Source organism: Facklamia sp. 7083-14-GEN3 (genome assembly GCF_024742075.1).
Classification (GTDB): domain Bacteria; phylum Bacillota; class Bacilli; order Lactobacillales; family Aerococcaceae; genus Facklamia.
In genome coordinates this window covers 57672-115342 of the sequence record NZ_JANSGD010000004.1, presented here as the reverse complement: position 1 = coordinate 115342, position 57671 = coordinate 57672, and the positions used below count along the sequence as shown (strand labels likewise).

The 57671-nt window shown below is 36.1% G+C and carries 56 protein-coding genes, 1 other RNA gene, 1 pseudogene and 1 riboswitch (2 of these 59 cut by a window edge); of the genes and pseudogenes, 15 read left to right on the top strand and 43 right to left on the bottom strand.

Annotated elements, in window-relative coordinates:
• The 6 genes from NW240_RS08035 to NW240_RS08015 form a co-directional block, all read left to right on the top strand.
• A protein-coding gene (locus tag NW240_RS08035; RefSeq protein ID WP_258437038.1) for a response regulator crosses the window boundary here: on the top strand, positions 1 to 302 show its 3' portion. The gene continues 397 nt to the left of window position 1, outside the view; 302 of the gene's 699 nt are visible here — the last part of the coding sequence; its start codon lies off the left edge, out of view; its stop codon occupies positions 300 to 302.
• Between the two features lie 320 nt (positions 303 to 622).
• Positions 623 to 700 carry a K(+)-transporting ATPase subunit F gene (gene kdpF, locus NW240_RS08580; protein WP_396134620.1) on the top strand — a complete coding sequence of 26 codons (78 nt, stop codon included), beginning with the start codon at positions 623 to 625 and terminating at the stop codon, positions 698 to 700.
• Between the two features lie 20 nt (positions 701 to 720).
• Entirely contained in the window at positions 721 to 2469 is a 1749-nt protein-coding gene (locus NW240_RS08030) for a potassium-transporting ATPase subunit KdpA (RefSeq protein ID WP_258437037.1), read from the top strand.
• A gap of 23 nt (positions 2470 to 2492) precedes the next feature.
• The gene (gene kdpB / locus NW240_RS08025; RefSeq protein ID WP_258437036.1) at positions 2493 to 4547 is read left to right on the top strand and encodes a potassium-transporting ATPase subunit KdpB; all 2055 of its coding nucleotides are present in this window, start codon (positions 2493 to 2495) and stop codon (positions 4545 to 4547) included.
• 11 nt (positions 4548 to 4558) lie between these two features.
• Positions 4559 to 5209, top strand: a complete 651-nt coding sequence (gene kdpC / locus NW240_RS08020) for a K(+)-transporting ATPase subunit C (protein ID WP_258437035.1) — start codon at positions 4559 to 4561, stop codon at positions 5207 to 5209.
• A gap of 87 nt (positions 5210 to 5296) precedes the next feature.
• On the top strand, positions 5297 to 5494 hold the full coding sequence (locus NW240_RS08015; RefSeq protein WP_258437034.1) for a CsbD family protein: 198 nt from the start codon (positions 5297 to 5299) through the stop codon (positions 5492 to 5494).
• A gap of 167 nt (positions 5495 to 5661) precedes the next feature.
• On the opposite strand, the gene NW240_RS08010 is transcribed toward NW240_RS08015, so the two are convergent.
• The 14 genes from NW240_RS08010 to NW240_RS07945 all read right to left on the bottom strand — a co-directional run bounded on the left by NW240_RS08010 (position 5662) and on the right by NW240_RS07945 (position 19052).
• The gene (locus NW240_RS08010; RefSeq protein ID WP_258437033.1) at positions 5662 to 6510 is read right to left on the bottom strand and encodes an ABC transporter permease; all 849 of its coding nucleotides are present in this window, start codon (positions 6508 to 6510) and stop codon (positions 5662 to 5664) included.
• Entirely contained in the window at positions 6507 to 7283 is a 777-nt protein-coding gene (locus NW240_RS08005) for an ABC transporter permease (RefSeq protein ID WP_258437032.1), read from the bottom strand. Before NW240_RS08005 ends, NW240_RS08010 begins: the two co-directional genes overlap by 4 nt.
• Positions 7276 to 8028 carry a phosphonate ABC transporter ATP-binding protein gene (locus NW240_RS08000; protein WP_258437031.1) on the bottom strand — a complete coding sequence of 251 codons (753 nt, stop codon included), beginning with the start codon at positions 8026 to 8028 and terminating at the stop codon, positions 7276 to 7278. The genes NW240_RS08005 and NW240_RS08000 overlap by 8 nt, the downstream gene beginning before the upstream one ends.
• 8 nt (positions 8029 to 8036) lie before the next feature.
• Positions 8037 to 8918, bottom strand: a complete 882-nt coding sequence (locus tag NW240_RS07995; protein ID WP_258437030.1) for a putative selenate ABC transporter substrate-binding protein — start codon at positions 8916 to 8918, stop codon at positions 8037 to 8039.
• A 228-nt stretch (positions 8919 to 9146) separates the two neighbouring features.
• Entirely contained in the window at positions 9147 to 9881 is a 735-nt protein-coding gene (locus tag NW240_RS07990) for a glycerophosphodiester phosphodiesterase (protein WP_258437029.1), read from the bottom strand.
• Complete coding sequence (locus tag NW240_RS07985) at positions 9881 to 11014, bottom strand: ABC transporter ATP-binding protein (RefSeq protein WP_258437027.1); 1134 nt, start codon at positions 11012 to 11014, stop codon at positions 9881 to 9883. The genes NW240_RS07990 and NW240_RS07985 overlap by 1 nt, the downstream gene beginning before the upstream one ends.
• A gap of 12 nt (positions 11015 to 11026) precedes the next feature.
• A complete protein-coding gene (locus tag NW240_RS07980) occupies positions 11027 to 11899 on the bottom strand; it encodes a carbohydrate ABC transporter permease (protein WP_258437025.1) in 873 nt (290 codons plus the stop codon).
• Positions 11899 to 12783 (bottom strand): carbohydrate ABC transporter permease, encoded by an 885-nt coding sequence (locus NW240_RS07975; protein ID WP_258437023.1) that lies wholly within the window; start codon positions 12781 to 12783, stop codon positions 11899 to 11901. The genes NW240_RS07980 and NW240_RS07975 overlap by 1 nt, the downstream gene beginning before the upstream one ends.
• 97 nt (positions 12784 to 12880) lie before the next feature.
• Positions 12881 to 14197: an ABC transporter substrate-binding protein gene (locus tag NW240_RS07970; protein WP_258437022.1), complete on the bottom strand. Its 1317-nt coding sequence runs from the start codon at positions 14195 to 14197 to the stop codon at positions 12881 to 12883.
• Between the two features lie 527 nt (positions 14198 to 14724).
• An RNA gene (ffs, locus tag NW240_RS07965) (signal recognition particle sRNA small type) lies at positions 14725 to 14811 on the bottom strand.
• Positions 14812 to 14929: 118 nt separating this feature from the next.
• A complete protein-coding gene (tadA, locus tag NW240_RS07960) occupies positions 14930 to 15454 on the bottom strand; it encodes a tRNA adenosine(34) deaminase TadA (RefSeq protein WP_258437021.1) in 525 nt (174 codons plus the stop codon).
• A gap of 90 nt (positions 15455 to 15544) precedes the next feature.
• The gene (locus tag NW240_RS07955) at positions 15545 to 15895 is read right to left on the bottom strand and encodes a hypothetical protein (RefSeq protein WP_258437020.1); all 351 of its coding nucleotides are present in this window, start codon (positions 15893 to 15895) and stop codon (positions 15545 to 15547) included.
• 178 nt (positions 15896 to 16073) lie between these two features.
• Positions 16074 to 18545, bottom strand: coding sequence for an ATP-dependent Clp protease ATP-binding subunit (locus tag NW240_RS07950; RefSeq protein WP_258437018.1), 2472 nt, complete (start codon positions 18543 to 18545; stop codon positions 16074 to 16076).
• A 15-nt stretch (positions 18546 to 18560) separates the two neighbouring features.
• A complete protein-coding gene (locus NW240_RS07945; RefSeq protein ID WP_309302420.1) occupies positions 18561 to 19052 on the bottom strand; it encodes a CtsR family transcriptional regulator in 492 nt (163 codons plus the stop codon).
• 319 nt (positions 19053 to 19371) lie between these two features.
• Here NW240_RS07945 and NW240_RS07940 point away from each other — a divergent pair, with 319 nt between their 5' ends.
• Both NW240_RS07940 and NW240_RS07935 read left to right on the top strand, forming a co-directional pair.
• Entirely contained in the window at positions 19372 to 21984 is a 2613-nt protein-coding gene (locus tag NW240_RS07940; protein WP_258437017.1) for a vitamin B12-dependent ribonucleotide reductase, read from the top strand.
• A 165-nt stretch (positions 21985 to 22149) separates the two neighbouring features.
• A complete protein-coding gene (locus tag NW240_RS07935; RefSeq protein WP_258437015.1) occupies positions 22150 to 23784 on the top strand; it encodes a peptide ABC transporter substrate-binding protein in 1635 nt (544 codons plus the stop codon).
• A gap of 114 nt (positions 23785 to 23898) precedes the next feature.
• On the opposite strand, the gene NW240_RS07930 is transcribed toward NW240_RS07935, so the two are convergent.
• Positions 23899 to 24249, bottom strand: coding sequence for a tRNA-binding protein (locus NW240_RS07930; RefSeq protein ID WP_258437013.1), 351 nt, complete (start codon positions 24247 to 24249; stop codon positions 23899 to 23901).
• Between the two features lie 364 nt (positions 24250 to 24613).
• Here NW240_RS07930 and NW240_RS07925 point away from each other — a divergent pair, with 364 nt between their 5' ends.
• Genes NW240_RS07925 through NW240_RS07910 form a run of 4 tightly spaced genes read left to right on the top strand, consistent with a single transcriptional unit; the run spans position 24614 to position 28588 of the window.
• Entirely contained in the window at positions 24614 to 25555 is a 942-nt protein-coding gene (locus NW240_RS07925) for an ABC transporter permease (RefSeq protein WP_258437011.1), read from the top strand.
• A complete protein-coding gene (gene opp3C, locus NW240_RS07920; protein WP_309302419.1) occupies positions 25556 to 26626 on the top strand; it encodes an oligopeptide ABC transporter permease in 1071 nt (356 codons plus the stop codon).
• Between the two features lie 8 nt (positions 26627 to 26634).
• On the top strand, positions 26635 to 27705 hold the full coding sequence (locus NW240_RS07915; protein ID WP_258437010.1) for an ABC transporter ATP-binding protein: 1071 nt from the start codon (positions 26635 to 26637) through the stop codon (positions 27703 to 27705).
• Positions 27698 to 28588 (top strand): ABC transporter ATP-binding protein, encoded by an 891-nt coding sequence (locus NW240_RS07910; RefSeq protein ID WP_258437008.1) that lies wholly within the window; start codon positions 27698 to 27700, stop codon positions 28586 to 28588. The genes NW240_RS07915 and NW240_RS07910 overlap by 8 nt, the downstream gene beginning before the upstream one ends.
• A gap of 59 nt (positions 28589 to 28647) precedes the next feature.
• Here the strand turns inward: NW240_RS07910 and NW240_RS07905 are convergent, their stop codons facing one another.
• From NW240_RS07905 to NW240_RS07885, 5 genes are all read right to left on the bottom strand, one after another.
• Positions 28648 to 29781 carry a glycerate kinase gene (locus tag NW240_RS07905; RefSeq protein WP_258437007.1) on the bottom strand — a complete coding sequence of 378 codons (1134 nt, stop codon included), beginning with the start codon at positions 29779 to 29781 and terminating at the stop codon, positions 28648 to 28650.
• 8 nt (positions 29782 to 29789) lie between these two features.
• Positions 29790 to 31061, bottom strand: a complete 1272-nt coding sequence (locus NW240_RS07900; RefSeq protein WP_258437006.1) for a GntP family permease — start codon at positions 31059 to 31061, stop codon at positions 29790 to 29792.
• Between the two features lie 128 nt (positions 31062 to 31189).
• Entirely contained in the window at positions 31190 to 32509 is a 1320-nt protein-coding gene (locus NW240_RS07895; RefSeq protein WP_258437005.1) for a DUF4767 domain-containing protein, read from the bottom strand.
• Positions 32510 to 32556: 47 nt separating this feature from the next.
• The gene (locus tag NW240_RS07890) at positions 32557 to 32967 is read right to left on the bottom strand and encodes an OsmC family protein (RefSeq protein ID WP_258437003.1); all 411 of its coding nucleotides are present in this window, start codon (positions 32965 to 32967) and stop codon (positions 32557 to 32559) included.
• A gap of 115 nt (positions 32968 to 33082) precedes the next feature.
• Entirely contained in the window at positions 33083 to 33349 is a 267-nt protein-coding gene (locus NW240_RS07885; protein WP_258437002.1) for a metal-sensitive transcriptional regulator, read from the bottom strand.
• A 166-nt stretch (positions 33350 to 33515) separates the two neighbouring features.
• Between NW240_RS07885 and NW240_RS07880 the strand changes: the two genes are divergently transcribed.
• Positions 33516 to 33818, top strand: a complete 303-nt coding sequence (locus NW240_RS07880; RefSeq protein ID WP_258437001.1) for a rhodanese-like domain-containing protein — start codon at positions 33516 to 33518, stop codon at positions 33816 to 33818.
• A gap of 75 nt (positions 33819 to 33893) precedes the next feature.
• Here the strand turns inward: NW240_RS07880 and NW240_RS07875 are convergent, their stop codons facing one another.
• Complete coding sequence (locus tag NW240_RS07875) at positions 33894 to 35078, bottom strand: sodium:proton antiporter (RefSeq protein WP_258437000.1); 1185 nt, start codon at positions 35076 to 35078, stop codon at positions 33894 to 33896.
• Positions 35079 to 35121: 43 nt separating this feature from the next.
• Positions 35122 to 35206: riboswitch (Fluoride riboswitch) on the bottom strand.
• Between the two features lie 388 nt (positions 35207 to 35594).
• On the opposite strand from NW240_RS07875, the gene NW240_RS07870 reads away from it, so the two are divergent.
• A complete protein-coding gene (locus tag NW240_RS07870; protein ID WP_258436999.1) occupies positions 35595 to 36248 on the top strand; it encodes a YitT family protein in 654 nt (217 codons plus the stop codon).
• Between the two features lie 58 nt (positions 36249 to 36306).
• Positions 36307 to 37014, top strand: a complete 708-nt coding sequence (locus NW240_RS07865; protein ID WP_258436998.1) for a YaaA family protein — start codon at positions 36307 to 36309, stop codon at positions 37012 to 37014.
• A gap of 222 nt (positions 37015 to 37236) precedes the next feature.
• On the opposite strand, the gene NW240_RS07860 is transcribed toward NW240_RS07865, so the two are convergent.
• The 22 genes and pseudogenes from NW240_RS07860 to radA form a co-directional block, all read right to left on the bottom strand.
• Complete coding sequence (locus NW240_RS07860; RefSeq protein WP_258436997.1) at positions 37237 to 37458, bottom strand: helix-turn-helix transcriptional regulator; 222 nt, start codon at positions 37456 to 37458, stop codon at positions 37237 to 37239.
• Positions 37451 to 37765 (bottom strand): DUF6442 family protein, encoded by a 315-nt coding sequence (locus tag NW240_RS07855; protein WP_258436996.1) that lies wholly within the window; start codon positions 37763 to 37765, stop codon positions 37451 to 37453. Before NW240_RS07855 ends, NW240_RS07860 begins: the two co-directional genes overlap by 8 nt.
• A 304-nt stretch (positions 37766 to 38069) precedes the next feature.
• Positions 38070 to 39089 (bottom strand): ABC transporter ATP-binding protein, encoded by a 1020-nt coding sequence (locus NW240_RS07850; RefSeq protein WP_258436995.1) that lies wholly within the window; start codon positions 39087 to 39089, stop codon positions 38070 to 38072.
• Positions 39076 to 39447 (bottom strand): oligopeptide/dipeptide ABC transporter ATP-binding protein, encoded by a 372-nt coding sequence (locus tag NW240_RS07845; RefSeq protein WP_258437151.1) that lies wholly within the window; start codon positions 39445 to 39447, stop codon positions 39076 to 39078. Before NW240_RS07845 ends, NW240_RS07850 begins: the two co-directional genes overlap by 14 nt.
• Before the next feature lie 84 nt (positions 39448 to 39531).
• Positions 39532 to 40065, bottom strand: a pseudogene (locus tag NW240_RS07840) (ABC transporter ATP-binding protein); the annotation flags it as partial.
• 11 nt (positions 40066 to 40076) lie between these two features.
• The gene (nikC, locus tag NW240_RS07835; RefSeq protein ID WP_258436994.1) at positions 40077 to 41054 is read right to left on the bottom strand and encodes a nickel transporter permease; all 978 of its coding nucleotides are present in this window, start codon (positions 41052 to 41054) and stop codon (positions 40077 to 40079) included.
• 12 nt (positions 41055 to 41066) lie between these two features.
• Positions 41067 to 41996, bottom strand: a complete 930-nt coding sequence (locus NW240_RS07830; RefSeq protein WP_258436993.1) for an ABC transporter permease — start codon at positions 41994 to 41996, stop codon at positions 41067 to 41069.
• Positions 41997 to 42059: 63 nt separating this feature from the next.
• Positions 42060 to 43580, bottom strand: a complete 1521-nt coding sequence (locus NW240_RS07825; protein WP_258436992.1) for an ABC transporter substrate-binding protein — start codon at positions 43578 to 43580, stop codon at positions 42060 to 42062.
• 577 nt (positions 43581 to 44157) lie between these two features.
• A complete protein-coding gene (gene brnQ, locus NW240_RS07820) occupies positions 44158 to 45474 on the bottom strand; it encodes a branched-chain amino acid transport system II carrier protein (protein ID WP_258436991.1) in 1317 nt (438 codons plus the stop codon).
• 156 nt (positions 45475 to 45630) lie between these two features.
• Complete coding sequence (locus tag NW240_RS07815) at positions 45631 to 46530, bottom strand: MetQ/NlpA family ABC transporter substrate-binding protein (RefSeq protein ID WP_258436990.1); 900 nt, start codon at positions 46528 to 46530, stop codon at positions 45631 to 45633.
• A 13-nt stretch (positions 46531 to 46543) separates the two neighbouring features.
• A complete protein-coding gene (locus NW240_RS07810; protein WP_258436989.1) occupies positions 46544 to 47233 on the bottom strand; it encodes a methionine ABC transporter permease in 690 nt (229 codons plus the stop codon).
• A 1-nt stretch (position 47234) separates the two neighbouring features.
• Positions 47235 to 47966 (bottom strand): methionine ABC transporter ATP-binding protein, encoded by a 732-nt coding sequence (locus tag NW240_RS07805; RefSeq protein ID WP_258436988.1) that lies wholly within the window; start codon positions 47964 to 47966, stop codon positions 47235 to 47237.
• A gap of 312 nt (positions 47967 to 48278) precedes the next feature.
• Positions 48279 to 48806 carry a QueT transporter family protein gene (locus NW240_RS07800; protein ID WP_258436987.1) on the bottom strand — a complete coding sequence of 176 codons (528 nt, stop codon included), beginning with the start codon at positions 48804 to 48806 and terminating at the stop codon, positions 48279 to 48281.
• Between the two features lie 206 nt (positions 48807 to 49012).
• Positions 49013 to 49618 (bottom strand): sigma-70 family RNA polymerase sigma factor, encoded by a 606-nt coding sequence (locus tag NW240_RS07795; RefSeq protein ID WP_258436986.1) that lies wholly within the window; start codon positions 49616 to 49618, stop codon positions 49013 to 49015.
• Positions 49619 to 49630: 12 nt separating this feature from the next.
• Positions 49631 to 50173 carry an NYN domain-containing protein gene (locus NW240_RS07790; RefSeq protein WP_258436985.1) on the bottom strand — a complete coding sequence of 181 codons (543 nt, stop codon included), beginning with the start codon at positions 50171 to 50173 and terminating at the stop codon, positions 49631 to 49633.
• An 8-nt stretch (positions 50174 to 50181) separates the two neighbouring features.
• Positions 50182 to 51012, bottom strand: a complete 831-nt coding sequence (rlmB, locus tag NW240_RS07785) for a 23S rRNA (guanosine(2251)-2'-O)-methyltransferase RlmB (protein ID WP_258436983.1) — start codon at positions 51010 to 51012, stop codon at positions 50182 to 50184.
• A gap of 2 nt (positions 51013 to 51014) precedes the next feature.
• Positions 51015 to 51431 carry a Mini-ribonuclease 3 gene (locus NW240_RS07780; RefSeq protein ID WP_258436981.1) on the bottom strand — a complete coding sequence of 139 codons (417 nt, stop codon included), beginning with the start codon at positions 51429 to 51431 and terminating at the stop codon, positions 51015 to 51017.
• A gap of 2 nt (positions 51432 to 51433) precedes the next feature.
• On the bottom strand, positions 51434 to 52864 hold the full coding sequence (cysS, locus tag NW240_RS07775) for a cysteine--tRNA ligase (RefSeq protein WP_258436980.1): 1431 nt from the start codon (positions 52862 to 52864) through the stop codon (positions 51434 to 51436).
• A gap of 146 nt (positions 52865 to 53010) precedes the next feature.
• A complete protein-coding gene (locus NW240_RS07770; protein WP_258436979.1) occupies positions 53011 to 54018 on the bottom strand; it encodes a lipoate--protein ligase in 1008 nt (335 codons plus the stop codon).
• 109 nt (positions 54019 to 54127) lie between these two features.
• Complete coding sequence (gene gltX, locus NW240_RS07765) at positions 54128 to 55600, bottom strand: glutamate--tRNA ligase (RefSeq protein WP_258436978.1); 1473 nt, start codon at positions 55598 to 55600, stop codon at positions 54128 to 54130.
• Positions 55601 to 55673: 73 nt separating this feature from the next.
• The gene (locus tag NW240_RS07760; protein ID WP_258436977.1) at positions 55674 to 56768 is read right to left on the bottom strand and encodes a PIN/TRAM domain-containing protein; all 1095 of its coding nucleotides are present in this window, start codon (positions 56766 to 56768) and stop codon (positions 55674 to 55676) included.
• A gap of 29 nt (positions 56769 to 56797) precedes the next feature.
• A protein-coding gene (radA, locus tag NW240_RS07755) for a DNA repair protein RadA (RefSeq protein WP_258436976.1) crosses the window boundary here: on the bottom strand, positions 56798 to 57671 show its 3' portion. The gene runs 503 nt beyond the window's last position; 874 of the gene's 1377 nt are visible here — the last part of the coding sequence; its start codon lies off the right edge, out of view; it ends in the stop codon at positions 56798 to 56800.

Sequence of the window (57671 nt, the reverse complement as noted above, 5' to 3'; positions counted from 1 at the left end):
CTCAATATCAAAACGGAAATTTAAAAATTGATTATGCAGCAGGATGCGCCTATATAAAAGAAGAAGAAATTCATTTGACACCTATTGAATATAAATTACTGGTTGTATTAGCAAAAAATACTGGTAAAGTGCTCACGCATAACCATATTCTTAAAGAGGTTTGGGGCAGTAGTTTAGAAACAGATATACCTTCTTTAAGAGTCTTTATGGCTACCTTAAGAAAGAAAATTGAGGAAAATCCTTCAGATCCAATTTATATTCAAACTCATATTGGGGTTGGATATCGCATGATTAAACAATAAATTTAAATAACAAATACTTTTAAAAGCAATTTTAGAATAGAGGATAGAAGCAATTTAACTATCCTCTCTCTAAAATTGCTTTTTTATTTCTACAAGCTAAGTTTTCATTCTATCTTTATGCAATCTTAATTCCATTGGCCAAGCGCTAAGACCACCTTTATAAGCTTTGCGATACACTAATCAATGTACAATCTTAAGGAGGTATTTATATGTATGATTTTTTAATGGTAATACTTGTAATAATTTCTACATTTTTATTGACTCAATTAATTAATTGGTGTCAAAAACAAATTGAACGGATTGATTAAGGAGGAATTAATATGATCGCCCTTATTTTTATTATTATCTTACTTTTTTCATATCTCATTTATGCTCTGGTTAATCCAGAAAAGTTTTAATCAATTAGGAGGAGATTCTAATGTGGCAAATTATAGTAACCCTATTAATTTATTTGCTGATGGTTATTCCGGTAGGAAATTACTTGTACCGTATAGCCAGCAATAAAAAAACTTTCGCTGACCCTGTTTTTGACCGAGTAGATAACTTTATATACAAAATAGCTGGTATATCCTATCGTACTCACATGAATTGGAAAAGTTATGCCTTAAGTCTAATCAAAACAAATGCCCTGATGATTTTGGTCACTTATCTTATTTCAAGACTACAAGGCATGACATTGTTTAATCCCAATCAAATTGAAGGTATGGATCCTTCTCTTTCTTTTAATACAGTCATCAGTTTTATGACCAATACCAACTTACAGCACTACTCAGGTGAATCCGGTCTATCTTATTTTTCTCAAATGGCCGTCATCATTTTCATGATGTTCGTCTCTGCCGCAAGTGGTTATGCAGCCTGTGTGGCTTTTATTCGAGGTCTTTCAGGTCACTCAAAAGAGAATATGGGTAACTTCTATGTGGACACGGTTCGTATTACGACACGCATCTTAATTCCCTTCTCTCTAGTAGGTGGATTGTTACTAGTATGGCAAGGCGTTCCGCAAAATTTAAACAGTAATTTAATAGTAGATACACTGGAAGGAACAAAGCAAGTCATTGCAATGGGACCTGTTGCAGCCCTAGAAATTATCAAACACCTTGGAACTAATGGGGGTGGATTCTTAGGCGCCAACTCATCGACCCCAATTGAGAACCCGACCATTATCTCAAACTTGATTGAATTATACTCTATGATGTTACTACCTGGAGCTTGTGTGATTACTTTTGGAAAGATGGTAAGTGAAAGCAAAGCAAATAAGCAAGATAATCTTGTTAAGCAAACAGGCCAAACTTCATTTATCAATAGAGCTTTTGGTAAACAAGGTTTCAGTATTTTCACTGCTATGGGACTTATCTTTGTTCTAGGATTAGCACTATGTTTCTGGGCTGAAAGCCAAGGGAACCCTGTTTTAGCTCAATTAGGCTTGAATCAAGCCATGGGAAGTATGGAAGGAAAAGAACTTCGGTTTGGTATTGCACAATCTGCCCTCTTTACCACAACCACAACTTCCTTTACAACCGGTACTGTTAATAATATGCACGATACACTAACCCCTCTAGGAGGCTTAGTTCCTCTATTACATATGATGTTAAACGTTGTCTTTGGTGGTAAAGGTGTCGGTCTAATGAATATGATTCTATACGCCATCCTTTCTGTCTTTATTTGTGGTTTGATGATTGGTCGTACACCAGAATATTTAGGTAAAAAAATTGAAGGCCGTGAAATGAAGCTGACTGCCCTTTGTATTATCATTCACCCTTTATTGATTCTAGGTTTTTCAGCCTTAGCAATAGGAAGTGATTGGGGAAGAGAAGCTATTACCAATCCAGGTTACCACGGACTCTCACAAATTCTTTATGAATTCTCATCTTCAGCTGCTAATAATGGATCTGGTTTCGAAGGTTTAGCTGACAACACCCTATATTGGAATATCACCACTGGTTTAGTTATGTTTTTCGGCCGCTACTTATCAATTATTATCCAGCTAGCTATTGCCGGCTCATTAATGCGTAAGCAATTCATTAATCAGTCTTCAGGAAGCTTACAGACTAATACAATGTCTTTTGCCCTTATCTTAGTAATGATTGTTTACATTTTTGCAGCCTTAACTTTCTTACCTGTTTTAGTTCTAGGTCCAATAGCTGAGCACCTTACATTATTATCTTAACCTGTAATTGAGGAGGAAAAACGATGTCTCGTAAAACTAACACATTAATTACCAAAGAGATGTTTCAAGAAGCTTTAATTGGCTCATTTAAAAAATTAAATCCTGTTTATATGGTTCAAAATCCAGTGATGTTTGTAGTTGAAATCGGATTTTGCATCACCTTAATCTCTACTTTCTTTCCATCACTATTCTCACACAATGCGAGTGATGAAAATTTACAAATGTATAACTTACTAGTGAGTATTATTTTATTATTAACGATTCTTTTCGCTAATTTTGCTGAATCAATTGCTGAAGGAAGAGGAAAAGCTCAAGCAGCAACCCTTAAGGCAACCCAACAAGCCACAGAAGCTAGACGACTACTAAAGGATGGTTCTGAAGAAGTTGTTTTATCTAATCAACTTAACAAAGGAGATATCGTCCTCGTTTCTGCTGGTGAAGTCATTCCAGGTGACGGAGAAGTCATCGAGGGAGTTGCATCAGTTGATGAATCCGCTATTACTGGAGAATCTGCTCCAGTGGTTAGGGAATCAGGTGGCGATTTCTGCTCGGTTACTGGTGGTACTACCCTTGTATCAGACTGGTTAAAAATTGAAATCACTTCTGAACCCGGAAATAGCTTTTTAGACCGGATGATTGCCTTAGTCGAAGGAGCATCCCGTAAGAAAACACCGAATGAAATTGCTCTTAATACCTTGTTAGTTTCATTAACTATTATTTTCTTGATTGTAATTGTCACCCTTTATCCGATTGCTTTGTATTCAGGAATATCCATTCCAACTTCTACTTTAATTGCTTTAACGGTTTGTTTAATTCCAACTACGATTGGTGGTTTATTATCAGCCATCGGGATTGCAGGAATGGACCGTGTCACACGCTTCAACGTTATTGCCATGTCTGGTAAAGCCGTGGAGTCTTGCGGTGATGTGGACACCATGATTCTTGATAAAACGGGGACTATTACCTATGGGAACCGTCTAGCTGCAGAGATTATTCCTGTAGAAGGTGTTAAACTACCTGACGCACTGCGTTGCGCTGCTTTAACCAGTATGCATGACGATACACCTGAAGGAAAATCAACCCTTGACCTTGCTAGAGAACTAGGCGATGACAGTCAAGAAGAAACTGGCGCTGAATTTGTTCCATTTACAGCTCAAAGTCGTATGAGTGGAGTGGATTTGTCTGATGGTCAGACTCTTCGTAAAGGAGCAATGGACGCAATTGTCACTTACGCAAAAGAGCAAGGAGGTCAAATTCCAAAAGATCTCAATGCATTAGTGGAACGTATTTCAGGCTTGGGTGGAACACCCTTAGTTATGTGTGAAGGCAACCGCATTCTTGGTGTCATTTATTTAAAAGATACAGTTAAAGAAGGCATGGCAGAACGTTTTGAGCGCCTGCGAGAAATCGGTATTAAAACGATTATGTGTACCGGAGATAACCCACTAACAGCCGCTACCATTGCTAAAGAAGCTGGTGTCGATGGTTTCATTGCAGAATGTAAACCTGAAGATAAAATTGAAGTCATTCGTAAAGAACAAGCAGAAGGCAAAATTGTTGCTATGACTGGAGACGGAACAAATGATGCCCCTGCTTTAGCTCAGGCCAATGTTGGCTTAGCCATGAACAGTGGTACTACCGCGGCTAAAGAAGCAGCTAATATGGTGGACTTGGATTCTGATCCAACTAAAATTATTGAAGTAGTAGAAATCGGTAAACAATTATTAATTACAAGAGGAAGCTTAACCACCTTCTCAATTGCTAACGATATCGCTAAATACTTTGCGATTATTCCAGCTATGTTCATGCTTGCGATTCCACAACTCAGCGTTTTAAATATTATGAACTTGGCTACACCTCAAAGTGCCATTCTCTCAGCTTTAATATTTAACGCCATTGTTATCCCTTGCTTAATTCCTTTAGCAATGAAAGGTGTTAAATACCGTCCAATGAGCTCTGGAAGATTATTAGCTAGAAACATGATGATCTATGGCTTAGGTGGGGTGATTACTCCATTCGTTGGAATTAAACTAATCGATATTCTCATTACTCCACTCTTGTCTGGTTTAGGTATGTAGGAGGTTTAAAAATGAATAAACAAAAAATTTCTTTCTGGCAAGATTTTCGTCAAAGTTTGGGACTTACCTTAGTGATGATGGTCGTCTGTGGGTTAGTCTTTCCTCTAGTTTTATCTGGTTTATCCTCTCTTATTTTCCCACATCAAGCTTCAGGTAGTACCGTAGAGCTAGATGGTAAAGTAGTCGGTGTTCAAAATGTAGGCCAAGAATTCACACAAGACTATTTCTTATGGAGCCGCCCTTCAGCCTATCATTACAACGTTTATCAAGAAGACGCCAATGGTCAAGCTCGTTACCTAGATGGTGAGGAATTTGGAGGTCTATCCTCTGGTTCTGCAAACTATGCAGCCTCTAATCCCGACTTAGCTGATCGCGTTTCAATGGATATCGAAAAATTCCTTAAAAAAAATCCGACTGTTAGTGTCGATGAAATTCCAACGGATTTAATGACAGCCTCTGGTTCAGGTTTAGATCCACATATTTCATTAAAGTCTGCTATGATTCAAGTTCCACGAATTGAACAAGCATCAGGCATTTCTGCCAACAAGATCGAAGAAATTATTAAAAATCATACACAGCAGAAAATGTTGGGCTTATTCGGTGAAGAAACCGTGAATGTTCTTTTAGTCAATAAAGATATTGCAAGTAATATGAACAAATAATTTTTTCAAACCTTAAGTCAAACTATTTGAAATTAACAAATTAAAGATTTAATCTTTGATTATATACTATTAAAGGAGGTTTTTATAATGTCAGAAGAAAAGAAAAATGCGAAATTAGAGAAGTTATCAGGTAACGTTAAAGAAACGATTGGAAAAGTTACAGATAATAAAGAATTACAATCTGAAGGTATGGTAGAAAAAGTTAAAGGTACCGTTAAAGAAGGTATTGAAGACGTTAAAGATGCTGTCGACGGATTAAAAAAAGGGTTAAACGATAAAAAATAATTATAAAATTTAAAAAAGCATCAGGCCTCTAAAGAAACCCTGATGCTTTTTTAAATATATTTTTAACTAAATAAAACTAAAACCTCTTTGTAAGTTGAACTTTCAAAAAAAACAAATATTAACTTAATTACTAACAAATTTTATATTTAAACCAGATAAACATTAGTTTAGCTGACTTTGATAAACTTCTTACACCAAGCAGAAAGTAAATCAGAAAAATAAACCATAATCAGATAGCAAAGTAAGTATAGTGTAATATCAGTATATCGGAAAAAGCTCATGGCTAAACGAAATTGCATCCCTAAACCACCGGCTCCAACTATACCGACTATCAAAGACGCTCGAATTATATTTTCAAATCGATACAAAATATAGTTTAATGTTTTAGGCATTAGTTCTGGAATCAAGCCATATAAAAATACTTGCCAGGTACTTGCTCCATTCACGATCATATTTTGAATGGGCCGATCATCCATATCTTCGATGAGTTCAGCAACGAGCTTACCCAAAATACCAAAATTATGTAAAGCTAAAGCTAAAGCTCCTGGTAAAAGACCCGGTTTAAAAAAATAGAGTAAAATCATTGCCCACAATAACTCTGGTACTGCTCGACCTATGAGAAACAAAAAACGTCCTACATGAAAAAGTGGCCAATAATACCATCTTTTCCTATAAGTCAACTCCCCTGAAACTACATTGCGTGCAGTAGGAAACACAATCACCAGCATTCCTAACGTTGCAAAACCAATAGCGACGATAGACATAACAAATGTTTCGGCAGACAGCTTAAGAGCTACTGTCCAATCTTTAGGATCAAGGTAAGCTACCTTCTCTTTACCAATACCTAAAAGGTTTTTAATAAATTTTTGTAAGTATATATTGTTCTTACTAGTAAAAATTGCAAACAAATCATTTTCATGATTCAAATAGATAAAAATCCATGAGATAGAAATGAGAAACAAAAGCATCCAAAATGAATTTCGTATAAAGTTTGATCGTTTCTTAAAATCTTTCACGATAAAATCCTCCTAATTCTAGCGCTCCATTGATCGATAACAAAAATCAATAGAATAAGAAAGATTAAATAAGTCCAAACTTCTTCAAAACGCATATCTTGTAATGCCATTTGGATCCTAAAGCCAATTCCTCCTAGACCTACAAATGATAGGACAGACGAGGATCGAATAGCACATTCTAAACGGTACATCGTATAACTCAGCATATTAGGAAAGGCATTTGGTAGATAACCATATATAAATAGCTGAAAACGATTAGCTCCCGCCTCTTGTAACGCATTCAAAGGCTCTTGAGGAACTTCCTCCAAATGATCCGCATAAATTTTTCCTAAATAACCGATATAAGGAATTGATAAAGCAAAAATACCTGCTAAAGGATTTAACCCTATTGCCGCTACGAACATCCAGGCCCAAACGAGTTCGTGGATTGCTCTTAAGAAGCCAATTATCATTCTAGCAATCAAGCGAATTGTTGAATTTTTAATTAAAACACCTGCTGCTAAAACAGCCATGAGCATTGCAAATATAATAGCTATTGAAACAGCAATTAAAGCATATGAAAATGTTGTCCATAAGGCTTCAATTGCAAGCATTAGGGTCTCTAATCTAAGATCTAAATGAATCATAGATCTTAACATGCGCTGGGCCATATCGAGACCGCCACTATTTATAACCCCATTACTCCATGGGATGATGAAAAGGCTAGATAAAAAAATCAGAAGTAACGCTATTGAGAGAATTTCCCTTTGGTTTTTTTCTACAAGCTTACTCATCTTTTTTCACCTCGTATAACTCTTTGAGTATGTTTTCTTCTATTTCATCAGTCTTTTTATCAAAAAGAATTCGTCCGCCACGGATTCCAATAATTCTAGAAAAAAACTCTAAAGATAGGTCGACAGAATGCATTGAAGCAATGAGTGTTCTTTGATCTTCTCTAACTAATTGATTCAAAAGATTTAATACAATCCTAGCATTATTTGGATCTAATGATGAAACAGGTTCATCTGCTAAGATTATTTTAGGATCTTGTACTAATAAGCGGGCAATCGCAACACGTTGTTGCTCTCCACCCGATAAATTGGCAGTCATTTCATTTATTTTATCTGACATACCCACTTTTTTTAAGGCCAATTGTGCGATTTTTAAGTCTTGGGTCTTAAATAGTGAGAGCAATGACTTGAAGGTTCCCCATTCATTAAAACGTCCTACTAAGACATTGTTTATTACACTTAAATTATTCACCAAGTCAAATTGTTGCCGCAATATACCAACCAGTTTTGCATATTCTTTCTGATTGACGTACTTATCTATATTTTGACTTGCTAATTCAATTTTACCTTGGTCTGCCTGAAGCGTTCTCGTTAATAAATTCATTAAAGTTGACTTACCTGACCCAGAGGGTCCTAATAAAGCAATCCGCTCTCCCTCTCTCGCTTCAAAAGAAATCTCCCTTAAAGCGAACAGGTCACCAAATTGCTTGGTAACCTGTTCTAATGAAATAATTTTTTTATCTATCAATTTGTCACCTACTCAATTAAACCTAGGTCTTTAGCTACTTTTTCAATATTCTCATAATTTTCATTGTTTGTTTCGATAAACTTATCTGTCGATAACAAGTCTAACATTTCAGAGTCCTCTGTTTTGATATTTAACAGGTCATCTTTGATTTTCTCTTTCATTCCTTCACCAAATTTCGCATCGACATCACCTACTGTCCAATTATAATCATAATACTCAGGTGTAACAAAGAATGCTTCTACCTTATCTTCATTAACTTCACCTTTTTCTAACGCTTGCTCCCAATATTGTTGATTAACAGCACCTGCTTTAACTGTTCCAGCTTCTACTAAAGCAATCGTCTTATCATGTGAACCTGAGTAAAGAGGTTCTCCATCGAAGTCTTCTTCCGGATTAATTCCAACTTCAGATAAAAAGTAGCGCGGCATTAAATGACCTGAGGTCGAAGATTCAGAACCAAATGCGAAAGACTGTCCTTTCAAATCTTCTAACTCTTTAATGTCCAGTCCTTTTTGTTTTATAAAATACGATTTAAACTGGGCATCCATTGGACGTTGAGCAATTGCTTCTGCCTCGGGTACTAATGAACGAGCTTGAACTCCCGTTAAACCACCAAACCATACCAGATCAATTTCACCTCGTTCAAAAGCTGTTACAACTGAAGCATAATCTGTTACAGGAACATACTCTACTTTCATTTCTAATTCTTCAGATAAATATTCTGCAAAAGAATCAAAGCCTCGAGTTAATTCTGTTTGATCAAAGTCGGGAATGGCAGATATTTTTAAAACCTGTTCGTCCTCTGCTTCTACTTTATTAATGGGCATTATATTCACTAAGAAAGTTACAAATAATGTGATTGATGTTAAAATACTAATAATTTTTTTCATCTTAATTCCTCCTTCATTTCTTCGCTACTATGATAACGTTATGTTAAGTAGCTAATAAGAAGTTTTTTCCTACTAGTATGCATCTTAGCACATATTATATTGACTACCTAGAATACTGGGTTAATCATTATTCAGACTTTCTGATAAATATAGCTAATTTATCAGAAAATCTAATAATAAAAAAGAGCGATTTATCTATTAAAATAGATCAATCGCTCATTAAGATATTTAATTTAATTCCAAAGCTCTCTCAACATAGTTAGTTATAATGCGGTCCACACCCGCATCAATCATCATCTGGATATGATCAGCTTCATTCACTGTGTATGTGTTAATTTCGACTCCCTGACGATGACATTCTTCAATATCTTCTGGATCTAAAGTCACAAAGGCAGGATGATAATGACCGACACCGTGCTCTTTACAGTATTTACCTGGGTTTAGTTGACCCGACGCCGTTAAAAAGCCGTATTCAATTTTACTATCACCTGCTAGGCGCATAAAATCACGCACACTATGGTGATTAAAAGACGAAATCAAAACACGATCTTCTAATTTAAATTCCCTGATTAATTCTAAAACCTTAATATTTAAACCCTCATAGCGAAAAATATTTGTTTTTAACTCAATATTAACTTTAATATCTAGAGGCTGCATCCATTCAAAAAATTCGCGCAAGAGAGGTATTTGAATATCACTAGATGAGCTAACTTGAGTGTGTTGAAATTGAGCATAATAATTATACTGCCGCAATTCGGTTAAGGTCATATCTTTTACATAGCCACTACCTGTTGAAGTGCGATCAATTGATTCATCATGAATGATAACAACCTCTTGGTCTTTAGTTAAATGGACATCTAGCTCAATACCCTCAATTGGAAACTTTGCTGCTTCTTTAAAAGCTAGCATGGTGTTTTCAGGATACTTTGCCGAGTATCCTCGATGCGCAATAATTTTAGCCATTATTTATCAAAGTCCTCTCCAATCATTCGATCCAGAATCGATGATTCTGTTATTTTATCGAACAACATGATTTTATTTAAGTCCAACTGAACTTGAACTTCTTCACCAATTTTAACGGGACGAGCCGGTGAAAAGCGAGCCACTAATTCACGACTAGAAGTAGGATGGTCGAAATATACAAAAGTATCAGAGCCTACTTGCTCAACATTCTTAGCTACTACGTTTAAACCTGAGGTATTTAGGCCCTCAGCCTTATGGTGCATATCTTCAGGTCGAATACCTATATAGACTTCTTGTCCTTCTACTGAAACTTTTAATTGATCTTTAACTGCATCAGACAAGATAAATGATTTATCCGCAATTTGCAGAACTACTTCCCCATTTTCACTGATTAATCTGCCATTAAACATATTAATCATCGGTGACCCTATAAATTCAGCAACAAACTTATTACAAGGATTATAATACAAATTAGCAGGCGTGTCATATTGTTCGATATTTCCAGCGTTCATAACCGCTATTCGCGTCCCCATAGTCATGGCCTCTGTTTGATCGTGGGTGACATAAACAAAGGTTGTTCCTAACTCGCGGTGTAATTGCGTAATTTCAGACCGCATAGATACCCGTAGTTTAGCATCCAAGTTGGATAAAGGCTCATCTAGTAGAAAAACTTTAGGATTTCGAACCATGGCTCGTCCTAACGCCACTCTTTGACGTTGACCTCCTGATAAAGCCCCTGGTTTCTTATCAAGCAATTCAGTTAACTGGAGGGCATTAGCTACTTGTTCTACCCGTAAATGGCGATCCTTTTTACTAATCCCATTCATTTTCATTGAGAAACCCATGTTATCACGAACATTCATATGTGGGTATAGTGCGTATGACTGAAAAACCATGGCAATATCACGGTCTTTGGGTTGCAAGTTATTTACCCTTAAATCCCCTATCCATAATTCTCCTTCTGAAATGCTCTCAAGACCCGCAATCATTCTTAAAGTGGTAGACTTACCGCATCCAGAAGGACCTACAAGCACGATAAACTCTTTATCTTCAATTTCTAAATCAATATTATTGACTGCCTTAAAGCCATCATCATAAATTTTAGCAACTTTTCTTAAACTTAATTTTGCCATAAAACTCTCTCCTTATCCTTTCACCGCTCCGGCCGTAAGACCTTTTACCATATTCCTTGATCCAACAATGAAAATAAGCAGACTTGGTACCATACAGATCATAACTCCTGCTACCATTAAAACTAGCGATTGGGAATCTACTGAATTCAGCATGCTTATACCTATCTGAACGGTACGATTTTGATCATTATTGGTAACCAAAAGCGGCCACATATACATATTCCAACCTGAAAGAAAAGATTGAACAGACATGGCGCCTAAAGTTGGTTTAATTAAAGGCATTAAAATCGTTAAAACAAAGCGGAAATCGTTACAACCATCTACCTTGGCCGCTTCATAAACTTCATAGGGAAAGTTTTGCAAGGCTTGCACACACAGGAAAATATTAAAGGCTGAAATGATAAAAGGAATGATTAAAACATATAAGGAGTCATTCCATCCCCAAGAGGAAACCATTAAAAATTGTGAGATAATAACGGCCTCACCTGGAATCATCATGGTGGATAGAATTAAGGCATAAATAATCCCTTTCCCTTTAAATTTCAAAAAACGAAAAGCAAAGGCTGCTAGCACAGAAGTGATTAATTGACTGACCGTGATGGAGACTGCAACAATCATTGAATTCCTAATATAAGTTCCAATCGGTGCCATTTCAAAGACATCGATAAAATTAGTCAAAGTAGGGTTTTTAGGAAACCAAATACTTTCAGGGTCGTATAATTCTCCAGAAGGTTTAATGGACATCATTAACCCATATAATAGAGGGGAAAGCACAATCAATAGCATGACAACATTTAAAAGTAAACGCAATATACTCCATACGGTGATTGGTTTACGTCTTCTTGTAACTTTCTTTTTCTTACTTTCTTTTATTATTTCTGCCACTATGCCCTCTCCTTTCCACGAATTTTAAACATAATAATGGTTAAGATCATAACAATTAAAAATAAGATTACCGATTCTGCTGAAGCATAACCGTAACGGTAATTCATAAAAGCATTCCGATAAATATCATAGACAATCACATTGGATGCTTGTCCAGGACCACCTTTTGTTAAAATATTAATTTGGCCAAATCCTTGAAAGGCATTAATAACATTAGTTACAATCACAAAAAATAAAGTTGGCTTTAATGAAGGAATGGTTATATAAATAAATTTTTTTATACCATTTGCTCCATCAATGGAAGCTGATTCATACAGGGAGTCGTCGATACTCGCTAGACCTGACGAAAAGTATAAAAAATTCATCCCTGAATTCAACCAACCAGTTAAGATACCAACGACTAATAAGGCGCTCCCTGGCTGAGAGAGATAGTTAATATAAGTTCCTAAAATCCGGTTCACAATCCCGACCGTTGGATTTAACATCACTTGAAAAATCATTGCAATTCCGGCAGATGCAATCGCCATTGGCATGGCGTATGAAGTTGAAAAAAGTTTAATCCCTGGAAATGTTTTTTGACATAAAAGAGCTGTAATAAACCCTAACACAACCCCCACAATAACCACGATGACAACAAATTTAAAAGACACCACCACACTATTCCAAAAGCTTTCACTTGAAAAAAGTTCTGCATAATTCCCTAAACCAAGATACTCTGCATTTTGACCTAAATTATTAGTCAAAAATAAACTCCGATAAATGGTCTGAAAGAATGGCCAGAACATAAATATAGATAAAACTATAATCGCAGGGAGTAAATACCCATATCCCTTTATTTTTTCCCACAGACTTCTCTGTTGCTCGATTATTACAATTTCTTCCATCTTCCCACCTCTTCCAATGAAAATCCTTACACATAAAAAATCGAGAGAACACCAATAATGAAGCTCTCTCGATTATCTAAACTTTTAATTCATTAAATTATTGGTTTGCTTTATTGTAATTTTCAATCGCTTTATTGATTTGATCTGCCATAGCTTGTGCAGCTGACTTAGGATCAGTTTCACCATTAATCACTTTTTCTAATTCATTTTCAAAAACTTGACGTGCTTCTTGAGCAACCCCTGCTAAAGCTCCTTGATCATCTGCTGTCGAATCATGCAACTGATCAATCGCTGTCTGGAATTGAGGAAATTCTTCTAAATTGTCTTTAAAGTTTTGCTCATCATGAGCAGCTAAGTTAACAGGGAAGTATCCTGTATCAACATTCCATTGAGCTTGAGAAGTAGGCGATACTAAGAATTGAATAAAGTCCCAAGCTGCATCTTTTTTAGCCTCATCATCTGATTCAATCATCCACAGAGAAGCTCCACCGATAGATACGCCACCTTTATCGTCTGAATCGATACCAGGGTAATAGGCAGTTCCGATTTCAAAACGACCATCTACTTCTGTTAACAATTGACGTAAACTTGCTGTTGACCCAAAAGTAATAGCTGATTGACCTGCTATAAATTCTGGATGTCCTCCCTCACGACCTACGTTAGGCATAACACCCGCATCTACGCCATTTTTCCACATCGTCAAAATCTTTTCCATGCCTCCATTTTCAATAAAGGCTACCGATTCAGGTGCGCCATCGCGTCCATTCGCATGGTCAAAGATTTCTTTTTCCATTTTGTTAAACCATTGATCAATCCACCAACCATAGATTCCGATAGAAGCTGGCATAGCTGCTCCTGCTTCTTGTAATTTAGGTCCAATTTCAATTAACTCTTCTAGGGTTGTTGGAACTTCCACCCCAGCTTTATCAAAAAGATCTTTATTATAGTACATTAAAGGGGTTGAGTTATTGAAAGGCATTGAATTTAATTGATCATTAATGGTGAAATAAGCTAATAAGTTCGGCTCTAAAAGGTCCAAATCAAAATCTGTCTTATCCACATAATCTTGAATTGGAACAGTCAAACCTGAATCAATCATAAAGGTGGTTCCAACTTCAAATACTTGGACCACATCTGCACCTACTTCTGATCCTGAAGCTGAAGAACGTAATTTTGTTAATGTTTCGTCATAAGATCCTTGATACTGTGCTTCAACTTCTACAGCATCTTGAGATTCATTGTATTGATCCACTAATTTTTGTAAGGCTTCTCCGACTGATCCACCCATTCCATGCCAGAATGATAACTTAACTGGTTCTGCAGCTTGGACTGTTTGAGTTAAAGGTAATACGCTCGCTACTGACATTGAAGCTGATAGTAAGCCTACCATCAATTTCTTCATTACTTTTTTCATGATGCTTCCTCCTTTGTTATCGATCTTTTTAATGACCGTTGACAAAAATATAGCATGCTAGTATTAACTTTAAGTAAATTAATCGTAAATTCTTTGTAAATTTACATACAAACTTTTCATCAAATAAAAAAAACCACCTTTATAAGGTGGAAGATTACAGTATATCGAAAACCATTTTCAAGGCGCCTATGATACTAAATATACTAAAGATAATTTTTATCCATGTTGGCATGTCACTAAATCTTTTATGCAATTGATCTCCTCCAAACATTCAACATATCTTTATGTTGATCAGTAAATTAATATGTATAAATGTAAATATACTTAATATCATCAAGCTTTCATAACGATTTTTAACTATACATTATTCTGTTTTTTTAGTCAATAACAACTGATGAGTTATCGGTTATTTTTATTTCAAACAAAAAAACACTCATAATAGAGTGTCATCTTGATTATATATTAGTCAAGTAGTGCTATTTTTAGAGATGATTGTCAAAAAATTCTAAAAAATAGAGAATTCAAACAGAAATAAAAAGGCACATGACTTCATCACTTATAGCTGCTACCTTCCGGTCCTGACTCGGTTCGTGAATCCATCATTGCCTTCTAAAATTATAACATGGATGGTTCAGTTTGTAAAACTCCAGCTTTAAAAGCTAAATTTACCTCTTCCCTGTGCATAAGTCTGTGTATAAACCAGCTTTTGCACAAATTCCTGTGGGTATCTTCTTATTTCGCTTCGTTTTTCTTCTTAGCTTTTTTCTTTTGTCGCAGTTGTCTAAAGAAATCAGACATCATCTGACTACATTCTTCTTCTAAAACTCCTTCAATAACTTCCACTTGATGATTAAAGCGTTCCTCTTGTAATAAATTCATTAAACTGCCACTACAACCCCCTTTAGGATCTCTGGCAGCAAAAATTACTTGGTCGAGTCTCGCTAATACACAAGCTCCAGCACACATTGGACAAGGTTCTAAAGTAACATATAATTTAGCACCTTGAAGCCGCCATGCTTGTAACCGTTCATTGGCTTGTCTAATCGCTAATATTTCAGCATGACCTGTGGCTTGGTGCTGACTTTCTCTAATATTAAATCCTCTTCCAATGATTTCTTCATTAAATACAACTACTGCACCGATCGGCACCTCGCCAATTGCCTCAGCTTTTTTCGCTTCCTTAATTGCTTCAAGCATCCATTTTTTATGCTGGGCTTGTTGATTTGAATCCAACTCTTTAAATAATAAATTCTCCATTCACTGACTCCTATTTAAATAAAAGTATTTCAAATTAAAAAGCAACCTTCATCTTTAGGTTGCTTTTGACTTTATATATATCCGTAATTATTAAAACAGATTATGCATTTTTTCGCCAGCATCATCAGCTAGTTCTTTAGCACGGTTAATAATCTGAATAAACCCTTCACTCATTTGAGATTGAGTTGCTTTAGTCTTATTAGCAATACCTACTAAAGTATTTACCTCTTCATCAGAAAGGTCATTTACGATATTTACTAAATGATCGGATCCTTTTAATTGATGCTTTACATAAGCCTTGACTTTCTCACGGTTAATCATGCCTCTTACACGCTCATTCGCATCATCATCTAGATAGGCATAAAGGATAACTCCTGTAACGGCTGCAACAATTGCTGTACCAGCGATAATATTTGTCAGTCTATTCTTCTTATTTAACATAATATATTCCACCTCTTTATTAATATCTTTTATTCCTCTAAACCTTATCACTAAATAAGCTAAATAGATAGTAAAATGCTTTCATTTTTCGCTAAGTTCTTTATTACTTTAATCTATTAAATAGTAGCCGAATAAGCTAGTCTTACTCGGCTACTATTCTTAATAACGGTATAATTTTTTATTTTGAACGGTTATTAATCCGAATGGATCCTGAGCGCCCACCAATCGTTATATTATCTCCTAAAGCTATATCCCCATTCAACAACATTTCACTTAATTCATCTTCAATTTGTTTTTGAATGGCTCGACGGATCGGACGCGCTCCATATTCTGGATCAAATCCTGCTTTCGCTATAATATCGATTGCCGTATCTGTTATACGAGCATTAATTTCTAATTCATCTAATCGTTTAACAATCTCATCGGTTTGAAGTTTAACAATTTCTTTAATATGCTCTTTATCCAATGAGTGGAAGACGATTGTTTCATCAATTCGGTTTAAAAACTCAGGACGAAAGGCACGTTTTAACTCTTCTAAAATACGATTTTCCATCGCTTCAAAGTCATCGGCAAAGTTTACAGCTCCAAAGCCAACTGACTTTTCGTCGCGAAGAGCAGTAGCCCCTATATTAGAAGTCATAATAATAATCGTATTTCTAAAGTCTACACGACGCCCTTTACCATCTGTTAAATGTCCATCATCAAAGACCTGTAATAAAATATTAAAGACATCTGGATGTGCCTTCTCAATTTCATCTAGTAGAATGACTGAATATGGCTTTTGACGTACTTTTTCAGTTAATTGCCCGGATTCGTCATAACCAACATATCCTGGAGGAGAGCCAACTAGTCGAGAGACTGCATGTTTCTCCATATACTCGGACATATCGACACGAATCATATTATCTTGCGAACCAAACATAGAGTTAGCTAATGTTTTGGCTAATTCTGTTTTTCCAACCCCTGTCGGTCCTAAGAATAAGAAAGAGCCAATCGGTCTTTGTGGACTCTTCAGCCCTGAGCGAGCACGACGTATAGCACGAGCTACTGAAGATACAGCTGAATCCTGTCCTATCACGCGTTCATGTAACTCAGCTTCTAAATGAACTAAACGTTTAGCTTCAGCTACATCCATTTGATAAATTGGCACACCCGTTGCCAAAGCCGTTACTTCAGCGACATGTTCAGCTGTTACTTTTGGATAGGTTAATTCTGTTTGCTTATTTTCTTTCTTGGCTTTTTTGTTAGCCTTTTCAATAACTTTTTCTAAATCTTGTTCTTCTTTTCGAATATCTGCCGCTAATTCAAAATTGCGGTCGAGAATAGCTTGTTCTTTCCGATTAGCTAGACTTTTCTGTTTCAACTCTAATTCGGCCAAATTATTGGTTTGGTTACCTTCTTCAATTCTTACTTTAGCCGAAGCCTCATCAATTAAATCGACTGCCTTATCAGGCAACTTACGTTCATTCATATAGCGTGAAGATAATTTGACTGCCGCTTCAATCGCTTCATCAGTGATCTCCACATGATGATGTTTTTCATATTTAGACCTTAACCCTGTAATAATTTGAATGGATTCAGATGGAGTAGGTTCTTCAATCACAATTTTAGAAAATCGACGTTCTAATGCGGAATCTTTTTCAATATGCTTTTGATACTCATCAAAAGTTGTAGCTCCTACCGTTTGGATTTCTCCTCTGGCTAAAGCTGGCTTAAGAATATTAGCCGCATCAATTGCGCCTTCTGCTCCTCCAGCTCCAATCAATGTATGAAGCTCATCTATAAAAAGAATTACTTTACCATCTTGAGAAATTTCTTCGATGATTTTTTTCATTCTTTCTTCAAATTCGCCTCGATACTTAGTACCCGCAACTAAAGCAGCGGTATCTAACATCATTAGACGTTTCTCAGCAATTTCGCTAGGAACTTTCCCTGTTGCCATTGCTTGAGCTAATCCTTCGGCAATCGCTGTCTTACCAACACCCGGTTCTCCAACAAGAACAGGATTGTTTTTCGTTCTACGGGAAATAATTTGTATCATTCGCCGTATCTCATCTTCACGTCCAATCACAGGATCGAGTTTACCATCTCGAGCTAACTGTGTTAAATCTCTAGAAACGCCATCGAGTGTAGGTGTGGAAGATTGATTATTAGTTGCTTGTTGACGTCGTCCTCTTTTACTTTGGCTATCTGAGCGTTTTTGCTGATTGATCCCAATTTCTTCAAAGATTCCTTTGCGTAATTCTGCCAGATTTATCCCTATATTTTTCAGCAAAACAGTAGCTAATATTTCTTCTTTTAGCAAACCTAAAAGTAAATGCTCTGTCCCCACTTTTGGAGCACCAAGACGCTTAGCATCACTCGAAGCATTCATTATTATTTTTTTTGCTCGTGGAGAGTATGGAATAACTACTTCTCCCCGTCTACCTGCTTTTAGGCTTTTACCATGAATCATTTCTAATTCGTCTAGGAGCACTGTATATTCTGCTCCATAATCTCTCAAAACTTTACCAGCAATGCCATTTTCTTCACGGGCTAATCCTAACAAAATGTGTTCCGTACCAACGGCTTGATGGTGGAAAACATACGCATGCTCAGCTGCAAACATCATGGCTTGTCGTGCGCTTTCTGTGAATAATTCTTCAAACATTTTTTTCACCTCTTTTTAATAATCCTCAACTGAGGTTTGACTAGTTAATTCATAACGTAACTGATGGAGAAAGGTCTTTAACAACATGGCTCGAGCCACTTGATCTTGATTGGAAATCGCATGAAGGACCGATTTTTCAATCACTGATAAAATAAGTCTGCCCTCTCTTTGTGTGATTATTTCTCTTTCAATTAAAGTTTCAATAATATTCACACCATTACGATATGAAATTTGATTGCCAATTAATTCTAACATTGAAGCAACTTCATCTGCATCCGAGGTTAATTGAATTTTTAAAATACGAATATAACCGCCGCCCCCTCGTTTACTCTCTACAAGATAACCATGCTCTTGAGTAAAACGTGTATTAATAACATAGTTAATCTGCGAAGGGACACAATCAAATTGATCAGCTATATCGCTACGCTTTATCTCCACATGTTCCGCATTTTGTAAGAACGATTTAAGATAAGCTTCAATTATGTCGGACATATTTCTTCTGGACAAATTCACCCCTCCTTCAAGTCACATTTGTCTAACATTGACTTTCTTTGACCATTATACACAATCTTTTTCCTTTTGAAAAGTTATTTGTTTGAAGTTGTCTCTTTATCAAGATTAAGTAGAAATGGAATAAATTCATTTAATGTTTGTGTTTTTACGATTGAAATTTTGTTTTTTAGCAAGTATACTAAACTACAGTACTTTATAAACACAATATATTGGGTTTTTCTTTTTCATAACATCCTATATATTGTGTTTCTTACTATGTTTGATAAAATATTCAAAATGTATCGAAGATCTTAATAGAGAGGCTGAACTGAACATGGAAACTACTACTTTAACTCCAAAGACTGTTGAATGGAACCGTCAAGGACTCAATGAGGCTATCAAAGAATTCCCTCAAGTAACTCCTGTGACAGCAGATATGAAAATCACTCACTCTGGTGTTTCTAGAATGGTTATGTTAGACCGATATTCTTTTAAAGATACCGCTAAAAAAACCCTAAAAGCTGGAGATTTAGTAGTCTTAACTGTCAAGCCAGACCCTTCCTATCCTGCAAGAGGAATTGGTATTGTGCAAAAACTTGATTGGGAAAAAAATCAAGCCGCTGTTTTATTAGAAGAAGAATACCGCGGAAATCTTGACACCGAAGCGGAGCGTCTTAGCGGCATAATAACGCGAAGCATTGACAGTTTAGATAAGCCTTTAGAAATATATTATGAACAAATCGCTCATCGTAATGCAGTTGGTCTAGCTGAAATCGAAAGTACTAAAGAAAAACAAGAAAGCTCTTTTAAAGCTTTTTATAATCAGCTTTCTAATCTAAACTTTGTTCCGGCAGGTCGTGTCCTATATGGAGCGGGCTCACAAACAGATGTTACTTATTTTAATTGTTACGTTATGCCATTTGTTCCTGATTCTCGCGAGGGAATCGCCGATCATCGTAAAGAAGTAATGGAAATCATGTCACGTGGAGGTGGTGTAGGAACTAACGGCTCCACCCTAAGACCTCGAAATACTTTAGCAAGGGGTGTAAACGGTAAATCTTCAGGTTCTGTTTCTTGGCTAAATGATATTGCTCAGCTAACTCATCTTGTTGAACAAGGTGGCTCTCGTCGCGGAGCACAAATGATCATGTTAGCGGATTGGCATCCAGATATTATTGAGTTTATCATTTCTAAAATGCAAAATCCTCGTATCTTACGTTATTTAATTGAACAAACAGAAGATGAATTAATTCAAAAGCTAGCACAAGAAAAACTTAAATTTGTACCACTTACTCCTAATGACCAAATAATGCATGAAACAATTGCTGCCTATGGAAATAAAGAAGGTTTTGGCGGCTTTAATTCAGATATCATCGAGCATTCTAAAGCAATCTTACGTGATAAGGGTACATATGAAGTTCATAATGAAAACTTTTTAACAGGAGCCAATATTTCTGTGACTATAACTTCTGAATTTATGGAAGCTGTAGAGAATAATTTAGACTGGGACTTACGTTTCCCTGATGTCGAACATTATACTAAGAAAGAAATGCATGCTTATAATACTCAATGGCATCAAGTAGGAGATGTACGTGACTGGGAAGAGATGGGCTATGCAGTCAGAACCTATCGAAGCATTCCCGCACGTGAACTATGGAAATTAATTAATATCTGTGCAACATATTCAGCGGAGCCTGGTATTTTCTTTATCGATAATGCTAATAAGGACACAAATGCTAAGGCCTATGGTCAAAAAGTCGTAGCTACCAATCCTTGTGGAGAACAACCTTTAGCTCCTTATTCTGTATGCAATTTGGCAGCTATAAACTTAGCAAATATGGCTAATAAAGATGATCAATCGGTTAACTTTGAAAAATTAAAAGAAACGGTCCGTGTTGGTGTGCGAATGCAAGATAATGTGATCGATGCTACTCCTTATTTCTTAGCATCTAACCGCCAACAAGCCTTAGGAGAACGACGAATCGGTCTAGGTGTAATGGGACTAGCTGACTTATTAATTTATACCAATCAGCGTTACGGTTCTGCTTCAGGAAATAAATTGATTGATAAAGTATTCCAAACAATTGCGGTTACTGCTTATGAAACTTCCATTGATTTAGCTAAAGAAAAAGGAAGTTTTCCTTTCCTAATTGGTTCAACTGATGAAGAAACTAAAAAACTGCGTCAAAACTTTATTTCAACGGGCTATATGCAAAAATTACCTAAGCACATTCATCAAGGTATATTAGAACATGGCATTAGAAACTCTCACTTACTGACTGTCGCCCCGACTGGATCAACTGGCACTATGGTTGGAGTAGCAACTGGTCTTGAGCCTTATTTTGCGTTTAAATACTATCGCTCTGGACGTTTAGGTAAGTTCATTGAAGTAAATGCTGGAATTGTTCAAGAATATCTAGAGCGTCATCCAGAAGCAGATGCTGACCACTTACCAGAAATTTTTGTTTCAGCAATGGAATTAAAACCTGAAGAGCACGTCGACGTTCAAACAACCATCCAACGTTGGGTCGATTCTTCCATTTCTAAAACAGTCAATGCACCTAAGGGTTATACTGTTCAACAAGTCGAAGAGATATATGAACGTCTATACAGTGGTGGGGCTAAAGGCGGAACTGTCTATGTAGATGGCTCAAGAGATTCTCAGGTTTTAACCCTTAAAGCAGAAGAAAATGAGAAAGATCAAAATATTGCTCTTTTTGAAGTTGAGGATCAAGAAATACGCGTTGTCGATGAAGTCGAAGAACTTCGTCAATTAGTTGATTTAGCTGAAAAAGATCATTATACACAAAGTGGTCATACTGATGATGTGGTTTATGGTTCAGAGGTAGGAGATACCTGTCCAATTTGCCGTAAAGGAATTGTCGAAGATATTGGTGGATGCAACACCTGTACAAATTGTAATGCTCAGTTGCGTTGCGGTCTCTAAATCTTTAAAGTTTGATTGCAAAAACAGAATTTCTAACTGATAAACCTTATCTTGTTAACAAGATAAGGTTTATCAGTTGCTCTTTTAAAACAGTTTCGCAATCTTATTTTGTGTGTTTTTATCTTATCTATGATATATTAAAGAAAAATTAAAAAGGAGCGCCTTATGAAAAACAAACTATTTAAATTTATAACAATTTCTCTCGCAGTCACTGGTCTTCTCATTGGAAATCTTGCGCCGATATCTGCTCAAGAAATTGATCCCAATGTCGAACAAAAATTATCTATTATGTCGATTGGAGAACTAGCAACCCTAGACTCTATGCTTTATAACGATACCCCTTCTTCAGATATGATTGGACAAATTTTTGAAGGTCTTTACCGTGTTTCAACTGGTAGCGAAGTCGAATTGGGTCAAGCTGAAAATGTCAATATTTCTGAAGACGGTTTAACTTATACTTTCACCCTAAGAGATGGATTAACTTGGTCTAATGGTGATCCTGTCACAGCTAACGATTATGTCTTTACTTATCAAAGATTAGTTGATCCAAACAATTCGAACACCTCTTCGTCAGTTGAAGTATTTAAAAATGCCAGCAAAGTTCGTAATGGTGAAGCTGAACTTACAGATTTAGGCGTTACTGCACCTAATGAAAAAACTTTAGTTATTGAATTAGAATATCCAGCGCCATACTTACCGAAATTACTCACAGGTTCTCGCTTTATGCCAGTTAACCAAAAAGTAGTTGAAGAGAAAGGTCAATCCTATGGAACAAGCACAGACAGTATTGCTATGAACGGTCCTTTCCTCATTGAAGGATGGGAAGGAACAAGTTTAGAGTGGAAACTGATTAAGAATCCAAATTATTGGGATGCTGAAAATGTCTTTTTAGAAGAAGTACAAGTTTCTGTCGTGAAAGAAACAGGTACAGGGGCTGACTTATTTGATGCAGGCGAACTAGATTACACTATTTTGAATGATCAGTTTGTTGGTCAATATAATGGGGCTGATTTCTTCAATCAAATTCCTAAAGCAACTGTCGGACACTTACAATTCAATGCTACGAAAGAACCAACCAACAACATTGCTTTACGTAGAGCCATTATTCAGGCTATTGATAAAGATACCTATACTCAATCAGTCATCCAAGACGGATCAACTTCTTTAAATGGTTTTGTTCCTTCAGGTTTTGATGTGAATGATGAAGGTGTAGATTACCGTGAAGAAGCGGGCGAAATGCTTACATATAATGTCGAAGCCGCTCAAAAAGATTGGGAAACAGCTAAAGAAGAATTAGGACAGGATAATATTGAGTTACAATTATTAATTTCAGACTCAGATTTAGCGAGTCGTACAGCAGAATATATTCAAGCTCAGTTAATGCAAAACCTTCCAGGATTAACGATTACAATTCGTTCTGTCCCACTACAAAACCGTTTAGAATTACAACGATCACTTGATTTCGATATCTTCTATGGAACTTGGGCTCCAGACTATCAAGATGCTATCAACTTTGTAGAACAAATGGAATCAGACGGAGGCATTAACTTTGGTCAATATTCAAATGAAAAAGTGGACCAATTAATTGATCAAGCAAGAAACGAGTTTGCTAATGACCCAGAAAAACGTCGTCAAGCTCTTATCGAAGCTGAAAAGATTGCAGTCGCTGAAGAAGCTTCTCAATCTTCGTTCTATCAAGCATCCACTACCTACTTATTGGACACCAACGTAGAAGGCTTCGAAGTTTTACCATTTGGTCGAACAATCAATTTAAGAACCGCATATCGAACTGCAGAATAAGACTTTAATAAATTAAATAAATACCTTACTTAGCAAATAAATAGGCTACTTAGTAGTGGGTTTCCTACTACTAAGTAGCCTATTTTTCGGTATTTATTATTTGTTTAATGAATGTTAACCTGCTCGACTTCCGTCAGGAATTTCTTTTTCTGGGACAGCTAAAACTGGTATAATACCATCTTCATAGCCAATATCAAATAACATACCATGCGATTGAATCCCAAACATCTCTCTTGGCTCAAGATTCACTACAAATAGTGCCTGTTTTCCCTCTATTTCAGCTTTAGGATTTTCGCGTTCTTGCTTCATTCCTACTAAAATAACACGTTCAAAGTCGCCAAAATTCACTGTCAATTTCACCAACTTATTCGATTGTTCAATATCTTCGACTAAACGAATTCTACCCACTCGAATATCAATTTTATCTAAATCTTTAAGACTAATAGCTTTCTTAATATCAACCATTTTACTACCTCCTCAAAAGTAATCGTTTCTATAGTTATTTATAGTTATTATAACAGACTCAATTGTTTAACTTAAAATGCTTCATTATTATTGAACTTTATCTATTAATTAAGCAATATACTTGCTATCTCATTAAATAGCCATGTACTATTAATAGTTAGGGCCATAATAGTATGACGACATTCCAAGAAATCTTAAAAGTTTGATACTTAACCATAATGAACTTTTTTTGACATTATCTGCTAATGAAGTAGATAATTCTTACTTAATTGTATTAAAATAAAAGACAATATAAGTAATAATAGTATTATTAATACAAAAGGGACTAAACAGTTTATATTTAAATTACGAAAGGTGGATAAACATGAATTCTTACACAAAATTTGTAATCCGACGTGTTTTTTATATGTTAATTACACTTTGGATTATTATTTCCGTTACCTTTTTCCTCTTACAGTTCTTACCTGGTTCACCCTTTGCCAATCAAGACCTTTTGACAGATACCCAACTTCAACTTTTAAATGAAAAATACGGTCTAAATCAACCTATACATATTCGCTATTTTTCCTACTTAGCCAATATATTAAAAGGAGATTTAGGTGTATCCTTTCAATATAACAACTTACCTGTTACTAAAATTATTTTAGATCGAGCCGGCCCTTCTATGATTTTAGGAGCACAAGCAATGGGATTTGGTGTTGTAATTGGAACTATCTTAGGAATGATTGCTGCTGTTAAACAAAATACTTGGATCGATACCTTTACTTCTGTTTTTGCTATTGGTGGAAGATCTGTCCCCAACTTTGTTTACGCAGTGGTTCTTCAGTTTCTGTTCGCTGTTTGGCTAGACTGGCTTCCAATTGCTTTCTGGCGTGATGGCTATGCCTCTACTATTTTGCCAAGCCTTGCTTTGGCCATTTCACCTATGGCAGAGTCTGCGCGTTTTGTTCGAACTGAGATGATTGAAGTACTCCATTCCGATTACATTGAACTAGCAACTGCTAAAGGCTTTTCGAAATTTTATGTAGTCACTAAGCATGCACTTCGTAATGCAATCATTCCTCTATTAACAATAGTTGGACCCATGACAGCAGCTGCCATGACCGGTTCACTGGTGATTGAACAAATTTATTCAATCCCTGGAATTGGTGAGCAATTTACCAAGTCAATCTTAGTGAATGACTATCCAACCATTATGGGAATTACAATTATGTATTCTGTCTTACTGGTTGTTATTATTTTAATCGTAGATATTCTTTACGGTTTTATTGACCCTAGAATGCGACAAGTTGAAGGAGGTAGCTAGATGACAATCAAAAATTCTATGAATACAATAAATAGTGTTTCATCAAATCATATACCTGATATAGATGCAAAGCTCTTTCAACCAAAAATTTCTATTCAAAGTAAGGACAACGAAAAGATTGAAGCCCCTTCATTGAACTTTCTGCAAGATTCATGGCGAAGATTAAAAAAGAATAAAGGCGCCATGATTTCACTCTTTTTCGTTATTTTAATTCTACTACTTGCTGTTTTAGCTCCATGGATTGCACCGGCTTCACCTTTTCAACAAAATCCAGCCCAAGCAAACCTACCGCCTAAAATACCAGGATTAGAAGAATTCTCATGGTTTAGTGGTAAAAGTATGAATCGAGGTGGTGCTTTGTTTGATGCCTATGAAAAGGCCAATGTTGCTGAGGGAACCTACTATTATCTTGGAACAGATGGTTTAGGTCGTGACCTTCTCTCACGTATATTGTATGGAACACGAATCTCACTTTTAGTTGCTTTTATTGCTGTTCTAATTAACGTAATTATTGGTGTGACATATGGCATGATATCCGGTTGGTTAGGTGGTAAAGTGGATACGCTGATGCAAAGAATGCTAGAAATTATTTCAGGTGTTCCAAATCTTGTAATCGTTGTTCTCATGCTTTTAGTATTACAGCCCGGTTTATTATCCATTATTATTACAATTGCCCTCACCTCTTGGATTTCTATGTCTCGAGTGGTTAGAGCGCAAACACTTCGTTTAAAACAGCAAGAATATGTCTTGGCTGCTAGAGTCTTGGGGCAATCTACTAGCAAAATTCTATTAAAACATATCCTACCCAATATGTTAGGAATTATTATTGTACAAATGATGTTTGCTATTCCATCTGCTATCTTTTTTGAAGCTTTCTTAAGCTTCATTGGTATTGGAATTCCTGCACCCAACGCTTCCTTAGGAACTTTATTGAGTGAAGGTTACAAGACCTTCCGCTTTTTGCCCCACTTAATGTGGTATCCAGCAGCTGTTATCTCACTAATCATGTTGTCCTTTAACTTATTAGCAGACGGACTGCGTGATGCTTTTGATCCCAAAATGAAAGAGTAGGTGATTTCATGAATAAGGCTATCATTCAAATAAAAGACTTAAATATTTCTTTCAAAACCTTTGCTGGCCAATTAAAAGCTATTCGTGGAATCAACTTATCCTTGTATGCTGGTGAAACATTAGCGATAGTTGGCGAATCAGGTTCAGGCAAATCAGTAACCACACGTGCATTGATGGGTCTACTGGCTAAAAATGCAACCATAGAAGCGGGTGAAGTTATATTTGAAAATCGTGACCTTTTAAAATTATCTAAAAAAGAAATGGAAGCTATCCGTGGTAGTAAAATTGCGATGATTTTCCAAGATCCAATGACCGCCCTCAATCCTACCCTGTCCATCGGAAGACAAATTACTGAAATTTTAATTCGTAAACGCGATTTTAACCACTCAGAAGCGCGCAAAGAAGCTATTAACCTTTTGGATTTATGTGGAATTGTTCAAGCAGAAAAAAGAATTGATCAGTATCCGCATCAATTTTCAGGTGGTCAAAGACAGAGGATTGTTATTGCGATTGCTCTAGCGGGAAATCCTGAAGTTCTTATAGCCGATGAGCCTACAACCGCTTTAGATGTAACCATTCAAGCACAAATCATTGAATTACTTAAAAAAATTCAAAAAGAAAAGAATATGACCATTATTTTTATTACTCATGATTTAGGTGTAGTTGCCAATGTAGCGGACCGAATTGCAGTCATGTATGCGGGTAAAATTGTTGAAATGGGGTCCGTCGATGATATTTACTACCATCCTCAGCATCCCTATACTTGGGGATTATTGACAGCTATGCCGACCATCTCCAAGCAAGACCAATTATATGCTATCCCCGGTAGCCCTCCAGACCTTTTAAATCCTCCTGAAGGAGATGCTTTTGCTTACCGATCAGAATATGCTTTAGCCATTGATTATGAAAAAGAGCCACCTATGTTTGAGGTCAGCCCTGGTCATTATGCCGCCACTTGGTTGCTCCATCCAATGGCTCCAAAAATGACACCTCCGCCTACTATTTTAGAAAGATATCAGCATTATCAAGAAAAACAGTCACATGCCGAAAAGGTTAGAAAGGAGGAGCATCATGAATAAGCAAACACCTATTCTACAAGTAAATCACTTGAAACAATATTACCACCAAGGAACGGATAAAGAAGTCAAAGCAGTAGATGATGTCTCCTTTGAAATCTTTCTTGGAGAAACATTTGGACTAGTAGGAGAATCAGGCTCTGGGAAATCAACCATTGGCAGAGCAATAGTTAATCTCTATCAACCAACCAGTGGTGAAATTATCTTTCAAGGCAAAGCTTTATCGAGTAATTATAACCAAAAAGAACGTTTAAAATTTCATAAAGAAATTCAAATGATATTTCAAGACCCTTATGCCTCTTTGAACCCTCGTATGAAGGTTCGTGACATTATTGCAGAGGGCATTGATATTCATGGACTCGCACAATCACGAGAGGAAAGAGATGAAAAGGTTAATCAACTTTTAGAAGATGTAGGGCTCAATATCGATCATGCTAGTCGCTATCCTCACGAGTTTTCTGGCGGTCAACGCCAACGTATTGGGATCGCGCGAGCTTTGGCAGTAGAACCGAAATTCATTGTGGCGGATGAACCGATTTCTGCTTTAGATGTTTCAATTCAAGCTCAAGTAGTTAATTTATTACAAGAATTAAAAGAATCAAGAGGACTAACCTATCTCTTTATTGCCCATGATTTATCCATGGTTAAATATGTCAGTGATCGCATTGCTATTATGAATCGTGGACGTATTTTAGAGCTAGCTGAAGCTGAAGAATTGTATGCAAACCCTTTGCATGCATATACCCAATCCCTACTCTCAGCGATTCCCTTACCAGATCCTGATTACGAACGTCAACGTCAACGTATTCATTATCAAGCTGACCCAGAAAAATTGGCTCAAGAAGTTCTTAAAGAAGTCAAACCCAACCATTGGCTTGCTCAATAAGCTGAAACATAAACCACCATTGAATAAGTATTCAATAAGTATTCAATGGTGGTTTACTTTTATTTCTTTAATAATTGACAAACTGCTCGACTACTAGCTGTTAAATTTTCTTCTGTGTTATATAGTAAGTCTTCCAAGGAGCTGGGACCAGGCGTAATACTCAAAATCGCATCAAAGCCTAACTGATAGAGGATTTCAATACCTTCCCCCATAGACCCACATAATGCGATCACTTTAGACTGAGGGGCCACTTGTTTGGCTAATTGCATAACTCCAAAAGGTGTTTTACCATATTGTGTTTGAAAGTCAATCTGACCCTCTCCTGTAAAACAAATATCGACATCTTGTAAAGCTGTTTTTAATTCGACTGTTTCAATAACAATATCGATACCTCTTTTAAGTTCTGCAGAAGTAAAAGCTAATAATCCTGCCCCTAACCCTCCTGCAGCCCCAGAACCAGCAATATGAGCCACTTGACGATTCAAGTCACGATAAATAAGACGTGAAAAATGTTCAAGATTGGCATCCAATTTTCCAATCATTTCTGCAGACGCTCCTTTTTGTGGACCGAATACAGCCGAAGCTCCTTGCGGACCACAGAGCGAATTATTGACATCACAAGCTACTTTAAAACTAGAATTTGCTAGAGCTGGGTGAATATTCTGGCAATCAATTCTATCTAAAAGAGATAATCCTTGATTGCCGAAAGGAATGTTTCGGCCTTCTTTATCTAACAAACTATAGCCTAAAGCTTGAGCCATACCCGCTCCCCCGTCATTGGTAGCAGACCCTCCAATCCCTAAAATAAATGAGCGAATGCCTTGATCTAGGCATGTCTTAATAACTTGGCCTGTTCCATATGTTGATGTCACTAAAGGATTGCGGTCTTCTTTTTTGACTAGATGTATGCCTGATGCACTGGCCATTTCAATCACAGCTGTTTTACCATCTCCTAAAATACCATACTGTGCTACAACTTTATCTCCTAATGGACCTTGCACTTCAACTGTATAATAAGTTCCCTGACTGGCATCAATTAAAGCTTCAGTCGTCCCTTCTCCTCCATCTGCCATGGGAAGCTGTAGAATTTCAGCTTGAGGAAAGACTTGTTGCACACCCTTTTTTATGGCTTGGCAAGCCTGTTTTGCCGAAATCGCTTCTTTAAAAGAATCACTGGCAATGACAACTTTCATTAATTATTCTAACCTCCCAAAACGCCATAGATAATAGTTGAAACAATCGTTAAAACGAACCCTACTAGGGATTCATAAGGAATAAGCTTTAAGCATTCTTTAAAGTCTGCCGAAACGGATCCTCCTGTCGCGTGGAAGAATGAACCATGAGGTAAATGGTCTAACACTGTAGCTCCCGCATGTAACATAGCAGCTCCACCGATTGGAGAAACACCTGAAGATAGGATGGTTGGTGAAAAGACTGCTGAACCTACTGCCGAGCCCGAAGTAGTTGAAGCAGTAGCCGCACTCATAAAAATTCCCGCTAAAGGTGCTAAAAGATAGGCAGGTAAACCTAATGAATCTAGGCTGTTAGTTAAGACATCTCCTAAGGTAGAATTGATAATCACTCCTGCGATTAAACCGGTTCCTAAAAGGATAATAGCTACATTAATCATCTTACTTAATCCATATTGCGTATATTCTTGTAAGTGCTTAACTTGTCCCACCATTATCAAGCCGAAAAGACCTCCGATAGGAAGAGCTAACATCGGATCAATCATTATATTAAACAGGGGACGTAAAGATAGTAAAACAATCGCTAAAAAGGGACCTGATAAGGCTTTCCATAAATCAGGCAGCTTCTCTGCTACCTGCTCTTCACTTGGAGTTCCTGTTTGTTCAATTTGGCTACCTTTATTAATTAATCGTTTAGCCAGCCAAGCCGTAAATAAGACACCGATCAGCGCTGGAATAAGACCAGCCAGCATAACTTGGGTTAAGGAAACACCAAAACCATCCGATACAGCAATTGAGTTAGGATTTGGCGAAATAATATTTCCAGACTTACCGCCACCAATCATAGCCATCAGTAGTGCAGTCCGTGAATATCTCAATTCTTTACCAATTTCCAAGGCGATAGGTGCAACGGTAATAACTGAGATATCAATGAAAACACCTACAAAAGTTAAAATCATCGTCGCCAGCGCAATCGCTAATAGGGCTCTTTCACGCCCCAAGCTTTTAATAATAGCCTGGGCAATCGCAGCTGCCGAACCAGTCTTAATTAAAACACCCGCTAAGACACCAGCTGCTAGTATTCTTAAAATAGAAGTAATCATTCCTTGCGCACCATTTGTCATGAGACCAATGGTTTCACTTAGATTGGCTCCTCCTAATAAACCTCCGAATAAAGCACCGATAAATAAAGAATAAAAAGCTGGTAGCTTCTTAAAGATTAATAAGATAGCCAATAGTAGACCCAATAAAGCGCCGATAGCCGTTACCGTTACTACTTCCATTTCTCCACCCCTAATTGATTATTGAATGGCTTCATTATATTATTTCTTAATGTCTTTGCCAATCTCATCAATCAATACGTGGTCATAAAAAAGACAGCTTCAAAAGAGAAGCTGGCTTTTCCAATGATTTAATAGATTGATTTAAAAAGTTGATAAAGTTCGACATTAGCTGTGTCTTTAAAATGGTGAACCGCTGAATTATCAGGTCCTTCCATGGTAATCAAAACTCTTGGAACACCTTGATCTTCAACAAATAAATAAAAATGTCGTTCCGCTCTCGGATTATCTTGATCACGAATATCAGTCATTGCCATTAAGACATCGATTTCATCATTATTAAGCTTTTCAGCTTGATAATAAGCCTTTCGTTCCTGACCATCTAAGTGAATCACCATTGACTGTAAAGGAAGGTCCCCACCCAAGAAATTTAAAGGTGTCTCTGGAGTGACAAACTCATATTTTTGACCCATTTTTGCTTGCCAGTCTTTGACTGCTGTCATCAATGCTTGTTTTTGCTTTGATGACCAACTTAATGATTGCTCTTTTGGTTCCGTCGATAATGACTGGGCTTGATAATTGGGATAATAATTATTAATCACTCGACCATATACTTCTGACCAATCGAAATCTATTAAAGGATGTAATTCAAGACTAGCCAAGTGACCCTCTGTGATTTTACCAGAAGGAATATGGAAATAATATGGAGTCGTTCCCCCAATATCTTGTACAAATACTCCATTGGTGATGGTATAGATTTCATATTGTTCACTCGGATACTCTAACGCTTCAGGAATAGTAAACATATCTTCACCAAAACCAAAACGATAGACTTCTGGTGCATAGCTAGAAGCTAGACTAATGCGAATTAATTGATCGAGATGTTGATCATCAAGTGCTAAATATTTCTCAATATTCTTTGCAAAATCAGTCCCCTCTAATAGAAAATAGCCCGGTAAGTTCTGATTGATACCGGCTTGATAGGATTCCATAATCGCACTGACTATGAAAAGACGTAATTGATTCAAAGCCTCTTGATCCCCTTGACTTAATTCTGCTAATAACATTTTTTCTAAACCAAAAGAGTGTGATAATATTTCTCTTAAATTGCCAATATGGTCCGCGTCTTCTTCAACACTATGATACTCAATAAGATTCTCATAATAATCATTGTAAAGCTTTGGAACGATCCAATGATAGGAAGCATCAAAATTAGCCGGTCCCATTTGCTGTAAACTAGCAATAGTATACTGGGGATTATCTAATGAATAGGATTGTACCGTTTCTTGCCACAACTCCATCGCTTGTCGAACTTTTTGAATACTCACTGCTTCTTCAGCAAAGACCAAGTTCTCATCTTGAGCAAAATAATTTTCTTGAGAAGAATGAATCATCCCCATCCCACTGAAGCTAGTCACAAACATAAGGCCAAATAGAATCAATTTTTTCATAACTAACACCCTTTCCCTTCATTTTTATTCATAGCTATTAAATACCTTTAATTGATAATTACCTTGTAAGTAGCATTGGCTTTCATTAACTTATGCATGGGACAGCGTTCAAGAGCAACCTTAACGATAGACTCCTTTAATTCAGTTGAAACATGGGGGATTGAGATTTGAACGGACACGATAAATTGATAGCCTATATTATCTTCTTGTAGATCAACCCAAACAGATACTTGTGCTTGGTGATCCAAGCCTCTTCGGAGTTCTTCAGCCTCAATAGTTGCATTTAAGCAGGTGGCTATAGCCATGCCTAACAATTGCTCAGGATTTGTTCCTTCTTCTTGCACTAAAGGACTAGCAACCTTAAATTCATAAGCTTCAGGTTCCTCAACAAAGGTTTTACCTTGAATTCCATCGCGATTGACTACCTTGGTTTGATAAAGGGTTTTTCGTTCCATCATTTGCAAAAACCTCCTGTAGACTTCCTAATACTATTGTATAACCTTTTTTTAGAATATGCTATCCATGGCTCAATAAACCTAAATATTTGTCTTTCACTAATCGACAGCCCAGAATCTATTTTTTTATAATCATCGAAACGGCTTGCTCTAGTCGTTGATTCTGAATTTCTGAATCTCCATTATTAGAAGTTAAACATTCTTTTAAATTTTCAACCATGACTATCCCCATAATACGATCTACACTCGAACGAATAGCGGTTAATTGAGTGACTATATCCATACAGTCTCTGTCCTCTTCTAACATCTTTTGAACCCCTCTTAATTGGCCTTCTGCTCGTTTTAAACGATTAAGTAAATTTTTCTTATCTTTATCTTTATGCATGATAAACTCCTCTAATATATTTGTTTGTAAATTTTAAAAACTTGACAAGTCTTTTTATTTGTTGTTTAATATACCCCACTGGGTATTCTAAGTATATAATTTATCGGCTTAAAATACCACTTATTTATAAAACCATTCTCATAAGACAATCAGAAAGGAAGATACCATGTTCCCAACTATTTCAATTCAAGAACTTTATCAAAAATCTCAGGAAAAACCTCTTAACATTATTGATGTTCGAGGAGAAGATGAATTCCAAGAAGGACATATCCCTGGATCTAAAAACATCCCCTTGAATCAACTCCCAAATGAATATTCATCCTTAAATCAAAATGAAGAGTATTATTTGGTTTGCCACTCTGGTGGACGTTCTAAAAAAGCGAGCCAATTTTTAACTAAAATGAATTATTCTGTCACCAATGTCACTCCAGGAGCTCCATCCTGGCCAGGTGAACTTACCACCGATTAATAACAATCTATTAAAATTATTAAAGCCATCAGATCTAATAAACGATCATGATGGCTTTTAAACTCGTTATTTAACTTAAGATTGCTCTTTTTCTAACCAGCGTGGCGCAAAATAATCAATAAAGATAGCACCTAATGGAGCCGTTATTAAAATAGCTACCGTAGCGGCTATTAAAATCAAAGAACCACTAGCGATACCAGCCATTAAGGGTAATCCACCTAGAGAAGCTTGTACAGTCGCTTTTGGTAGATACGCTCCCATAATGAAATAACGTTCTTTCTTTGTAAATGGTGTCTTTAAAATGGATAAAGCAACACCCAACATGCGGAAAATAAGGCCAATTGCAATAATGATTACTATCGGCCATCCCGCTTCTAAGGCTAAACTCGGATTGACTACCACTCCTAAGAAGACAAAGAGGAAGATTTCAGCCATTTGCCAAATTTTTTGATAAGAGGCTGTTAAATCAACAGCTTTTTGCGGCGCTTTCTTTTGAACAATTAGGAAGATCACTAAAACAGCAAGCACGCCTGAATAAGGAAGGGTATCTGCTATTAAGCTTTCTAATCCAAGAGTTAAAAAAGAAATAGCTAATGAGACAATTAAAGCTTGTTGACCATCCCATTTATATCGGTTTAATAGATAACTTAAAGCTTGTCCCACTACTAACCCCAAAAATATTCCAGTTCCTACTGAAATAGGTGCAGATAATACTGTTGATGCTGAAACACCTTGACCTTGAGCTAATTGCATAAAGGCAGCAAATAAAACAAAAATTAAAATATCATCTGCTGTCCCTCCAGCTAAAATCATTTGAGGAATAGCCTGTTTTGTTCCTAGTCCACGATCAATCAGAGCGACCATCCGCGGTACTAAAACAGCAGGTGAAACAGCAGCTAAAACACTAGCTAGTAGGAAAGAATCAACATAGGAGATATTAAATAAGTAAGGTCCAATCATACCAATGGCAAGTATTTCCAAAATAGCCGGTAAAAAACACATTAAAATAGCAGGCCTACCTACTTTAATTAAATCCGAAACTTTTAAAGTTAGTCCAGCTCTAATCAAAATAATCATCAAAGCAATTTGACGAATTTCTCCCGCTAAATGTGTTAATTCACTAGATAATAGATTGAAAACATTGGGGCCTAAACAAATACCTAATACCAAATAAGCCAACAGTTTTGGTAAGTTAATTTTTTCAAATAGTTTTCCAAACAACCACCCTAATATCAAGACAAGCCCTAAACTCCACAACATTGCTTTTCCTCCTTTAAAATACAAAAACTTCTGTATGCCAAAAAAGCATACAGAAGTCATCAGCTACTAAGCGGTTTATCTACTTTATCAATAAAGTAAATGGGAAGCACTTCATTTCCCTTATTATCAATAGTTTATCTTATTTTATTTTAAAAGACAACAACCACATTGCATATATTTAACTGAAGGAAATCGTTTACTAGTTGCCTATTTCTCAGTTCGTGCTATAATTTTTGTAGTATCGTTTTTCGATGGATACTGATTAGTTCTTTTTGATCAGTAGGGTTTATCTGATGCCTATATAGTCGATAAAGAGCCTAGTTGAAACCTGATGTGGGGTCTACAAAGGCTAAAAAGATTACTAGAAGCTCAGAGTTTTGCCAAAAGAAAAAATAGCAAACAAAAAAAGCATCAATACCATCTTAAGATTGCCGTACGAGGTTAGCCTACGACACAAGCAGTCTTTTTTTGTGTCCTAATGGAGACTTCGTGTAATAATAAATTAGGAGTGTAAATATGCTTAAGCGCTTGCTGAGTCGCTTTTTATTAAGTAAAAAAGAAATACTGGTTATTGCATTAGGAGCCTTTATCATGGCTTTTGGATTGGTAAATATTCATATACCCGCTAAAATTACAGAAGGGGGTGTTATTGGTTTAGTTCTCTTCTGCTATCGTTTCTTTGGTTGGGAGCCTTCTAAATTAAGCTTTTTTGCAGATATTAGCTGTTATCTTATTGGCTTATCCTTATTGGGTAAAGATTTTATTCGTCGTGCTATTCACGCATCCTTTCTATTTGCTATTTTCTATCGTCTTTGTCTTTGGATTGGACCCGTTGTTCCCAGCCTATATGAAAGACCTTTATTAGCAGCTATCTTAGGAGGTATTGCGATTGGCGTAGGATGCGGCCTATGTATCAGTCAACGTTGTGCCGCAGGGGGCGATGATGCTCTAGCAATGGTTATTTCTGAGAGAGCCCACGTATCAATTACTAAAGCCTATCTGTTAACTGATGGAGTAGTATTATTACTTTCATTATTATATATTGCACCACAACATCTGATCTTTTCTTTTATTACTACTTTAGTTTCGTCGACGATAATTGGCCAATTCGAACTACATTTTCCTAGCTTTGAATTACCAAAAGCATCATCCGTTGCTAAGGCGCAATAAACCATGGCCCCTCTATGATAGGGGTTTTTCTTATCTAATAAAATAAAGGAGTATGCTTATGACTTTAATTATTTTCTCCCCTAGTAAAGAGATGGATACGGTAGCTGGTAATGATTTAATTCCTCAATCAGGTCCCGTCCAATCAATTATTAAAGAACTTTCCTTAAAAGATACTACAGAGTTAGAAAAACTCTTTAAATGCTCAGCTGAACTTGCCCAAGATATCTATCATCGCTATCAAGCCATTAATGAAAAAACAGCTCGTCAAGCTTATCAAGTCTATCAAGGTCTATCCTTTCGTCAAATCGAGTGGGAGAAAATCGACTTGAACTATGCTAGAGACCATCTTAAAATTCTGTCTGCCTTATATGGGCCAATCTCTCCCCTTCAACCGATCAACCCTTACCGTTTAGACTTTAATACGTCGCTTAAAGTAAAAAATCAAAGCTTGAAAAGCTTGTGGAAAACTCATTATAATAAGGTCTTCGAAGAACAAACAGTCATTAATCTAGCATCTAATGAGTTTGCTTCTTTATTAGACCCTAAAAAAATGAAACTCATCCAAATTAACTTCTATAAAGATATAGAATTAAGTAAAAAAGCACCTTCAGCCACCAGTAAAAAATTGAGAGGGGCTCTACTCAACTATTTACTACAAACAAAATCTTTGGACATTAAAACATTTAAAGCTTTTAAGGCTTTTGAATATAGCTATGCCAATGGTGATTTCAAAAATAAAGAAATTAATTACTGTCTCAATCAGTAAAATATCCAAAATGTAAAACCCTCATAAACACTTGATAAGATGTTTTATGAGGGTTCTTGTCTTAAATCAACTTCATATTTTCTTTTGGAAACTCTTCTGATTTTACCTACCTTTTTAAGCAGTAATATATATATCCTTTCTCAGACCACTTTTTAATTAAAATATCGTATAAATTATAAAAGCTGACATAGTATATAAATAATAAGCGTGACCAATAATAAATTAATTATCTCGAGTAGATAGATAAAAAATTTCTTCAAATTTCTTATCTAGTGCTAAACATAGTAAATATGCTAATTTAGCAGTTGGGTTATACTGACCTGTTTCTATTGAGGAAATAGTATTTCGAGATACTCCAACCATTTTTGCCAATTCTTCTTGAGTTAATTTTAGTTCTTTTCGTAAACCTTTTAGATTATTCTTTAGTTTTAACTTTTCATCCATAATAAAGATCCTTTAAAAAAAACACTATTGCAACTACTCCACTTGTAAACAATAGGATAAACAAAAATAAATGTTTTATTTCTCTCTTTGCAAAATATTTATATAATTCTCCTACGCCAATTGAAAGACACAGCATTGCAAGAATATCCAAAAAAGGTAGATTATGCGATTCTTTAATAGCGGAAATAAATGCAGCAATTCCAATTAATGCCCGCGAAATCCAAACGCTCGATTTATCATTAACAAAAATTTCTCTCTCATCATTTCTTTCCTTTTGAGCTATCTTTAAAAAGTCATCTTTTTCCAATTTTATCTCCCCTTTGCCAAGTTTACTTTTCATAAAGTATATATTTGCAAAGTAAACTTGTCAATAATAAAAAATTAATATCTTCAACAACTGCAAAAACTTAGAGGAGCTTTGCTCAATCATCTCTTATAATTAAATTCCTTTGAATTAGAAAGTTTTATAAAATTTACATCTTCCAACTATACCTATTTAAATGGTGATCTTCAAAGCAAACAAATTAATTATAGCTTAAACAAATAAATGAATTTAAATACATAAAAACCCTTCTAAAAACCTAATCCTTAGGTAGTTAGAAGGGGTTTTTTTAAATTAGTTTCATTTGTTCTTCAGGAAACTCTACCGATTGTGCAAATTTAATATCATTGTACAAATGACATGCTACAAAGTGGCCCGGTTCAACTTCTCTGAGTTCAACTGGAGTTGTCTTACAAATCTCCATACAATGCTTACATCTACCAGCAAAGCGGCAACCCTCAGGAGGATTCACTGGACTTGGTACATCTCCTTCTAAGAAAATACGTTCACGTTTCACACCAACTTTTGGAATCGGAATAGCAGAAAGTAAAGCTCTCGTATAAGGATGCAATGGATTTTCAAAAATCCGATCATAAGTACCTAATTCAACAATCTGACCAAGGTACATAACAGCAATCCGGTCAGAAATATGACGAACAACTGACAAATCATGCGAGATGAAAAGATAAGTCAGACCAAATTCTTCTTGCAATTGATCCATCAAGTTTAAGATTTGGGCTTGAATAGAAACATCAAGCGCTGAAACAGGCTCATCTAAAACAAGGAACTTCGGTTGGACAATTAAAGCCCTAGCTATACCTATTCTTTGACGACGTCCACCATCTAATTCGTGCGGGAATGATCCTGCTAAACGGCGAGCCAAGCCTACGGTTTCCATCATTTTGTACACTTTTTGTTCTAATTCAGCCTGGCTTTTCGTCAATTTATTGACACGTAAAGGTTCAGCTATTAAGTCAAAAGTAGTCATTCGTGGATTCAGTGAAGAATAAGGATCTTGGAATACAATTTGCATTTCCTGTCGCATCAAGCGCATCTCTTTCAAGCCTTTGTATTCCATAATATTCTTTCCTTCAAGATAAATCTCTCCGGAAGTTGGTTCATGTAACCGAATAATGGCACGTCCAGCCGTAGACTTTCCGCAGCCGGACTCACCGACTAGACCCAAAGTCTCACCTTTTTTAATGTCAAAGCTAATATTATCAACCGCTTTTAAATCACCGGCTTTAGTGGGGAAATATTTTTTAAGATTACGCACACTAATAAGTGCTTCTTGATTATTGTTGGTCAAGGTTTTCTCCCCCTTCCTGGTTGTATAAATGACAAGCTACATAGTGACCAGGTTTTACTTCACGATATTCTGGGAACTTATACTTACAAATTTCCATACAATGTTTACATCTTGGGTGGAAGCGACAACCTGTAGGTAGATCCGAAGGGTCCGGTGTTGACCCAGAAATTACCTTTAATTTATCAACATCTTCATCGGCGCTTGGAATAGAGTCAAACAAGCCTCTCGTATAAGGATGTAGTGGTTCTTCATATAAACTTTCAACAGAAGCATGTTCCACAATCGTACCAGCATAAATAACCGAAACATAATCACAAATTTCAGCGACTACACCCAAGTCGTGAGTAATTAAAATCATTGATGTATCGTATTTATCTTTTAAATCTTTCATTAATTCTAGCACTTGTGCTTGAATGGTTACATCGAGAGCCGTTGTCGGTTCATCAGCAATAATTAACTCTGGATTACAAGCAAGAGCCATCGCGATAACCACCCGCTGCTTCATTCCACCAGAGAATTGATGTGGGTAATCATTCAATCTTTCTTTGCGGATTCCAACTAACTCTAACATTTCTTCTGCTTTAGCAATCGTTTCCTCTTTAGAAAGATTCTGGTGAAGTTCGATAACCTCTTTGATTTGATCGCCAACAGTCATGATCGGGTTTAAAGAAGTCATTGGGTCTTGGAAAATCATCGAAATTTTATTTCCACGAATATTAAACATATCTTTTTCTTTAACATTCATTAAGTCTTGATCTTCAAGCAATATCTCACCTGAAGTGATTTTACCGGGAGGATCTTAAATTAACTGCATAATTGCTAAAGCCGTTGTTGTTTTTCCTGCACCGGTTTCTCCAACTAACCCCAAGGTTTCTTTCTTACCAATCGATAGATTCAAGTTATTAACTGCGTATACAGTTCCTGAATCCGTCTCATATTGTACACTAACATTTCGTAAATCTAATAATTCAACCATAATCTTTCCCCCTAGCGTTTCAGCTTAGGATCGAGTGCATCACGCAGACCATCACCTAAGACATTTAATGCAAAAATCGTCGTCACAATAGCCAGTCCTGGGAAGAGAGTCATATGTACAGCATCTCGAATGTAAGAACGCCCACCTGATAGCATAGCTCCCCACTCTGGTGTTGGTGGCTCTAATCCTAAACCGATAAAACTCAAACCTGCAGCATTAATAATCGCATAGGCAACCCCTAGAGTTGCTTGAACAATAATCGGTGCCATACAGTTTGGAATGATATGTTTTAGGATAATTCTAAAATCACTTGAACCATTTGCTTTAGCCGCTTCCACAAATTCCATATCACGAATAGAAAGCACAGATGATCGCACTAAACGCGCATAACCTGGAATAGCTGCAATACCAACAGCAATCATCAAGTTTGCCAATCCAGGCCCTAAAGCTGCCATAATAGCAATTGCTAAAAGAATATCTGGTATAGATTGTAAAATGTCAATGAACCGCATCAAAACATTATCGACACGCCCACCATAATAGCCAGTCAGTGCTCCAATGGTCACACCAATCACTAAAGAAATGGATACTGAAATAAAACCAACTTTAAGTGAAATTCTTGACCCATAAATAACCCTAGAGAAAATATCCCTACCCAAATCATCAGTCCCAAAAAGGTGTTCTGAACTGGGTGGTGCAAATTGATTTTGTAAGTTTTGCTCGGCAAAACCGTACGGAGCAATTTGGTCAGCAAAAATAGCAACTAAAACTAAGACCATAATGATAAATAAACCAACCATGGCCAACTTATTGCGCTTCATACGGATCCAAATATCTTGTAATCCACGGAAACGTCCACGTTTATGTTCTTGTTCTTTTAATAGATGGTCTTTTACTTGAGGATGTTCCTCTTCCAAACCACGGTCAACCTTATCACGGTCTAATTCAACTACTTCATCTTTTTCAGAATTTAATTTAGGATTTTTCATGTTGATACCCTCCTACACATATTTTGTCTTAATTCGTGGGTCAACATAGGTATATAGAATATCCACAATTAAGTTAACAATACTAAAGGTTACCGCAACGAAAAGTACACATCCTAAAACCATCGGCATATCACGCATTTTGATTGAATCAACCATCAAACGACCAATACCTGGAATCGAGAAAATTACTTCCGTCATCAAGGCTCCCCCCATTAACTGACCGAACTGTGTCCCGACAATTGTGATGATTGGAATTAAAGCATTTCCCAATGCATGCTTCCAAACAACAACATTTTGTCTTTGACCTTTTGCCTTAGCTGTTTGAATATAGTCTTGTCTAATGACTTCCAGCATTGAAGACCGAGTCATTCGCGTTATAACCGAAACGGACTGAGACCCCAAAGCAACTGCAGGTAAAACCATTTGAGATGGCATAGAGAAACCTGAAGATGGGAACCATCCAAGTCTTACAGAGAATAACATAATAAGTAAAAGTCCTAACCAGAATACTGGCATTGAAATACCAATTAAAGCAAAAACCATAGCGATATTATCAAAAATAGAATATTGTTTAATCGCACAGATAATTCCAATTGGAATTCCTAATAGAACGGCGAAAGAAATGGAAAGAAATGCTAATTTTATTGTAGCGCCTGCTCGATTGAAAATCTCAGCTGCAACTGAAGATTTAGTAATATAGGAAGTTCCTAAGTCTAATTTAGTAAATACGTTCTTGATATAACGACCAAATTGTACTAAGAATGGATCTTCTAATCCCATTTCCAATCTTAAAGCCTTAACCGCTGCTTCAGAAGCAGAAGGTCCTAAAGCATTACGCGCAGGATCTCCTGGTGTGATATAAAGCAAAGCAAATACAATAAAAGAGACGCCTAAAATGACGGGAATTAAATATAATAGCCTTTTTAATATATATTTTATCATGTTTTTACGCACCCTCTTCTTTAGATAGAGGAGATGTTGCCATCTCCTCCAGAATACAATGAACTATTTTTCTCCCTTAGTAACCGGAGCTAATTGATACCATCCAAATGGAGAAAGTTTAATATTTTTAACATCTTTTTGAGCGCCAACTGTTAACTCTTTATTGTGCTCTGGAATCCAAGCGGTGATATCCATTAAGTGCTCTTGAGCTTGACGATATAAATCAGCACGTTCTTCGTCGTCTTGAGAGAAGCGCGCTTCTTCTAATAATCCATCTAACATATCATCTTCTAAATAAATGTAATTACCGCCTTCACCTTTAGCTGATGAGTGGAAACATGGATATAAGAAAGTATCTGGGTCTGGAGAGTCTGCTGTCCATGCAATTTCAAACATATCATGTTTTCCATTCTTTATTAATTCGTTAAATGCTGACCACTCTAATACGTTAATTGAAACATCAATACCTACTTCTGATAATTGTTCCTTCATAGCAGTAGCCATATCAATCCGATCTTTATTTTCATTAGTTGAAATAGAAGTTTCAAAGCCATCAGGGTAACCTGCTTCTTCTAATAATTCTTTTGCTTTTTCAATGTCGCGTGCACGAGGCTCATATTCATCAGAGATAGAGTAAGCTAATGTAGGTGACATTACACCTGTAGCTGTTTGACCTAAACCTTTAAATACTGCTTTTACAATGGAATCAATATCAATCGCATAAGAAATTGCTTCACGAACTTTTGGATCATTAAATGGCTCTTTAGCAATATTAAATCCTAGATAAGTTGTCCCATAGTCAAAAGATTTTAATAATTGTAACTTTTCATTATCTTCAATTTTTTCTAAGTCGATTGCTGAAATATCATAAGCAATATCTACCCCACCAGACTCTAACTCAATCACACGGTTACTTGGTTCAGGAATCACACGGAAAATCAGATTTTTATATTCTGTTTTTTCGCCGTGATAATCATCGAAGCGTTCCATTTCAACAGAGTCTGCTTTCGTCCATTTAACAAATTTTACTGCATTAGTTCCCACAGGATTACGTGCATAATCATTACCTGCTTCATTTACAGCTTTTTCATTAACGATATAAGCACCTGGATGACATAACGCAGCTAGAATACCTGAGAATGGTTCTGTTTGTTTAAATTCAACAGTATAATCATCAATTGCTTTTACAGAGTCGATATCAATTGTATCGAATAAGTGTTTAACGTTTGGTGCTTCAATTGCACGTTTTAATGAGAAAACAACATCTGAAGCTTTTAATTCTTCACCATTATGGAACTTAACTCCCTGCTTTAACTTAAAGACGTAAGTCGTTTCATCTGGTTGTTCGAAGCTTTCTGCCAAGCTTGGTTCTGCTTTACCCTCATCATTTATTTTTACTAATCCTTCATAAATTTGTGTCATAACATGACTGGACTGATTATCATTAGTTGCAATCGGATCAAGTGAAATCGCATCTCCTGATACAGCAACTGTTAAAGTTTCTCCGCTCCCTCCACCAGAACATCCTACTAATAGGAACACGCCCATTAGCAATAAAGTAAATAATCCTAATTTTCGTTTCATAATAATTGCTCCTTTATTTATTTGAAAAATTAACTCTCTTTAAAGTGACGTTTTTCACAAATCTTAGATAACAATGACTTAAACCTATTATCCTCCTTCCACATATATTCACTCCGTTGCAAGCGGATTCATATTTTCAGTCTACCTTTTGATAATTTGTTTGTCAACGCTTTCTTGTTTGATATAAAGCCTTCTTTTTTATAAATTTTTTGCTCTAATAGAAAAAAATTATAACTATCAAAAAATTTATTGATCTATTTACTTGAAATTTTTATTGAATTTTTAGCTAACATTTTGTTTAGATTGTGAATATATAAATATGAATGGCATATAGATAATTTAATGAGCAATTTTTTCATTTAAATAGTTTGCTTTCTATGACTTTCTTCACAATCTCTATTATCTTTGGAATAACATATCTCTATAACTCAAAAAACTTGCAGTTTGTGCATTTTTTTAATCCAAAAATTCAATAAAAAAATACTGGACATGAGCCCAGCATTTTTCTATCACTTTATTGAAGTGTTAATTTGAAAATATAATATTAAAAATTTATTAAGTAAAAGAATCATTTTCTTTATGCAGTAAAGTCCAAGCTTTGGGAACGGTTGTCAAAAATAACACTGACTAATATTGCAACAACAAGAGTTGGAATCCATGCAAAGCCAATTTTTACTAGAGGCATATTTACAAGCCATTGCCACTCGATGACCTTAGCGTTCAATAAAACGGATAAAAAGCTAACCAATAAGACGAATAGTAGAGGTAATAAAAATTGCATTCTGTTAAGTGGCCGCACTTTATGTAAGATGACAAGTAAAATGAGGGACATAGTGACAGGATAAATTATCTCTAAAACAGGGCCACTAGTAGCTATAATTTGATCTAATCCTTGATTGGCCATTAACCATGACACAACAGTGATTATGATAACGTGATTTTGATAGGAAATCTTAGGGTATAGATCATGAAAGAACTGACTAATTGCTGCTACTAGGCCACAAGCAGTGGTTAAACAAGCTAAAAAGACAATAATTCCTAACAAAGCTACACCGGATTGCCCCATCGCATTATTAGCTATAGTCTGTAATAGAAAAGTTCCAAGATTTTGTCCTTCAGGAAGCGTTTCTGTCAAACTAATATGGTTACCGACCCAAGATAAACCAAAATAGAACAGTCCTAATAAAGCTGCTGCAATTAATGAAGCCTTGCTTCCTTCTTTTAAGAGTGTTTTTTGGTCAAAGACACCTTTTGCTTCAAAAGCACTTTTAACAACAATCGCAAAGGCTAAAGTGGCAAGTGTATCCATGGTAGCATACCCGTTAACAAATCCTTCAGCCAACGGATTGTTTTGATAAGCGATTTTCATCGGATCAGAGGGTTTACTTGTTCGATAAAGAAAATAGGATCTTACTAGAAAAACAACTAAGGAAATTAACAAAGCTGGCGTTAGCCACTTACCAATCGCATCAACAATCGACTTTTTATTCAAGGAAATCCACAAAACAAGGCCAAAAAAAACGAAGGTAAATAGGCCTAAAGTCATCCCATTAGCGTTAGATATATAGGGAAGAGCGGACATCTCATAGGTAGTTGTGGCTGTACGCGGAATAGCAAACAAGGGCCCTATGATCAGGTAATTACAAGTTAATAAAACAATCGCAAAGACGGGATTAATTTTACTCAAAGCACTAAAATAACCACCCTTTAAACTTGATCCCACAATCATGGATAGTAATGGCAATCCGACGCCTGTAATGATGAAACCAAAAATAGCTGGTAATAAACTTTGACCCGCTTCGTGTCCGAGAGCAACTGGAAAGATTAAGTTACCTGCTCCAAAAAACATGGCAAATAACATAAAACCAATAGCTAATAAATCTTTCTTCTTCATACTAATCCCTCCAGAAAATAAAGTAGTTTTATTTTATTAAAATTCCATGAGGGTTTCAAGAGAAATTTCTAATAAAAACCAAGTAAACGTATTCATTTCTTCAATCGTTCATTAGAAGAAAAAAAGCTGGCCGATGGCCAGCTTTTACTTTTTTTATTATTCTGCATCTTCTTCTGAAGAATCTTCTTGATTATCAGATTCTTCTTCATCCTGGTCAGTATCATCTTCTTCATTTTCTTTAGAATCAAAAGCTGGTTCTAAGTGTCCTTCTTCCGCCAATTTGTCTACAAATTCACGTACTTCAGGAGATGAGAAAGCTTTTTGTAGGGCCATAGCTGCTTCACTATCTTTATTTCCTTCACGAACTGAAAGAATGATAGCAAAAGTATTTTCATCATCTTTTTCTAAGAATAAAGCATCTTCAGGTTTTAAATCAATTGACGCAATATAAGTTGGGTAGTTGAAAACTAATTCAACCCCATCTTCATAAGCTCCTGTTAAGTTTAATAAGTCAACACTTGTGAACTCAAAGTTATAAGGATTTTCAGTAATATCATCTACTGTTGGGAAAAGGCCTGCTTCATCATCTAATTCAATTAGATCATTTTGTTCAAGAACGAATAATGCGCGTGCCTCATTTGTTGGATCAGAAGGGATAGCTACTTCAGCACCTTCTTCGATATCTTCCATTGACTCATAAACTGGTGAGTAAAAACCAACAACTGCGTTATAAACTGGTTGAATAGCTACTAAATCAGCTTCACGTTCTTCATTGAACATTTCCATAAATGGAAGGTGTTGTGCAAAACTTCCGAAAGCTTCATCGTTAAAAACTGCCTCATTGTATTGAATGTTATCAGAAACTTCTACTAACTCAATTGAGTAAGGCTCCTCAATTACATCCGCTGCAATTTCAACGATATCAGTCATTGGTGGCATATGAGAAGCAATCTTTAATACATTATCTTCTTGTGCCGAAACGGATAGTAAACCGCTTAGACCTAGTGATACTGATGCAAAAGTAGCAAAACTCTTAAATAAATTTTTATTAAACATAAAATTCCTCCTATTATCTTTTATCTAACTTACGCGCAATTTTCAATCCTAACCATTGTAAAATTTGAACAATGATGATGATTAGAATAATCGCAAAATACATGATATCCGTTTCATACCTCTGGTAGCCATATCGGATAGCAAAATCTCCTATCCCACCGCCACCAACTACTCCCATAATGGTTGAATAAGATAGAAAGGATACAAAAGCAGTGGTAAATCCAATAATTAAAGATGACCGTGCTTCAACAAATAGAAATTGAGTAACTAACTCCCAAGTATTCGCCCCAAGGGAATCAGCTAATTCCACCACGCCTTTAGGAATGTCATGCAAAGACTGTTCCACGAAGCGGGCATAAAGGGCAATGGCAATCAGCATCATCGGAAAGGATGCTGCAATCGGATCGCCAGTTGCTCGCCCATAAACCATTCGAATAAGGGGCTGCATGGCAACGACAAGTAACAAAAAAGGAAAAGACCGGACAATATTTACAAATAGGTTTAAGCTAGAATTCAAAAATTGATCTGCTCTCACTTTACCCATTCGCTGACCCGGACTAGTCAAAAACAAGAAAGTCCCTAAAGGAAGACCTAACAATATAGCTGCTGATGATGAGAAAAAAAGCATAATACTTGTTTCTTGAAGACTTTCCCATAATTTTGGCCAATATTCAATGACGCGCATTATTAATTCTTCCCACATCTTAGCTTAGGACCTCCTTCACTTTATCGTAATAACTTCCTGCTTGGCCTTGATCACGATCGGTCAAATTATCAACCACATCAATTATACGACCCTCTTCCATAATCGCCACTCTATCACAAAGTTGCCTTACAAAAGCCAATTCATGGGTTACCACTATAATTGTCATGTCGAATTGTTGATGTGCTTCTTTTAATATTTGAACAATTTCATTCGTCCGCATAACATCCAAAGCGGAAGTCGGTTCATCACAAAGCAAAATTTTTGGTTTAGTAATTAACGCTCTCGCGATACCAACCCTTTGCTTCTGCCCACCAGATAATTGACTAGGATACTGATTTTTCTTATCAGCTAAACCAACAAAGTCTAGTACAGAATCGAGAGGCAATGCATCTGAATAATTAAATAATTTAAGGGGTAAGGTGATATTTTCACCAACTGTTTTGTTATTCAATAGATTAAAATGCTGAAAGATCATACCTACAGACTTACGATGAAGTCGTAGTTCTTGCTTGCTGAGTTGCAACAGATCTTGTCCATCAATTAATAACTTGCCGTTGTCTGGTTTTTCTAAAAGATTAATAAACCTTAAAAGGGTCGATTTGCCAGCACCACTCTCACCTACCAAGCCAAAAATTTCTTTATCTTGGATTGTTAGGGAAACCTCATCAACCGCTTTAACTTGTTTATTATTCAAATAGTAATGTTTAGCGACATCAATTAATTCGATCACAAACAATCACCACCTTTCTGCCACAAGTCATAAAAGCATTATAACATACCTTTCTATTTTTTCACATAAAAAGCGTGTAAAAAATATTTGTGAAAAATAATTATTAAACATTGATATAAATGGGTTTTATTTGTTTTTAATTGTGATTATTTAAAATTTAATTTAAAAATTTGTGCACAAAAAAGTAGTGAAATAATATTCACTACTTAAGTTGAATTTTTTTATAGAGATAGCTTACGATCGAATAACCGAGGAGCCGCTTGATAGACTAGGAATAGAATGATTGCTTTTTAATTCGCTATATATTTAGGACTACCGTCTTAAATCGATCCGCTCACTAATCAAATAGATTATTATTCCTCCAACCAATAAAGATAAGCCTTCACTAACCATCATACCTAAAAGAAGGGTCATAAAGGATTCCCAAGGAGCCCCTAAAAAAACAACCAACAAGGCAATATTAACCATCGAAATAGTCATTGATAAACCAATAATTAAATATTTAAAAAATAGCAACTTGTTGATTTCATCTTTCTTATTAGTAATTGAAGGGAATAGTTTTTCAATAATATAGCAAGCTAAATGTAAAAAGATAAAGCTAGTAAGCGAGCCAATCACCATATCCCAAATACCGTAAGTAGAAAAATAATTTACAATAAAAACACCTAAAGTAACCCCTAAAATGTAACGCTTATTGTAAAGGGCTAAAAAATTCAAACCCTCACTGATACGAATACCCAAACCAAAAGAAAGTGGGGAAATTATTAAAGTCAACACTATGTAAAAAGCAGCAATTAATGCTATTCGCGTTAAATCATTAGTAGTATATTTTTTTTCCATATTAATCTCCTTTATAGAGCAAGCTCTAGTAATTACTATGACCAAAGGACTAAGGGTGGCTTTTCCACCGAAGAATCATAGTGTTCATAAAGAACAGATCGTAGTATATCATAATTAAATTGCACAAGTAAAGATTCAGATTTCTAATAAAAAAGCCAAGAATCAGTCTATCTTCAACTAATTCTTGGGTGAATTATAAATGGTTTCTATTCAGTGATAATATCTCTTAACTTATCTTTTGCTCGTCTCAAAGCATTTTTGACCCGATTTTTATCAATGCCTAAATACTCAGCAATTTCTCTAGGTTTCATTGATAAATCGCTATAACAGAAGATAATCTGTCTTTCAAAAAGACTTAATTTAGCAAGATAACGTTCTTTTTCTTCATTGACAATGACTTGTAATTCGGGAGTAGTTGCTAATTTATAGTCATGACTTAAGCTTTTATGACCGATACAATCACCAATCTCCATCTGATCGCGTTCAGCGTCCATTCCAAAGCGAATGGTCTGAGCTTCTTTAGCGTTTCGACGGAGTAAATTAATTAAGTAATTATGCAATGATCTTTGAAAATAAGGTGCAAAATAACCTCCGTATGCAGGATCATAATTTTGAATTACCCGATACATTAGGATAACTCCTTCTTGAATAATGTCCTCTGGTTCATATCCATCAACCGGCATTCGATAAGCAAATTTTTTTAAGAGGGGAATAAAACGTTCAACTAGTAACATAAATGAAAACTCATCAGCGATATTCTGTTTCAAGCGCATAATCAACATTTCATTCGTCAAATGGTCAAACTCGTTCATTTCATCGCTCCATTATTCATTCTTGTCATCATCTAAGCGAAATCTTAGATCATCTAATAGCTTCAATTGGTCAAGCTTCCACGGGCTCCGCCGCCTGATAAGCTGTGAATAATGGTCTTTTACTGTTTGTCGAACCTGTCTTTTATCGAATTGTAATTGCATATAAAGCTCATTAGCAGACATTCGCATGGCACCTTTTTGAAAAATTAACCATTGCTCGGCCATATCACTTGTCGCAACTACTACACGATTAAGTGGAGAAATCCACTGAGCTACTTCTCTTTCAATATAAGAATCAGCCGTTTCTCCTTCTTGCGTAAAAACAACCTCAACTTGATAGTGATCATAAATTTGTGTTATTCCGGGAACAAATTGCGCATCAAAGACAACGATAATTTTGAGATCTCGGTATTTTCGATATTCCGAAAGCTCAAATAATAATTGATCGCGTGCTTGATTTAACTGGTCCATTTTTTTAAGTTTGGTAAGTTCTGGCCATGCACCAATCATGTTATAACCGTCAACAAATAAAATTTCCTGACGTTTATACCGCATGATAATCCCTACTTTCCAATACGGTGGCGTGCTACTTCATACATCAAGACTGCACTTGCAACAGATGCATTCAGACTTTGCACATGCCCAACCATCGGAATAGTAACAATTCCATCTGCTGATTTTTTTACAAGTTCAGAAACCCCTTGACCTTCATTACCAATTACTAATGCAATTGGTCCATGTGAATCCCACTGACGCATGTCTTCTCCAGCCATATCCGTCGCAAAGATCCATATTCCCTTTTCTTTTAACTGATCCATAACCTGTTTAATGTTAGCCACTCGGATCACTGGAACATGTTCAATGGCTCCAGTAGATGTTTTTGCAACTACATTGGTTAATCCAACTGAACGTCGTTTAGGAATAATCACCCCATGAACGCCTGTAGCGTCTGCCGTTCTAAGGATAGATCCTAAGTTATGCGGATCAACAATCCCATCTAAAATAAGAATAAAAGGATCCTCTCCTCTTGAAGACGCTAATTGAAGAGCATCTTCTAATTCAGCATAATCAAAAGGAGGAATAGTCAGAACAACACCTTGATGATTTTCACCATCAACCATTTCATCTAGCTTCAACTTTGGCACTTCCTGGAATACAATCCCTTTAATTTTAGCCATTTTTATTATACTAGATATTACTTCCCCTGCAATCCCTATTTGAATAAATAATTTATTGGCTTGCTTTTCTGTTTCTAAATAAGCTTGAACAGCATGTTTACCATAGATCGATTCACTATTTTCAAAAGCCTTTGAGTCTACTAAAGGCTCTTTGAGAGAATGTTTATTGGTGCGTTTTTTCTTATGAAAATCCGCTCTATCATTTTTCTTTCTCATTTTTAGGCTCCTTCTTCATTAATATATTGAATCGCTTGTTGAATTAAATGATTGCAACGCTCTTCTTGTCCACTCAATTTAAGCCAACCTAATAATGCCTCAAATCCTGTGGCTTGGCGATAATCACCGATTGAAGCATTTTTAGCTTTTGTATTGGCCTTATGATTGCGCCCTCGTTTATAGATTTGAATTTCTTTAGTGGTTAAGAAATCATCTTGTTGAATCCAATGATGCATCACTTTCGCTTGTCCCTTAGCTGAAACATATTTAATGGCAGCCCCATGCAATTTATTGGGATGTGTTTTTCCTAATTCAATGACATACTTGCGTATCTCTACTTCATAAACAGCATCTCCAACATAGGCTAAGGCTGCTCCATTTAGTAAGGAGTACTTATCGGGTATATTTTCATTTGCCACTTTTATCCTCTTTTCCACCTTGTTCCTTGCGGAGTATCGTCTAATAAAATATGTTGTTCTTTCAACCAGTCACGAATTTCATCCGCCCTTTGAAAGTTTTTGTCTTTACGCGCTTGATTTCTTTCCTCAATCAAATCTTCAATTTCACTATCAAGAACCTCTGTTGACTCAAAATCTAAGCCAAATATGGCTAAAATTTGTTGCATTAACTGATTTATTTCTTTTAACAATTGAAGTTCAACCACTTCTTGATCAAGATAGCGATGAATTTGCTTGCTCATTTCAAAAATAGCTGATAAAGCATTAGCTGTATTAAAATCGTCTTCCATCGCTTGATTGAAAGCATTCATACCTACTTCGATAGCTTCTCTTACTTCCTGTTCTCTATCAAGATTAGCTTGTCCACTTCCTAAATGATCCATTCGATAAGATATGCGGTCCATCAGTTCTTTCAAGCGTTCTACTTCACGACTTGCAGTAGCAATAGCATTGGCATCATAACGGATAGGGCGACGGTATTGCACACTAGCTAAAAGATAACGGATAACCATCGGATCGTATTCATTAATAATATCTCTTAGAAGCACAAAATTACCTAATGATTTCGACATTTTCTCACCATCTGACCCCATGGTTACAAACCCATTATGTAACCAATAATTTGCAAACGGATGATGGTGGTCGGAATGGGCTTCGGATTGAGCAATTTCATTCTCATGATGAGGGAATTGTAAATCTTGACCGCCCCCATGAATATCAATCGATTCTCCTAAGTATTTAGTAGCCATGACCGAACACTCAATATGCCAACCGGGTCTACCTTTACTCCACGGTGATTCCCAAGATACTACACTTTTTTCATCTGCTTTCCATAAAGCAAAATCAATCGCATTTTCTTTTTTTTCACTCTCATCATCGCTAATTCTTTGACTAGCGCCTTCACGTAAATCGCTAATAGATTGGTCCGATAATTGGCCATAATTCTCAAATTTAGCGGTCCGATAGTAGACATCTCCTTGGCTTTCATAAGCATAGCCCTTGTCGATTAAAACTTTAATAAAATCAATAATTTCTGGAATGTTTTCCATAACACGTGGGTTATAGCTGGCTGGCTTAACGTTAATCGCACGCATATCTTCTTTATAGGCAGCAATATATTTATCAGAAAGTTCTTTAGCTGTCAGTCCTTCCTTTTCAGCTGCCTTAATAATTTTGTCATCAACATCAGTGAAATTACTAACAAAATTTACCGCATATCCGCGGTACTCTAAATAACGACGAATAGTATCAAAAGCAACAGCCGAACGTGCATTACCAATATGAATATAGTTATATACTGTTGGCCCACAAAGATAAAAGCTCACTTTTCCTTCTTCTAGGGGAATAAAGTTTTCTTTTTGACGTGTTAAGGTATTAAATAATTGAATAGCCATCTTATGAACCCTCTTTCTATCATTAAACTTGAGGCTTATTATAACATTCCTAGCACTTACTTTCGAATAAATATATTATCTTTAAATAAGTTTATAAAGAATCAAAAAAAGCCGGAAATACTTCCGGCCACTTGCTTATTGCTAAATTATGAGAAAATCATTTCTACCAGCTCTTCTGCTTCAACATTCCCTAAATATTTTTTGAGATCCATATTTTGAAGGACGTCTAAAATACTTTGACGTTCAAATTTAACGCCAGTTAGCGCATTTTCTACATCTTCAATCTCACCAAGCCCGAAGAAATCTCCATAGATTTTTGTATCTGTAATCATAGCATCTTTAATATTGAAGCGCATATCTACAAAACCAAATGGGAACTTATGAGAGGCTTGAATATCAAATTTTGGTGAGTGACCGTAGTTCCAGTCCCAATTACCGAAGCGCTCTTCACGAATTTTATAGACTTTTTCCCAGTCTTCTTTTGTCAAATGATACTCTTTGACATCTTCACGTTTTTCAACACCAAAGATTTCTAATAAAACAAGATCTCTGAACTGCTCAGTAGTTAACTGTTTATACTTATCATCAACATAAGGTTTTAAATTTGTCACCCGTGAGCGTACCGATTTGACACCTTTGGATTCAAATTTTGCTTTGTTTGGTTTTAAAGCATTGTGAACTTCATCTAAATCAGAGTCAAACAAAATGGTTCCATGAGCTGTCATACGCCCACGTTTCGCATACATTGCATTCCCAGAGAATTTTTTTCCGTCTACTAATAAGTCATTTCGACCTAATAATTCAGCTGAAGTGGCTCCCATCTTATGCAAAGCATCGATTACAGGCTGAGTAAACGCTTTGAAATCTCTAAATGATCCATCATCATCTTTAATAAAACAGAATGAAAAGTTTCCTAAATCATGGTAAACCGCTCCACCACCCGACATACGGCGAACAACTCGAATATTATGTTCATCAACATAAGCTTGATTAATTTCTTCAAAAGTATTTTGATTACGGCCAATAATAATCGAAGGTTCATTAATATAAAAAAGTAAAATCGGTTCATCAACTAGGCGATTCTCTACTAAATAAGTTTCCAAAGCAATATTAACACTCGCATCATAGTTATTTTCATTATCTACGAAATACATAAGTAGCCTCCTTCAAATTTGTGCACATTAATTATGACATTCCATTATTTAAAGCTCAAGAAAAAGCTTCAAACAAAAGTGGAAACCTATGGTTTCCACTTACTTTTAATTAAAACGATATAACTTGCTGAATATGATTTAAGACTTTTTTCTTTCCTAATACTTCAATCATATCTGGTAATTCTGGACCATGCATTTGACCAGAAACAGCAATTCGGATTGGCATAAAGAGGTTTTTCCCTTTAATACCGGTTTCTTTTTGAATTTCCTTAGTCAATGGTTTAATATTACTGGCTACAAAATCTTCTTCTGAAAGAGCTTGTAATTTATCTTTCATGGCTTTAACGACTATCGAAGAGGTTTCAGCTTGCATAATTTCTTTAGCTTCTTCACTCAACTCAAGTTTATCATTAAAGAATAAACTTGATGCTTCAACAATCTCAGCACCATAAGAAATTTGCTCATGGTATAAGCTAACTAACTTCTTAACCCATGCTAATTCTTCTGAATTAGGCTCAGCACTTACTTTTCCTTCTTTTTGTAGATGAGGTAGTGCATAGTTTACCACTGTATCAAGATCTGCTGCTTTCATATAAGTATTATTAATCCACTCTAATTTCTTCTTATCAAATGACGCGGGAGAAGTTGATAAACGTTCTGGATCAAATTGCTCTACTAACTCTTGAGGCGAGAAAATTTCTTCTTCACCCTTTGGTGACCAACCTAATAAGGCAATAAAGTTAAACATAGCTTCTGGTAAATAGCCTAAGTTACGATACTGCTCGATAAATTGTAGGATTCCACCATCACGTTTAGATAATTTTTTATTAGTTTCAGCATTAATTATTAATGTCATATGACCGAATTCTGGATAATCCCAACCAAAAGCATCATAAATCATCATTTGTTTAGGGGTATTTGCAATATGGTCATCGCCACGTAAGACATGAGTGATTTTCATCATATGATCATCAACAGTCACAGCAAAGTTATAAGTTGGCATGCCATCTCTCTTTTGAATCACCCAATCGCCTGAAATATTCTTTGACTCAAAGCTTAAAGGCCCTTTAACAATATCATCAAATTGATAAGTAACATTAGCTGGTACTCTAAAACGAACAACAGGTTGACGGCCCTCAGCTTCAAAAGCTTCTTGTTCTTCTTTTGTTAAGTGAGCATGTTTCCCTCCGTAGTGAGGCATTTCTCCACGAGCCTTTTGTTCTTCTCTTTCTGCTTCCAACTCTTCTTCAGTCATATAGCATTTATAAGCTAAATCTCGAGCTAATAAGTCATCAATCAAAGGTTGATAAATATGCAAACGCTCTGACTGTCTATATGGCCCATATTCACCAGGATTAACTGGCGATTCGTCCCAATCAATACCTAGCCAAGTTAGATTATCTAATTGGCTTTGTTCACCATGCTCTAAGTTACGTTTTGTATCCGTATCTTCTGTACGAATAATGAACGTTCCATCTTGTGAACGAGCAAACAGATAATTAAACAAAGCTGTTCTCGCATTTCCAATATGTAAGTCCCCAGTAGGGCTTGGTGCATAACGCACACGAATTTTATCGCTCATTATATGTCTCCTTTAATTCCATCTAGTCTACAAAGCTTATTGTACTCCTTCATCTAGTCAGATTCAAATACTCTTAATTATCACAAATTTTAGCAAAAATCATTCTACCAGCAGCGGTTTGCAAGGATGAAGTAACTACGACATTTAAATGTTTATTAATATGATCTTGTCCATCTTCAACCACTACCATGGTGCCATCATCAAGATAAGCAACACCTTGACGGCGTTCTGTTCCCGCTTTTATAATTTGAACTTGCATTTCTTCACCAGGTAGTACTTCTGGCTTTACAGCATTCGCTAACTCATTAATGTTCAAAACAGGGACATTTTGAAATTCTGACACTTTATTTAAATTGTAATCATTAGTTACCAATACTGCATTTAATTCTTTAGCTAATCTTACTAATTTAGCATCGACTTCTTCAATATCCGCATAATCCCCTTCAAAAAAATCAATACTTATTTTGGGAGTTTTTTGTAAACGGTTTAATATATCTAAACCACGTCTACCTTTTGCTCTTTTTAAAGAGTCAGAAGCATCTGCAATATGCTGTAATTCAGATAACACAAACTTTGGAACTAATAGACTTCCTTCAATAAATCCTGTTTGAACCACTTCTGCTATCCTTCCATCAATAATTACACTAGTATCTAACACTTTTACTCTTTGACCCGATTCAGCCTCGTTTTGCTTGGATTGTTTATTCAATTCATAGGATGCAGACTGTAATTTTTGACCGGATTTTGTAAATAGGTGTAGCACTTCATCTCGACGATTGATCATCATTTGATAACCAATCATTCCCCCTAAAACAGTCAGAACAAGCGGCATTGTGCTCGATAAAAAAGGAATATTTAAAGAAGCAATCGGTAATGAAAGTAGATAGCCGATTAATAAACCTAATAAAACGCCTAGAGCTCCAAATAAGAGATTTGGAGTGGACTGCTTTTCCAACATCGAAAGTAACTTATGAATTAATCGTTCAAAAAGCGGTGCAAATAAAATACCTAATAACATAAAAATAAGTCCGAAAATTATACTATTCACAAAAGGATTAATTAATAATTGATGGTATAAGCGAAGACTACGCCAAATTTGTGGTCCTAGGGTATAGCCAAAACTCAAGCCAACAATCATCAGTACACTAATCGTCATTTTCTTTATCATTCTATCACCTCCTTTAAGATTTTTTTCAATTATTTAGGAAAAATTATAGAAACAGCTTGTTTAATCGTTTTAACTGGAATGACTTCAATCGATAAATCAAGTTGTTTTAGATGGGATTGGTTATTGTAAGGTATAAATACACGTTTAAAGCCCAGTTTACTCGCTTCTTTAATTCGTTCTTCAATCTGATTGACTCTTCTGATTTCTCCAGTAAGACCAATCTCTCCTATAAAGACATCATCTACTCTCACTTCTCGATTCCAATAGCTAGAGGCAATGCTTACAGCTATAGCCAAATCAATGGCGGGTTCATCTAAACGAACACCACCAGTCGTTTTAAAAAAAGCATCTTGATTTTGGACCAAGAGGCCACAATGTTTCTCCATGACTGCTAATAAAAGAGAAATACGTTGGTATTCTATTCCCGATGCGGTACGTTTAGCGTTACCAAACACCGTCGGTGTCATTAAAGATTGAATTTCTGCTAATACCGTTCGCGTCCCTTCCATGGCAGCAACAACTGTTGATCCAGTAGCACCCGTTACCCTCTCCTCCAAGAATAACTCTGAAGGGTTGGTAACTTCTGCTAAACCAGTATCAATCATTTCAAAAACACCAATCTCATTTGTAGATCCGTATCGATTTTTTACCGCCCTTAAAATTCTGAAGCGATTATGTTTCTCTCCTTCAAAGTATAAAACGGCATCTACCATATGTTCTAACATTCTAGGTCCAGCTATATTGCCTTCTTTAGTTACATGGCCAACAATAAAAATAGCAATTTTATGGTCTTTCGCAATGCGCATCAAAATATTAGTGGCTGCCCTTAACTGAGAAACAGATCCCACTAAGCCTTGATTGTCTGGCGAAGCCATCGTTTGGATAGAATCAATGACTACAATT

What these genes read in the sequence shown, in the direction of transcription:
- NW240_RS07890 (WP_258437003.1), bottom strand. Translation starts at nt 32,967, where the DNA reads ATGATGGAACGAAAAACCCTTTATCAAACCAAGGTAGTCAATCGCGAT.
- NW240_RS07875 (WP_258437000.1), bottom strand. Translation starts at nt 35,078, where the DNA reads ATGTTGTGGAGTTTAGGGCTTGTCTTGATATTAGGGTGGTTGTTTGGA.
- cysS (WP_258436980.1), bottom strand. Translation starts at nt 52,864, where the DNA reads ATGGCTATTCAATTATTTAATACCTTAACACGTCAAAAAGAAAACTTT.
- NW240_RS07845 (WP_258437151.1), bottom strand. Translation starts at nt 39,447, where the DNA reads ATGATTTTAATTACTCACGACTTGGGTGTAGTCGCTGAAATTTGTGAT.
- gltX (WP_258436978.1), bottom strand. Translation starts at nt 55,600, where the DNA reads ATGAGCGATAAAATTCGTGTGCGTTATGCACCAAGCCCTACTGGGGAC.
- NW240_RS08005 (WP_258437032.1), bottom strand. Translation starts at nt 7,283, where the DNA reads ATGAGTAAGCTTGTAGAAAAAAACCAAAGGGAAATTCTCTCAATAGCG.
- NW240_RS07895 (WP_258437005.1), bottom strand. Translation starts at nt 32,509, where the DNA reads ATGAAAAAATTGATTCTATTTGGCCTTATGTTTGTGACTAGCTTCAGT.
- opp3C (WP_309302419.1), top strand. Translation starts at nt 25,556, where the DNA reads ATGACAATCAAAAATTCTATGAATACAATAAATAGTGTTTCATCAAAT.
- rlmB (WP_258436983.1), bottom strand. Translation starts at nt 51,012, where the DNA reads ATGAGAAAGAAAAATGATAGAGCGGATTTTCATAAGAAAAAACGCACC.
- NW240_RS07810 (WP_258436989.1), bottom strand. Translation starts at nt 47,233, where the DNA reads ATGTGGGAAGAATTAATAATGCGCGTCATTGAATATTGGCCAAAATTA.
- NW240_RS07885 (WP_258437002.1), bottom strand. Translation starts at nt 33,349, where the DNA reads ATGCATAAAGATAAAGATAAGAAAAATTTACTTAATCGTTTAAAACGA.
- NW240_RS07955 (WP_258437020.1), bottom strand. Translation starts at nt 15,895, where the DNA reads ATGTTAAATAAGAAGAATAGACTGACAAATATTATCGCTGGTACAGCA.
- NW240_RS07970 (WP_258437022.1), bottom strand. Translation starts at nt 14,197, where the DNA reads ATGAAAAAAGTAATGAAGAAATTGATGGTAGGCTTACTATCAGCTTCA.
- NW240_RS07795 (WP_258436986.1), bottom strand. Translation starts at nt 49,618, where the DNA reads ATGAACGAGTTTGACCATTTGACGAATGAAATGTTGATTATGCGCTTG.
- NW240_RS07790 (WP_258436985.1), bottom strand. Translation starts at nt 50,173, where the DNA reads ATGCGGTATAAACGTCAGGAAATTTTATTTGTTGACGGTTATAACATG.
- NW240_RS08015 (WP_258437034.1), top strand. Translation starts at nt 5,297, where the DNA reads ATGTCAGAAGAAAAGAAAAATGCGAAATTAGAGAAGTTATCAGGTAAC.
- kdpF (WP_396134620.1), top strand. Translation starts at nt 623, where the DNA reads ATGATCGCCCTTATTTTTATTATTATCTTACTTTTTTCATATCTCATT.
- NW240_RS07880 (WP_258437001.1), top strand. Translation starts at nt 33,516, where the DNA reads ATGTTCCCAACTATTTCAATTCAAGAACTTTATCAAAAATCTCAGGAA.
- NW240_RS08030 (WP_258437037.1), top strand. Translation starts at nt 721, where the DNA reads ATGTGGCAAATTATAGTAACCCTATTAATTTATTTGCTGATGGTTATT.
- tadA (WP_258437021.1), bottom strand. Translation starts at nt 15,454, where the DNA reads ATGGAGAATTTATTATTTAAAGAGTTGGATTCAAATCAACAAGCCCAG.
- NW240_RS07935 (WP_258437015.1), top strand. Translation starts at nt 22,150, where the DNA reads ATGAAAAACAAACTATTTAAATTTATAACAATTTCTCTCGCAGTCACT.
- NW240_RS07975 (WP_258437023.1), bottom strand. Translation starts at nt 12,783, where the DNA reads ATGGAAGAAATTGTAATAATCGAGCAACAGAGAAGTCTGTGGGAAAAA.
- NW240_RS07770 (WP_258436979.1), bottom strand. Translation starts at nt 54,018, where the DNA reads ATGTATTTCGTAGATAATGAAAATAACTATGATGCGAGTGTTAATATT.
- NW240_RS07950 (WP_258437018.1), bottom strand. Translation starts at nt 18,545, where the DNA reads ATGTTTGAAGAATTATTCACAGAAAGCGCACGACAAGCCATGATGTTT.
- NW240_RS07930 (WP_258437013.1), bottom strand. Translation starts at nt 24,249, where the DNA reads ATGGTTGATATTAAGAAAGCTATTAGTCTTAAAGATTTAGATAAAATT.
- NW240_RS07915 (WP_258437010.1), top strand. Translation starts at nt 26,635, where the DNA reads ATGAATAAGGCTATCATTCAAATAAAAGACTTAAATATTTCTTTCAAA.
- NW240_RS07800 (WP_258436987.1), bottom strand. Translation starts at nt 48,806, where the DNA reads ATGGAAAAAAAATATACTACTAATGATTTAACGCGAATAGCATTAATT.
- NW240_RS07995 (WP_258437030.1), bottom strand. Translation starts at nt 8,918, where the DNA reads ATGAAAAAAATTATTAGTATTTTAACATCAATCACATTATTTGTAACT.
- NW240_RS07760 (WP_258436977.1), bottom strand. Translation starts at nt 56,768, where the DNA reads ATGATAAAGAAAATGACGATTAGTGTACTGATGATTGTTGGCTTGAGT.
- NW240_RS07925 (WP_258437011.1), top strand. Translation starts at nt 24,614, where the DNA reads ATGAATTCTTACACAAAATTTGTAATCCGACGTGTTTTTTATATGTTA.
- NW240_RS07910 (WP_258437008.1), top strand. Translation starts at nt 27,698, where the DNA reads ATGAATAAGCAAACACCTATTCTACAAGTAAATCACTTGAAACAATAT.
- NW240_RS07940 (WP_258437017.1), top strand. Translation starts at nt 19,372, where the DNA reads ATGGAAACTACTACTTTAACTCCAAAGACTGTTGAATGGAACCGTCAA.
- NW240_RS07900 (WP_258437006.1), bottom strand. Translation starts at nt 31,061, where the DNA reads ATGGAAGTAGTAACGGTAACGGCTATCGGCGCTTTATTGGGTCTACTA.
- NW240_RS07985 (WP_258437027.1), bottom strand. Translation starts at nt 11,014, where the DNA reads ATGGCAAAATTAAGTTTAAGAAAAGTTGCTAAAATTTATGATGATGGC.
- NW240_RS07905 (WP_258437007.1), bottom strand. Translation starts at nt 29,781, where the DNA reads ATGAAAGTTGTCATTGCCAGTGATTCTTTTAAAGAAGCGATTTCGGCA.
- NW240_RS07815 (WP_258436990.1), bottom strand. Translation starts at nt 46,530, where the DNA reads ATGTTTAATAAAAATTTATTTAAGAGTTTTGCTACTTTTGCATCAGTA.
- brnQ (WP_258436991.1), bottom strand. Translation starts at nt 45,474, where the DNA reads ATGAAGAAGAAAGATTTATTAGCTATTGGTTTTATGTTATTTGCCATG.
- NW240_RS07830 (WP_258436993.1), bottom strand. Translation starts at nt 41,996, where the DNA reads ATGATAAAATATATATTAAAAAGGCTATTATATTTAATTCCCGTCATT.
- NW240_RS07860 (WP_258436997.1), bottom strand. Translation starts at nt 37,458, where the DNA reads ATGGATGAAAAGTTAAAACTAAAGAATAATCTAAAAGGTTTACGAAAA.
- kdpB (WP_258437036.1), top strand. Translation starts at nt 2,493, where the DNA reads ATGTCTCGTAAAACTAACACATTAATTACCAAAGAGATGTTTCAAGAA.
- kdpC (WP_258437035.1), top strand. Translation starts at nt 4,559, where the DNA reads ATGAATAAACAAAAAATTTCTTTCTGGCAAGATTTTCGTCAAAGTTTG.
- NW240_RS07990 (WP_258437029.1), bottom strand. Translation starts at nt 9,881, where the DNA reads ATGGCTAAAATTATTGCGCATCGAGGATACTCGGCAAAGTATCCTGAA.
- nikC (WP_258436994.1), bottom strand. Translation starts at nt 41,054, where the DNA reads ATGAAAAATCCTAAATTAAATTCTGAAAAAGATGAAGTAGTTGAATTA.
- NW240_RS07865 (WP_258436998.1), top strand. Translation starts at nt 36,307, where the DNA reads ATGACTTTAATTATTTTCTCCCCTAGTAAAGAGATGGATACGGTAGCT.
- NW240_RS07870 (WP_258436999.1), top strand. Translation starts at nt 35,595, where the DNA reads ATGCTTAAGCGCTTGCTGAGTCGCTTTTTATTAAGTAAAAAAGAAATA.
- NW240_RS07825 (WP_258436992.1), bottom strand. Translation starts at nt 43,580, where the DNA reads ATGAAACGAAAATTAGGATTATTTACTTTATTGCTAATGGGCGTGTTC.